This is a genomic window from Amycolatopsis sp. TRM77291, assembly GCF_054166285.1.
On the sequence record NZ_JBSZHF010000001.1, the window covers coordinates 3,583,664 to 3,624,666 of the forward strand.

General features: G+C 68.8%; 44 protein-coding genes (1 of these 44 cut by a window edge). 19 read left to right on the forward strand and 25 right to left on the reverse strand.

Going from position 1 to position 41,003, the window contains the following annotated elements; all coding sequences use genetic code 11:
* On the reverse strand, positions 1-352 hold the beginning of the coding sequence (locus ACXIZN_RS16645; protein WP_457955510.1) for a phage tail sheath family protein. 1,190 nt of this gene lie to the left of the window's left edge; 352 of the gene's 1,542 nt are visible here — the first part of the coding sequence; it begins with the start codon at positions 350-352; its stop codon lies beyond the left edge, outside the window.
* A 2-nt stretch (positions 353-354) separates the two neighbouring features.
* On the opposite strand from ACXIZN_RS16645, the gene ACXIZN_RS16650 reads away from it, so the two are divergent.
* A complete protein-coding gene (locus ACXIZN_RS16650) occupies positions 355-3,909 on the forward strand; it encodes a phage tail protein (protein WP_457955512.1) in 3,555 nt (1,184 codons plus the stop codon).
* A gap of 578 nt (positions 3,910-4,487) precedes the next feature.
* Here ACXIZN_RS16650 and ACXIZN_RS16655 read toward each other — a convergent pair.
* From ACXIZN_RS16655 to ACXIZN_RS16665, 3 genes are all read right to left on the reverse strand, one after another.
* The gene (locus ACXIZN_RS16655; protein ID WP_457955514.1) at positions 4,488-5,210 is read right to left on the reverse strand and encodes an eCIS core domain-containing protein; all 723 of its coding nucleotides are present in this window, start codon (positions 5,208-5,210) and stop codon (positions 4,488-4,490) included.
* Between the two features lie 113 nt (positions 5,211-5,323).
* Positions 5,324-7,297, reverse strand: coding sequence for an ATP-binding protein (locus tag ACXIZN_RS16660; protein ID WP_457955515.1), 1,974 nt, complete (start codon positions 7,295-7,297; stop codon positions 5,324-5,326).
* A complete protein-coding gene (locus ACXIZN_RS16665; RefSeq protein ID WP_457955516.1) occupies positions 7,294-7,953 on the reverse strand; it encodes a DUF4255 domain-containing protein in 660 nt (219 codons plus the stop codon). Before ACXIZN_RS16665 ends, ACXIZN_RS16660 begins: the two co-directional genes overlap by 4 nt.
* A 388-nt stretch (positions 7,954-8,341) precedes the next feature.
* On the opposite strand from ACXIZN_RS16665, the gene ACXIZN_RS16670 reads away from it, so the two are divergent.
* Positions 8,342-9,487: a hypothetical protein gene (locus ACXIZN_RS16670; protein ID WP_457955517.1), complete on the forward strand. Its 1,146-nt coding sequence runs from the start codon at positions 8,342-8,344 to the stop codon at positions 9,485-9,487.
* A 67-nt stretch (positions 9,488-9,554) separates the two neighbouring features.
* On the opposite strand, the gene ACXIZN_RS16675 is transcribed toward ACXIZN_RS16670, so the two are convergent.
* The gene (locus ACXIZN_RS16675; RefSeq protein ID WP_457955518.1) at positions 9,555-10,337 is read right to left on the reverse strand and encodes a S1 family peptidase; all 783 of its coding nucleotides are present in this window, start codon (positions 10,335-10,337) and stop codon (positions 9,555-9,557) included.
* Positions 10,338-10,984: 647 nt separating this feature from the next.
* Here ACXIZN_RS16675 and ACXIZN_RS16680 point away from each other — a divergent pair.
* Positions 10,985-11,755, forward strand: a complete 771-nt coding sequence (locus tag ACXIZN_RS16680; protein ID WP_457955519.1) for a hypothetical protein — start codon at positions 10,985-10,987, stop codon at positions 11,753-11,755.
* Here ACXIZN_RS16680 and ACXIZN_RS16685 read toward each other — a convergent pair.
* Complete coding sequence (locus ACXIZN_RS16685; RefSeq protein WP_457955520.1) at positions 11,752-12,282, reverse strand: CGNR zinc finger domain-containing protein; 531 nt, start codon at positions 12,280-12,282, stop codon at positions 11,752-11,754. The two genes, ACXIZN_RS16680 and ACXIZN_RS16685, sit on opposite strands and share 4 nt — an antisense overlap.
* 104 nt (positions 12,283-12,386) lie before the next feature.
* Here ACXIZN_RS16685 and ACXIZN_RS16690 point away from each other — a divergent pair, with 104 nt between their 5' ends.
* On the forward strand, positions 12,387-13,256 hold the full coding sequence (locus ACXIZN_RS16690; RefSeq protein ID WP_457955522.1) for an alpha/beta fold hydrolase: 870 nt from the start codon (positions 12,387-12,389) through the stop codon (positions 13,254-13,256).
* A gap of 37 nt (positions 13,257-13,293) precedes the next feature.
* On the forward strand, positions 13,294-13,524 hold the full coding sequence (locus ACXIZN_RS16695; RefSeq protein WP_192744960.1) for a hypothetical protein: 231 nt from the start codon (positions 13,294-13,296) through the stop codon (positions 13,522-13,524).
* Positions 13,525-13,533: 9 nt separating this feature from the next.
* On the opposite strand, the gene ACXIZN_RS16700 is transcribed toward ACXIZN_RS16695, so the two are convergent.
* Positions 13,534-14,295, reverse strand: coding sequence for an ABC transporter permease (locus ACXIZN_RS16700; protein WP_457955524.1), 762 nt, complete (start codon positions 14,293-14,295; stop codon positions 13,534-13,536).
* Positions 14,292-15,071 (reverse strand): ABC transporter ATP-binding protein, encoded by a 780-nt coding sequence (locus tag ACXIZN_RS16705; RefSeq protein ID WP_457960533.1) that lies wholly within the window; start codon positions 15,069-15,071, stop codon positions 14,292-14,294. The genes ACXIZN_RS16700 and ACXIZN_RS16705 overlap by 4 nt, the downstream gene beginning before the upstream one ends.
* A gap of 169 nt (positions 15,072-15,240) precedes the next feature.
* On the opposite strand from ACXIZN_RS16705, the gene ACXIZN_RS16710 reads away from it, so the two are divergent.
* On the forward strand, positions 15,241-17,058 hold the full coding sequence (locus ACXIZN_RS16710) for an APC family permease (RefSeq protein WP_457955525.1): 1,818 nt from the start codon (positions 15,241-15,243) through the stop codon (positions 17,056-17,058).
* On the opposite strand, the gene ACXIZN_RS16715 is transcribed toward ACXIZN_RS16710, so the two are convergent.
* The 4 genes from ACXIZN_RS16715 to ACXIZN_RS16730 are packed head-to-tail and all read right to left on the reverse strand — an operon-like array spanning position 17,037 to position 19,036.
* Positions 17,037-17,342 (reverse strand): DUF1048 domain-containing protein, encoded by a 306-nt coding sequence (locus tag ACXIZN_RS16715; RefSeq protein WP_457955527.1) that lies wholly within the window; start codon positions 17,340-17,342, stop codon positions 17,037-17,039. The two genes, ACXIZN_RS16710 and ACXIZN_RS16715, sit on opposite strands and share 22 nt — an antisense overlap.
* A gap of 1 nt (position 17,343) precedes the next feature.
* Positions 17,344-17,700, reverse strand: coding sequence for a DUF1048 domain-containing protein (locus ACXIZN_RS16720; RefSeq protein ID WP_457955529.1), 357 nt, complete (start codon positions 17,698-17,700; stop codon positions 17,344-17,346).
* Positions 17,697-18,023, reverse strand: a complete 327-nt coding sequence (locus ACXIZN_RS16725; protein WP_126730920.1) for a PadR family transcriptional regulator — start codon at positions 18,021-18,023, stop codon at positions 17,697-17,699. Before ACXIZN_RS16725 ends, ACXIZN_RS16720 begins: the two co-directional genes overlap by 4 nt.
* Positions 18,024-18,076: 53 nt before the next feature.
* Positions 18,077-19,036: a GlxA family transcriptional regulator gene (locus ACXIZN_RS16730; protein ID WP_457955530.1), complete on the reverse strand. Its 960-nt coding sequence runs from the start codon at positions 19,034-19,036 to the stop codon at positions 18,077-18,079.
* A 72-nt stretch (positions 19,037-19,108) separates the two neighbouring features.
* Between ACXIZN_RS16730 and ACXIZN_RS16735 the strand changes: the two genes are divergently transcribed.
* Together ACXIZN_RS16735 and ACXIZN_RS16740 are read left to right on the forward strand one after the other, a co-directional pair.
* Positions 19,109-19,921, forward strand: a complete 813-nt coding sequence (locus ACXIZN_RS16735; RefSeq protein WP_457955531.1) for a dienelactone hydrolase family protein — start codon at positions 19,109-19,111, stop codon at positions 19,919-19,921.
* A gap of 39 nt (positions 19,922-19,960) precedes the next feature.
* Positions 19,961-20,455, forward strand: coding sequence for an N-acetyltransferase family protein (locus ACXIZN_RS16740; RefSeq protein WP_457955533.1), 495 nt, complete (start codon positions 19,961-19,963; stop codon positions 20,453-20,455).
* Positions 20,456-20,463: 8 nt separating this feature from the next.
* On the opposite strand, the gene ACXIZN_RS16745 is transcribed toward ACXIZN_RS16740, so the two are convergent.
* The gene (locus tag ACXIZN_RS16745; protein ID WP_457955534.1) at positions 20,464-21,240 is read right to left on the reverse strand and encodes an endonuclease I family protein; all 777 of its coding nucleotides are present in this window, start codon (positions 21,238-21,240) and stop codon (positions 20,464-20,466) included.
* A gap of 169 nt (positions 21,241-21,409) precedes the next feature.
* Here ACXIZN_RS16745 and ACXIZN_RS16750 point away from each other — a divergent pair, with 169 nt between their 5' ends.
* Together ACXIZN_RS16750 and ACXIZN_RS16755 are read left to right on the forward strand one after the other, a co-directional pair.
* Positions 21,410-21,868 (forward strand): PPOX class F420-dependent oxidoreductase, encoded by a 459-nt coding sequence (locus tag ACXIZN_RS16750; RefSeq protein WP_457955535.1) that lies wholly within the window; start codon positions 21,410-21,412, stop codon positions 21,866-21,868.
* A 270-nt stretch (positions 21,869-22,138) separates the two neighbouring features.
* Positions 22,139-22,528, forward strand: a complete 390-nt coding sequence (locus tag ACXIZN_RS16755) for a hypothetical protein (protein WP_457955536.1) — start codon at positions 22,139-22,141, stop codon at positions 22,526-22,528.
* Here the strand turns inward: ACXIZN_RS16755 and ACXIZN_RS16760 are convergent.
* Complete coding sequence (locus ACXIZN_RS16760; protein WP_457955538.1) at positions 22,525-23,706, reverse strand: FAD-dependent monooxygenase; 1,182 nt, start codon at positions 23,704-23,706, stop codon at positions 22,525-22,527. The two genes, ACXIZN_RS16755 and ACXIZN_RS16760, sit on opposite strands and share 4 nt — an antisense overlap.
* Positions 23,707-23,733: 27 nt before the next feature.
* On the reverse strand, positions 23,734-25,176 hold the full coding sequence (locus tag ACXIZN_RS16765) for an MFS transporter (protein ID WP_457955539.1): 1,443 nt from the start codon (positions 25,174-25,176) through the stop codon (positions 23,734-23,736).
* A 99-nt stretch (positions 25,177-25,275) separates the two neighbouring features.
* Here ACXIZN_RS16765 and ACXIZN_RS16770 point away from each other — a divergent pair, with 99 nt between their 5' ends.
* Positions 25,276-25,911, forward strand: a complete 636-nt coding sequence (locus ACXIZN_RS16770; protein ID WP_457955541.1) for a TetR/AcrR family transcriptional regulator — start codon at positions 25,276-25,278, stop codon at positions 25,909-25,911.
* A gap of 112 nt (positions 25,912-26,023) precedes the next feature.
* Positions 26,024-26,926 carry an alpha/beta fold hydrolase gene (locus ACXIZN_RS16775; RefSeq protein ID WP_457955542.1) on the forward strand — a complete coding sequence of 301 codons (903 nt, stop codon included), beginning with the start codon at positions 26,024-26,026 and terminating at the stop codon, positions 26,924-26,926.
* Between the two features lie 6 nt (positions 26,927-26,932).
* On the opposite strand, the gene ACXIZN_RS16780 is transcribed toward ACXIZN_RS16775, so the two are convergent.
* Together ACXIZN_RS16780 and ACXIZN_RS16785 are read right to left on the reverse strand one after the other, a co-directional pair.
* Positions 26,933-27,595 (reverse strand): response regulator, encoded by a 663-nt coding sequence (locus ACXIZN_RS16780; protein ID WP_457955543.1) that lies wholly within the window; start codon positions 27,593-27,595, stop codon positions 26,933-26,935.
* Complete coding sequence (locus tag ACXIZN_RS16785) at positions 27,592-28,719, reverse strand: sensor histidine kinase (protein ID WP_457955545.1); 1,128 nt, start codon at positions 28,717-28,719, stop codon at positions 27,592-27,594. The genes ACXIZN_RS16780 and ACXIZN_RS16785 overlap by 4 nt, the downstream gene beginning before the upstream one ends.
* 527 nt (positions 28,720-29,246) lie before the next feature.
* On the opposite strand from ACXIZN_RS16785, the gene ACXIZN_RS16790 reads away from it, so the two are divergent.
* The gene (locus ACXIZN_RS16790; protein ID WP_457955547.1) at positions 29,247-29,834 is read left to right on the forward strand and encodes a hypothetical protein; all 588 of its coding nucleotides are present in this window, start codon (positions 29,247-29,249) and stop codon (positions 29,832-29,834) included.
* A gap of 2 nt (positions 29,835-29,836) precedes the next feature.
* On the opposite strand, the gene ACXIZN_RS16795 is transcribed toward ACXIZN_RS16790, so the two are convergent.
* The 3 genes from ACXIZN_RS16795 to ACXIZN_RS16805 form a co-directional block, all read right to left on the reverse strand.
* Complete coding sequence (locus ACXIZN_RS16795; RefSeq protein ID WP_457955548.1) at positions 29,837-30,271, reverse strand: VOC family protein; 435 nt, start codon at positions 30,269-30,271, stop codon at positions 29,837-29,839.
* On the reverse strand, positions 30,271-31,257 hold the full coding sequence (locus tag ACXIZN_RS16800; protein ID WP_457955549.1) for an aldo/keto reductase: 987 nt from the start codon (positions 31,255-31,257) through the stop codon (positions 30,271-30,273). Before ACXIZN_RS16800 ends, ACXIZN_RS16795 begins: the two co-directional genes overlap by 1 nt.
* 63 nt (positions 31,258-31,320) lie before the next feature.
* Positions 31,321-31,875: a cysteine hydrolase family protein gene (locus ACXIZN_RS16805; RefSeq protein ID WP_457955550.1), complete on the reverse strand. Its 555-nt coding sequence runs from the start codon at positions 31,873-31,875 to the stop codon at positions 31,321-31,323.
* A gap of 61 nt (positions 31,876-31,936) precedes the next feature.
* Here ACXIZN_RS16805 and ACXIZN_RS16810 point away from each other — a divergent pair, with 61 nt between their 5' ends.
* Positions 31,937-33,778: a glycoside hydrolase family 5 protein gene (locus ACXIZN_RS16810; RefSeq protein WP_457955551.1), complete on the forward strand. Its 1,842-nt coding sequence runs from the start codon at positions 31,937-31,939 to the stop codon at positions 33,776-33,778.
* Between the two features lie 7 nt (positions 33,779-33,785).
* On the opposite strand, the gene ACXIZN_RS16815 is transcribed toward ACXIZN_RS16810, so the two are convergent.
* The gene (locus ACXIZN_RS16815) at positions 33,786-34,208 is read right to left on the reverse strand and encodes a VOC family protein (RefSeq protein WP_457955552.1); all 423 of its coding nucleotides are present in this window, start codon (positions 34,206-34,208) and stop codon (positions 33,786-33,788) included.
* Between the two features lie 5 nt (positions 34,209-34,213).
* Positions 34,214-34,771 carry a PadR family transcriptional regulator gene (locus ACXIZN_RS16820; RefSeq protein ID WP_457955553.1) on the reverse strand — a complete coding sequence of 186 codons (558 nt, stop codon included), beginning with the start codon at positions 34,769-34,771 and terminating at the stop codon, positions 34,214-34,216.
* 124 nt (positions 34,772-34,895) lie between these two features.
* Here ACXIZN_RS16820 and ACXIZN_RS16825 point away from each other — a divergent pair, with 124 nt between their 5' ends.
* Positions 34,896-35,279: a nuclear transport factor 2 family protein gene (locus tag ACXIZN_RS16825; protein WP_457955554.1), complete on the forward strand. Its 384-nt coding sequence runs from the start codon at positions 34,896-34,898 to the stop codon at positions 35,277-35,279.
* A 161-nt stretch (positions 35,280-35,440) separates the two neighbouring features.
* Here ACXIZN_RS16825 and ACXIZN_RS16830 read toward each other — a convergent pair whose 3' ends face one another.
* Complete coding sequence (locus ACXIZN_RS16830) at positions 35,441-36,097, reverse strand: DNA alkylation repair protein (protein ID WP_257487493.1); 657 nt, start codon at positions 36,095-36,097, stop codon at positions 35,441-35,443.
* A gap of 249 nt (positions 36,098-36,346) precedes the next feature.
* Here ACXIZN_RS16830 and ACXIZN_RS16835 point away from each other — a divergent pair, with 249 nt between their 5' ends.
* Both ACXIZN_RS16835 and ACXIZN_RS16840 read left to right on the forward strand, forming a co-directional pair.
* The gene (locus tag ACXIZN_RS16835) at positions 36,347-36,694 is read left to right on the forward strand and encodes an STAS domain-containing protein (protein ID WP_457955555.1); all 348 of its coding nucleotides are present in this window, start codon (positions 36,347-36,349) and stop codon (positions 36,692-36,694) included.
* Between the two features lie 22 nt (positions 36,695-36,716).
* Positions 36,717-37,955, forward strand: a complete 1,239-nt coding sequence (locus tag ACXIZN_RS16840; RefSeq protein ID WP_457955557.1) for a PucR family transcriptional regulator — start codon at positions 36,717-36,719, stop codon at positions 37,953-37,955.
* Between the two features lie 4 nt (positions 37,956-37,959).
* Here the strand turns inward: ACXIZN_RS16840 and ACXIZN_RS16845 are convergent, their stop codons facing one another.
* Positions 37,960-38,358 carry an STAS domain-containing protein gene (locus ACXIZN_RS16845; RefSeq protein WP_457955558.1) on the reverse strand — a complete coding sequence of 133 codons (399 nt, stop codon included), beginning with the start codon at positions 38,356-38,358 and terminating at the stop codon, positions 37,960-37,962.
* 92 nt (positions 38,359-38,450) lie between these two features.
* Here ACXIZN_RS16845 and ACXIZN_RS16850 point away from each other — a divergent pair, with 92 nt between their 5' ends.
* A complete protein-coding gene (locus ACXIZN_RS16850) occupies positions 38,451-39,389 on the forward strand; it encodes a universal stress protein (RefSeq protein ID WP_457955560.1) in 939 nt (312 codons plus the stop codon).
* Positions 39,390-39,399: 10 nt separating this feature from the next.
* Here the strand turns inward: ACXIZN_RS16850 and ACXIZN_RS16855 are convergent, their stop codons facing one another.
* Positions 39,400-39,759, reverse strand: a complete 360-nt coding sequence (locus ACXIZN_RS16855) for a hypothetical protein (RefSeq protein ID WP_126730881.1) — start codon at positions 39,757-39,759, stop codon at positions 39,400-39,402.
* A 70-nt stretch (positions 39,760-39,829) separates the two neighbouring features.
* On the opposite strand from ACXIZN_RS16855, the gene ACXIZN_RS16860 reads away from it, so the two are divergent.
* A complete protein-coding gene (locus ACXIZN_RS16860; protein ID WP_457955562.1) occupies positions 39,830-40,933 on the forward strand; it encodes a carboxylate-amine ligase in 1,104 nt (367 codons plus the stop codon).
* Positions 40,934-41,003: the final 70 nt, after the last annotated feature.

Below are 41,003 nucleotides of genomic sequence, written 5' to 3' on the forward strand. Positions count from 1 at the left end.
CCGAGAGTTCCTTCGCGACGAATCGGTAGCCGCCGAGCACGGCCTGGCGTGTCGCGGTCTTCGGCGCCGCACCGTTTTCCTGGCCCCGGGGGCCGCCGATGCGGACGATGTAGCAGTTGGCCCCGCCGTTGAGGAAATAGCCGTAGACCGACTGGGCCAGATAGCAGCCTTCGACGAAGTCGCCGAAGGTCTGGGTGAACTGGGTCCAGTTGGACACCAGGGTCGGCGTGTTGAAGGGGCCGTCCGCCGCGAAACCGACGAAGGCGGCGACGGCGGTGCCCACACCCTCGATCGGCCGGGCGCCCGCCTCGATCTCCTCGACGTACACACCCGGGGTGAGATAGGTGGGCATGCGTGCCTCCCATTTCGACACTGTCGGCGCACTCTCTGTCATCGGCGATGCTCCGGTGTGGGCGCGCACGGCGGAACGACCGAGCGGATAGGTCAGCGGGAACCAATCTCTGCCCGAAAAGGCAGCTGCCCGTTCGGGCAGCGGGGCCCGCCCTTCCGGCTGTTGGCAATCGGGCCGGCGAAGCCGAAAGTGAAGGCATGCCGGCGGGCCGGGACAAGGTGGTACAGGCCCCGGCCGCGCGACCCGCGCGGCCGGTCAAGCCCGCGCGCCGTGCCACCCCGCCGGCACTGCTGCGGCTGCAGGCCGCCGCGGGCAACGCGGCGGTGACCCGGCTCGTCGGTTTGCAGCGCAGCAGCTGCCCCGCTCCCCCGGTCGCGCCAACCGGGGTGACGCCCGCGTCGGACCCGAAGTTCGGGTCGCTCAAGAAGGACGTCAGCGGACAGGCGAAAGCGGCCAAAGCGCATCCGCCCGCCGCCGCGGAGGTCAAGAAGGCGCAGGACGCCGCGGTCGCGCCCGCCGACGACAAAGAAGCCCAGGCCAAGGCCGCGCAGGCGGATAAGATGGCCGCCGCCAAACCGGCCGGGTTCGACAAGGCCGCCTTCGTCGCGGCGGTCAACGCCGCCGTGGCCAAACAGGCGCCCAAGAATCTCGACGAAGCCGACAAGTTCGCCTCCTCCGGCAAGGCGGACCAGATCAAGTCCGAAGTGATGGGCAAGGTCACCAGCGGCAAGGACGCCTCCGCCAAGGACGTCACCGACCGCACCAAGGAAGCCCCGGACACCGGCAGGGCCACGGAAAAGCCGGTGAAACCGCTACCGGAAACCCCGCCGCCGCCCGCGTTGTCCCCGCCGGACCCCCGCAAGGCCACACCGGACAAGGCCCCGCCCGGTCAGACCGATCTGCGCGCCGATCAGTGCGAAACCCACGGCAAGATGGCCGAAGCCGGAGTCACCGACGAGCAGCTCGCACAGTCCAACGAGCCCGAGTTCACCGGTGCGCTCGCCGCGAAACGGGAGGGCGAACAACACACGGCGGCGGCGCCTGCGGCGGTTCGTGAGTCGGAGGCGGGCCGGCTGGCCGCCGTTACCGGCGCGGCGCAGGCGTCCGGACAGGCAGCGATGGCGGGCATGACCGGCGCGCGGTCGTCCGCCGGCCAACGCGGGCAGGCGGCGAAGTCCGCCACGAAGGCCAAGGACGAGCAGGACCGGGCCCGGATCACCGCGGAGATCAAGGCGATCTTCGACGAGACCAAGACGAAGGTCGAGGGTGTCCTCGGTGCCCTCGACGATGAGGTGGCCAAACGGTTCGAGACCGGCGAAGCGGCGGCGAAGGCCGCGTTCACCGCCGACCACCAGGCCCGGATGAAGAAGTACAAGGACGAACGGTACGACGGCGTCACCGGCGCGGCCCGCTGGACCTACGACCTGTTCGCCGGCCTGCCCGCCGAGGCGAACAACCTCTTCCTCGAAGCCAAGAAGGTGTACGAGTCGAAGATGCAGGGCGTCATCGGCGAGATCGCGGATTTCGTGGGACAGCAGCTGACCGAGGCGAAGCGGCTGATCGCCGAAGGCCGCGAGCGCGTGCGGCAGAAGGTCGACTCGCAGTCCCCCGCCCTGCGCAAGATCGCGGGCGAGGCCGCCGAGGAGTTCGGGAGCCAGTTCGACGAACTCGAGAGCTCCGTCGACGAGAAACAGCAGTCGCTGGTCGACGATCTGGCACAGAAGTACAGCGAAGCCCGCAACGCCGTCGACGAGGAGATCAAGGCGCTGCAGGCGGAGAACAAAGGCCTGTGGGACAAGGCGAAGGAGGCGGTCGGCGGCGCGATCGACACGATCCTCAAGCTGAAGGACATGCTGCTGGGCGTGCTGTCGCGGGCGGCGAACGCGGTCGGCCTGATCATCGCCAAACCGATCGAGTTCCTCGGCAACCTGGTCAACGCGGTCAAGACCGGTGTCATGAACTTCGGCGCGAACATCGTCCAGCACCTCAAGGACGGGCTGAAGGCCTGGCTGCTCGGGAACCTGGCGAGCGCGGGTATCGAGATCCCGGAGACGCTGGACGCCAAGGGCATCCTGAAGATGATCATGTCGCTCCTCGGGCTCACCTGGGCGAGCGTCCGCGCGCGGATCCTCCGCTTCATCCCGGAACCCGTGCTCGCCAAACTGGAGCAGACCTTCGAGGTGGTCAAGATCCTGATCACCGAAGGCGTACCGGGACTTTGGCGCTGGGTGGTCGAGAAACTGGGCGACCTCAAGGAACTGGTGCTCGGCCAGATCAAGGAATTCGTGATCGAGAAGATCGTCAAGGCGGGGATCACCTGGATCATCTCGATGCTCAACCCGGCTGCCGCGTTCATCAAGGCCTGCAAGGCGATCTACGACATCGTGATGTTCTTCGTCGACAAGGCAGCCCAGATCAAGGAATTCGTCTCGTCGGTGCTGGACTCGGTCGAGTCGATCGCCCGGGGCGGCGCGGGCGCGGTGGCGGGGCTGATCGAGCGGACCTTGGCCAAGGCGCTGCCGATGGTGCTCGGGTTCCTGGCGAGCCTGCTCGGGCTGGGCGGGATCTCGGAGAAGATCAAGTCGATCCTGGAAAAGGTCCAGGCTCCGGTCGGCAAGGTGATCGACACGGTGGTCGGGACGATCGTCAAGGCGGGCAAGAAGATCTGGTCGAAGCTGAAGGGCAAGGGAGCCAAGGTCGTCGAAGGCGCGAAGTCACTCAAAGACGCGCTGTTCGCCAAACTCAAGAAGAAGACCGCGGTCACCATGAAGGGCAACAGTCACGCCCTCTACATGGAAGTCCGCGGCGGCCGTCCGGTCCTGATGATGGCGAGCGACGCCGACCCCCTGGTGGACAAGATCGACCGAGCACTCGAGCACAAAATGATCAAGGACAGGCCTGCCGTGGCGACCCAGCTGTCACAAATGCGCGGCGTCGTTGTCGGGCACGAGACGAAACTGAAGGACGCCCTCGCCACGAACGCCCGGGAGGAAATCCAGAACGCCGAGGCCGCGATCTGGCAGGAGCGGCGCCTCATCGCCTCCACTCTGCAGGCGATCGGTCACGAGATCGACCTGGACATGCTCAAAGAGTCCACCTACGTACTGGGCGGCGAGGTTCGCTCCGAGTTCCGCACCGACGGCAAGTTCCGCCCCACGTTCTACGGAAGCTTCAACGGCCCCGCCAAACTCAAGCGCCAGTCGGAACTCAGTCGCCTGATGAGCCAGAAACTGCGGGAAGCGGCTCGCTGGCAGCACGACCCGGTGTTCAAGATGAGCACCTCGTACATCTGCCCCGGCAAGGACTACAAGTCGCCACACCTTGTCCCGGGAATAGGAAACTCCGCGATAAACCTCGATCACAAGGATCCTTCCGTGATCAAGCACTGGAACGACACCGGACGCAAATCCGATCAGGATGCCCGCACGAAGTTCTTCAACAAACTCGACAATCTTCACGGCATGTGCGGAACCTGCAACAAATCCAATGGCGCCGCGGAAAGCGGAACGGGAATCTGGACCATCCAGCCTGGCTTCAAGGGACCGGACGGCACCTGATGGTCTTACACCGGGAGTCGTGAGTGGCAATGATCGTTCTAACCGTCATCATCACTCACGAGCTTTCGGCGACTGTCGGTGCCAGGCCCTTGTCCGTCATGGGGAGTGGTGTCGCGAAAGCCACTTTCGGGACACCAGACGTCCCGAAAGTGGCTTTCGCGACATGTTCACAGGGTGGTGCCGGGCCCGGCCACGGTCGACGTTGCGAAAGCCACTTTCGCCACCCTCAACGTTGCGAAGGTGGCTTTCGCAACCCGGGCCAAGGGCGGCACTCAGCAAGGCTCCGGCGAGCAAGAAACGCCGATACAGACTGGGCCGGCCGTCCAGTCACGTGTGCCGTTNGGCCACGGTCGACGTTGCGAAAGCCACTTTCGCCACCCTCAACGTTGCGAAGGTGGCTTTCGCAACCCGGGCCAAGGGCGGCACTCAGCAAGGCTCCGGCGAGCAAGAAACGCCGATACAGACTGGGCCGGCCGTCCAGTCACGTGTGCCGTTTCCTCGGTCACGCGAAACCGCCCGACCGTAGGTATCCAAGAAACCCTTGGCTCTAACCGTCATCACCACTCACGACCCGGGAGCTATGCCTCTTCCTCGGCTTCTTCCTCGCGCTGCACGTACGTCTGCGCCATCTTCTCCTCTTCGCCTTCTTCGGCCTCAGGAGCTTCTTCGCGCTGGACGTGCGCCTCGCCGTCGTCCTCGCAACGCTGGACGGCAGGTGAAGGTGCTGGAGCCGACATCAGCCGGTCCGCGTTCGCGACGGCCTCGCGCTCGAACCGATCCGAGGGATCCGAGACCTTCACCCCGCCGCCGGCGTCGGTCCCGTCCACCGGCCCGCTCCGCTGCTGAACGACATGCGTCAGCTCGTGCGCCAGCATGTGCTTGCCCGCGTCCGACCCCGGGTCGTACTTGTCCCGCTGGAACACGATGTTCGAACCGACCGTGTAGGCCTGCGCGTTGACGGCCTTCGCCGAGTCGTGCGCCGCGCCGTCGGTGTGCACCCGGACGTCGCCGAAGTCGTGCCCGAAGCGGCCTTCCATATCCGCCCGGGTCTCGGTGTCCAGCGGCGAACCGCCACCGGAGCCGACGACGTCGTGCACCGGCGAACGTTCCTCTTCGACCAGGGTGCTCGCACCGGCGTTTCCCACCGCGCGCTGCAGATCCAGCATGCCCGCGGGGCCGAGGACGTCAGGGCGCCCGGCCGCGGCGGCGCGGCCCAGCAGGCCTCCCTCGTCCCGCTCCAGCCGGTCGCCTTTCGGCCGCAGGCTCGCTTCGAAGTCGTTGTCGTGACTGTGCCCGCGCATGGTCCGCTCCCTCGGGTCGCTACGCCGCCTGTCCAGCTTGCGCCGTCGCGGCGCCGCGCACCAGGCTGCCTCGCACGGCCGAAGGGGCGGCATCGGCTGCCCGAACGGGCAGGTCAGCCGTCGGTCACCATCGCCAGGTACGGGCCGAACTCGCGGTCCAGGCACAGCCTGCCCAGCTTGCGGTACTCCCGCGCGACCGCGCCGACCAGATCCGTCATCGCCACCGGGCGGCCGGCCTCCGCGGCCAGATACGCGCCGGTGACCGCGGCCGAGCGGATATGTCCTCCGGCGAGCTCGAACGCTTCGGCCAGGAAACCCAGGTCCAGGTCGCCGGCCCGGGGCAGCCGAGCGCCGAGGCAGCGATCCCACAGCTGACGCCGCAACTCGACGTCCGGCAACGGGAAGTCCACGATCACGTCCAGCCTGCGGGTGAACGCCTCGTCGAGGTTCGCCCGCAGGTTGGTGGCCAGCACCGCGATGCCGTCGAAGGTTTCCATCCGCTGCAACAGGTACGCGCTTTCGATGTTCGCGTACCGGTCGTGCGCGTCACGGACCTCCGACCGCTTACCGAAGATCGCGTCCGCCTCGTCGAACAGCAGCACCCCGTTGACACCGGCGGCCTCGGTGAAGATCCGTTCCAGGTTCTTCTCCGTCTCGCCGACGTACTTGTCGACCACGGTCGCCAGGTTCACGGTGTACAGATCCATCCCCAGCGAGGCGGCGATGACCTCGGCGGACATCGTCTTGCCCGTCCCCGAATCCCCGGCGAACAGCCCCGTCACACCCCGGCCGCGGCCGCCACCCGGACGCATCCGCCACTCGTCGAGCACCTGGTCCCGGTAGCGCGCCCGCGCGGCCAGTTCGTCCAAAAGGGACAGTACGCCCGCGGGCAACACGAGGTCGCTCCAGCCGACGACGGGTTCGATCCGCCGGGCGAGCCGTTGCAGACCGGCCGCGTTCTGGCTCCGCGCGCCCGCGCGCAGGTGGGACGTCCGCACCGGCCCGCCATCGGCCAGCGCCGTCACCGACGCCGCCTTCGCCGCACGGGCGATCTGCCCCGGCCCCAGCACGAAATGCGCGGTCGCCGCTCCCGGGTCGACATCCGGCGCGAGCACACCGTCGAGATGGCCGCGCCAAAGACCCACCCGGCTCGCCGCGGACAGGGGGAACGCGTCGAGCTGCAACGGCGGGATGGCGCTCCACCGTGGGTCCCAGGCCCCGGTGCCGTGCACGATCACCGGGACCGCCGGATGAAAGAGCTTCTCCAGATGCGGGGAATCGTCGACCGGGCCCAGCACCAAACCCGCACCGCGCAGCAACGCCTCCCGCACGAGCGAACCGGTGAGCTCCCCCTGCCACCGCGCCGCGTCGACCACCAGCGCGGGGAATCCGGCTGCGGTCAGCGCGGCGGCACCGAGTTCTTCCGCACCCCCGCCGGGATGCTCCCTCAGATAGACCAATCCGACCTGGCCCCTGACCGCCCGGGCGAGCCGATCCGCACCGGACACGTCGGTGAGCTCCGTGCCGAGGCGGGCGCATCCGGCGAGTTCCGGGGCGAGCCGATCGTCGCCCAGCAGGTGGTTCACCACCCGGTCGGGTACCCGAAGCGTGCGTGACAGGAAGGGACGGTCCTGCTCTTCGAGGGTGAGCAGGCCACAAGTGATCAGCGGAGCGTCGGCGTCGAGCCGCGCCCGGCCGGCCGCCGACGCTTCAGGGATGCCGCACAGGCGCAAGGCCAGGCCCGCCGTCGCCCGGCGACGGGTCACGTCGTCGTTGAGATAGCCGTAGAACTGCTCGAACCGGCTGTCGAGGTCGGGCGCGAGCGCGACCAGCAGCAGTTCGACGTCGGCGCCGGTGAGTCCCGCGCGCTGCGCCAGCGGGTACAGGCGGCCTTCGGGCACGGAGTCCGTGAACGGCGGGAACGGCTCACGATGGCCCTCCAGCAGAGCGTCGATCGTCTCGTTCGACAGATACAGCCCGCGGAAGGGGTCGTCGGGGTTCGGGTCGGCGGCCCGGCGGCTCTCGACCGCGTCGCGGATCCGCTGTTCGAGCCGGGCCAGCCGCTCGAACAGGTACTCCAGGCTCATCGGGACTTCCGGTGGGTGCGCGCCATCGCGACCCGGCGTTGCCCTTCGACCGCCCCGCTCTCCGCCACCTGGTGCCCGACCACGTCGCCGTCGCCGGTGTCGAGCCTCAGGCCTTCCTTCGGCGGCCGTTCGGCCGGGTACACCCGTCCACTGTGGACAGGAGCGGAGATGACGACGTCCAGCGACGGTTTCAGCTCGCCGCCCAAGGCGGTCCAGACGTCGGCGAACGCCCGGTCTTCGGGCGGCGGCAACGCGACCGTCATCGGCACCGGCAGGCCCATCCGCGCCAGTGACCCGGTGAGCACCGACTCCGGGACGGCATCGTGGGCCAGCAGGCCGAGCAACAGGTCGGACAGCACGCGATGCTCGTCCTCCGGGCGCTGCGTCCAAGCGGTGACCAGATAGGACAGCTTGATGTGCCGGGGCGGAAGGTGCCGAGCCGCGACCTTGCCGAGCGGGTCGTACTCGTTGAGCAGGCCCCGCGAGCGGCGGCGCAGGTCCTCACGGACGTCGTAGAGGTAGACGTTCACCGTCGGAGCGTTGCGCCGCGACGCCCACTCCTTGGTCGGCGCGTCGAACGCGACTTCGATCTCGCTGCCGCGCCGGGCCTCACCCCGGACCAGCCGGCGCAGCGCCTCATCGACCTCATGGATCACTGCGGACCTCCTCGGACGGCGGTCCTCCCACGATGGTCGGGGCGGCGACGGCAGGCCAGCCGCGCGACGGCAGACCTTCGGGTACGCCCGGCTGCCCCTACGGGCAAAGACGCGGCAGACGAGCTGGTCACCATCGGGGTCACCCGCCGGACATCGGGGGTAGCCTGGGTGTCGGAGCCTCCTGCCAGCACGCCGACGACCGACCTGCCCTCGTTCGTCGACCGGAGTCAGGCAGCAGGCCTGACCCGGCCGGCGGCACCGGTTCCCCCGTTCCACCCGCACGCCACCGCCGGTTCCGGCCGGTCCGACTCACTCCCACAGGAGATCCTCCATCAGTGTCCCCGTAGTTCTGCCGTACGCCGTCAGCGCTCCCCGTTCCCTCACCGATGTGTACGGCCCGGGCATCGCCCTCTGCGCGCGGCCCGAGCCGGCCGCCGCCGAACCAGTGAACAGGCACCGTCACAGCCGTGACGTCGTCTCCGCACGACCGATCGCCGTCGCGGCCGACATGCCGGTGATCTGCAGCGCCGGTGGCACCGACCCGGATCTGCTGGCGCTCCTGCGAGCCGGCGGCCTGCCTGTCGGCACGGATCTGCGCGAGTTCCGAAGCGAACGGGAATTCGCCGCCCGCGTGACCGAAGCGATGTCCGACGGCCTGCTGATGTCGATGGAGTACCCCCACCCGACCACGCTGTGTCCGGACGCACGCGCGCTCAAAAGCGCGCAACTGGTCGGCTACTTGAACAACAAGGCCAGCATCACCACGTTGGTCGATCCCCGGTTCCAAGCGCACCGCAGCGTCGTGACCCGCGCGCAACTCGCGGAGGCGGCGCCGGCGGAGAAGTCGTGGGTGCTCAAGGCCGCGACCAACGACGCGCACGGCGGCAGCCTCGACGTCTATCTGCACGAGGCAGGCGAGCGGATCGTCCTGCCGGCGTTCACCGACGTGCTCGGCGAGTTCGTCGTCGAGGAGTACCTGCAGATCGTGCACAACTGGGGCCTGCAGTTCTACGTGGGAGCGGACGCGCGGGCCCGCCTGCTCGCCGTGACCGAACAACGCGTCGACGCGACCGGGATCTACACCGGCGGCATCTTCGGCGCGGTCACCACTCCTCCCGCCGAACTGCTCGCCGAATGCCTGGCCATCACCCAGCGCGCGGCCGATGTCGGCTACCGCGGCCTGTGCAGCCTCGACTGCGCTCTGACCCGGGACGGCCAGCAGGTCGTGCTCGACCTGAACTTCCGGATCACCAGCGGCTCGATCCCGTTGCTGGCGATACAGTCCGTCCGCCCCGACGCACTCGACCGCCCCGCCGAATCCGTGAAGCTGACCGTCGCCGGCGCACTCGCCGACCTGCTCGCCGAGGTACGCCCGGCGCTCGCGGATGGTGGCCTGCTCCTCGTGGCCGGCCATGACACCGGCCGCACGGACGATCCGATCAGGCGGAGCACCTTGCAACTGCTGGTCCTCGGGGACGACCCCGACGAGGTGACCGCTCGGCGCCGGACGCTGGAAGAGAAGACCCGCCGGTAACGCTCGTCAGGGAGTGCCGCGAAAGCCACTTCCGCTAGAAGGTGGCTTTCGCGACACGTCCCCGAGATCACGCCACGGCCGGCGTCCGGCCCGTCTGCTCGGCGATCCAGTCCCGGTACACCGTCACGTCGGTCCAGATGCCCAGACCGCTGGCGCATTTCGGATCCGCGTCACCATCGCGGCTGGTGGCACCGACCAGTTCCCACTCACCGGGCCTGCCCTTGATCTGCGGCCCGCCCGAGTCGCCGTAGCAGCCCATCGCGTCCGGGGTGTCGGAACCGGTACAGATCTCCTTGCCCGCGACGAGGGTCCGGCAGTCTTCGGCCGGCCTGACCTTGGTGTCCAGCTCCTGGAGGATCTCCGGCGCGCCGCAGTTCTGCTCGGCGCAGTGCTCGCCCCAGCCGAGGATCCGCGTCCCCGTTCCGGCGCCGCCCACGGCGTCGGCGATCTTGATCGGCTGCTCGGTCACCGGTTTGTCCAGCCGCACCAACGCGATGTCCTGGCCAAGCGGCTCCTCCCCGGTGAAGTCCGGGTGCACGATGATCCGGCTGACCCCGGTCTCGGTGCCCCCGCTGTCGTGCTGCCGCGCCCCGATCCTGGTCCTGATCTGCCCCGGCTGCGCTCCCCGCACGCAATGCGCCGCGGTCACCACCCAGTCCTCACTGATCAGCGAGCCGCCGCAGAAGTGCTGCCCGCCCTCCTGCAGCGACACCATGAACGAATAGTCCTCGGTGGCGTCGCGCCCGCCGATGACGTAGGGCGTCGGCCCGTCGGCCGCCGCGACCCCCGGTACCAGCACCGCTCCCGCCGCGGCCAGCCCGACCATCAGTACGCCTGTTTTGCGAAGCATTATCGTGAACTCCCCGTAGACGACGAATTGCTGACAGTCGTCACGCTATGGGGTGATGATCACAGCTGGATCGGCTCATCGGTCGGGTGTACCTCGGCCGAATGGCCGACCCAGCGTGACAGCGGGACCGGCAGGTCTGACCCGGACTGGTGGCGAGCCGGTCGAGGTCGCGCTCGGGATGGCGTGTTGCGGGCGCGAGGTCGGTGGTTGGGGTGACGGTTCCTTTCGCCGCGTCCAATGCGGTGAGGGCAGCCTTCGCCCCGGCCACTCACCCGCACCGGCCACGTCGCCGCCGGCGCCCGTGTCGCGAAAGCCACTTTCGCGACGCCTGATGTCCCGAAAGTGGCTTTCGCGACACGTTCGACCGGCAACCCCTTTCGCCACTCCCGACCCGGCGGGCGGCCCGATTCGTCACGACCCGCATTCCGAAACCTGGATGACCTCGATCGGGTCCACCAGTNCGAAAGCCACTTTCGCGACGCCTGATGTCCCGAAAGTGGCTTTCGCGACACGTTCGACCGGCAACCCCTTTCGCCACTCCCGACCCGGCGGGCGGCCCGATTCGTCACGACCCGCATTCCGAAACCTGGATGACCTCGATCGGGTCCACCAGTAGTCTCCAGCGGACAGTGCGAGGGGGAATGATCATGTCCAGCCATTTCGACGCGATCGGGATCGGCGTCACCGACCAGGACGAGTTCGGCGAGCGAGTGGTCTCCTTGATCAGCGCGGGCACGGCCCGGCAGGTCGGCAAGAAGACCAGCGAACACGTCTGGACGGACCCGTCCGGTGCCCGGCTGGTCGCGCAGGTTCGCAAGGGCGAGATCGACTTCCTTCTGCCGTGCCTGGCAGGCACGGCGCCCGCGGTGCCGGTGCGCGACGTTCACCTCGTCGACGACGAGACCGCGATGCTCGACCTCCTCGACGGCGTCAGCGGGGAGATGGTCTGCCCCGTCGCGGTCGAACTGGAAGACCGGGCGGTCCTCGCCCACTCCGGCGGGCGGCTCGAGTCCGGCTCCCTGGTGCTGGCGGCCTTGGCCGAAGACATCACCGTGCACGCCGACGCCGATGCCTACTACGCCTCGCAGGACGACGACGGACCGAAGTTCGCCGCCGACTACTTCATCCCGTCCGGCACCTTCGCTCTCGAGGAACCCTCGCCCGGCTGGACGCCTTCCGCCCACGCGCTGTTCGCCGGCGAAGTCGTCAAGGCCGAAACCCCCGTGAACACGGCCACCGGCAAGGCGTTCCATCGGATCCGGGTCCGCACCATCGCCGCGATCGAACTCGACGTCGCCATCGCGGCCACCGATCTGGAGCGGCCACCCGCGCCCGGCAACATCGTGACGGGGACCTTCTTCCTGACCGGAAGCCTGGGACTGCAGGAAAGCGCCGTGAAGCGACGCCGCTGGTTCTAGGCGGTCCGTTCGCGGCGATAGTGACGAGCGGCCTTCGCCCGGTTGCCGCAGGTTTCCATGGAGCACCATCGCCTGGTGCCGTTCCGGGTCGTGTCGTCGAAGTACAGCGTGCACACCGGATACGCCGAGCATCGCTTGATCCGTTCCGGGCGCGCGCGAAGCAGGCTCAAGTAGCCGTACGCCGCGAGCCACGCGGGCCGCCAAGCCGCTTCCTCGACCTCGATCACTTCTTCGGGGCCGCCTTGCCGCAGCTCCGGCCGCAAACGCCCGCGCGCCAGCACTTCGTTGAGGGCGCGTTCGGCGGAGGCGCCCGGGCTTTCGAGCACCTCGCGCAGGACGGAACGCGTGTGCCGCAACGGTTCCTCCGCCCCCGGGGGATCCGGTAGGCCCCACTCGGCCAGCCAGGCACCGACGCCGCCGGGTTCGTCGAAGACGTCCCGCTGTTCACCACGTTCGGGCCACGTGGTGTTCAGCAGGTCCAGGGCGATCGGCTCGCCGGCCAAGGGGCGTTGCGACACAGCCGTCATCCTACCCTCCGTCGACCGCTTGACAGGTTAGGTCTCCTCCTGCTTATCTCTAACCGTTCTCAAGCATTTAGACGGTTAGGCGCAATCGCGAGGAGCACCCACCCATGTCCGAAGCCACCCTGCACCGCACGGCGACCATCGACGGCCGCAGCGTGTTCTACCGGGAAGCCGGCGATCCGGCCGCGCCCACCGTGGTGCTGCTACACGGTTTCCCCACGTCGTCGCATATGTTCCGCACGCTGATCCCGGCACTGGCCGACCGGTACCACGTCATCGCCCCCGACCACATCGGCTTCGGATATTCGGACGCTCCGCCCGTCGACCGGTTCGACTATTCGTTCGAGAACCTGACCGCGATCACCATGGGCCTGATCGACACGCTCGGCCTGGACCGTTTCGCCCTGTACATCCAGGACTACGGGGCACCCATCGGGCTCCGCATCGCGAGCCGTCACCCGGACCGGATCAGCGCGCTGCTGGTCCAGTCCGGCAACGCCTACGTCGACGGCTTCACGCCGTTCTGGGACGTCCTGTTCGCGCACGCCAAGGACCGCGAAACCCACGAGGAAGCCGTGCGCGAGCTCCTGAAACCCGCCGCGACCCGCTGGCAGTACACCCACGGCGTCCCCGCCGACCGGCTGGACCGGCTCACCCCGGACACCTGGACCCTCGACCAGACCCTGCTCGACCGCCCCGGCAACCAGGAGGTGCAGCTGCAGCTGTTCTGGGACTACCAGTTCAACCTCGACGCCTACCCGGACTTCCAGCGGTACTTCCGCGAGCACCGGCCGCCGACCCTCATCACCTGGGGCGAGCACGACGAGATCTTCGGCGCAGACGGAGCCCGCGCGTTCCTTCGCGACCTGCCCGACGCCGAACTGCACTTGCTCGACGCCGGGCATTTCGCGCTGGAGACCCACGGCGCGGAGATCGCCACCCTCGTCAGGGACTTCCTCGGCCGCGTGCCGCGCTGACCGCGGCCGTATCCTCGAGGTGAGGCGGAGGTGGGAAGTGACGGACGAACAGCTGCTCATCGAATTCGCGCTGACCCGCATGGACCATCCCGACCTCGACCTCGAGGAAGTGGCGACGCTGACCGTCCGGCGTCTCGGCGAGGACCGGATGCTGGACTTCGCCGGGCGTACCCTCGTCAGCCGTGGCGAACTACGCGGAGCCGCGTTCCCGGCCGCGGTCGAACACGTGCTCCGCGTGGTCCTCACCCTGCGCGGCCCGGACGACTGACCGGCGACGTCAGGAGATCTTGCGTCGGTAGCTGATCGTCGCGAACGCGTACGCGACGATCAGCAGACCGGCGCACCAGGCAAGGGCGATCCAGATGTCGTCGCCGACCGGTTGCCCGCCGAACAGGTCCCGGATGGCGTTGACGATCGACGTCACCGGCTGATGCTCCGCGAAGGCCCGCACGGGGCCCGGCATGGTGGCGGTGGGCACGAAGGCCGAGCTGAGGAACGGCAGGAAGATGAGCGGGTAGGAGAACGCGCTCGCCCCGTCGGCGGATTTCGCGGACAGGCCGGGGATGACGGCCAGCCAGGTCAGCGCCAGCGTGAACAGGAGCAGGATTCCGGCGACCGCGAGCCAGGTCAGTACGCCCGCGGTGGACCGGAAGCCCATGAGCAGGGCCACACCCACGACGATGACGAGCGAGATGAGATTGGCGGCCAGCGACGTCAGTACGTGCGCCCACAACACGCCCGAGCGTGCGATGGGCAGGGATTGGAATCGTTCGAAGATCCCGCTCTTCATGTCGGTGAAGAGCCGGAGCGCGGTGTAGGCCACCCCCGACGCGACGGTGATCAGCAGGATGCCGGGCAGCATGTAGTTCACATACGAATCCGTCCCCGTTTCGATCGCGCCGCCGAAGACGTAGACGAACATCAGCATCATGGCGACCGGCATCATCGCGGTCGTGACGATGGTGTCCATGCTGCGCGTGACGTGTTTCATCGAGCGGCCGAGCAGGACGGTCGTGTCGCCGAGGAAGTACTTGGTCATCGTCCGCTCCCTTCCTTGTCCGCGCCGACGATGGCCAGGAAGACGTCTTCGAGTGACGGTTGTTTCTCGACGTATTCGACCTCGGCGGGCGGCAGCAGCCGCTTCAGTTCGGCGAGCGTGCCGTTCACGATGATCCGTCCTTTGTGGAGGATCGCGATCCGGTCGGCGAGCTGTTCGGCCTCCTCCAGGTACTGCGTCGTCAGCAGGACCGTCGTGCCGCGGGCGGCGAGTTCCCTCACCGCGGCCCACACCTCGGCACGGGCCTCGGGGTCGAGCCCGGTGGTGGGCTCGTCCAGGAAGATCACCGGCGGATTCCCGATGAGGCTCATGGCGATGTCCAGCCGCCGTCGCATACCACCCGAATAAGTCGACACCTTCCGCGCGCCGGCGTCGGTCAGCGAAAACCGTGTCAGGAGGTCGTCGGCGATCTTGCCCGGCTGTTTCACATGCCGCAGCCGGGCGACCAGCACGAGATTCTCACGCCCGCTGAGGATCTCGTCGACGGCGGCGAACTGCCCGGTGAGGCTGATGCTTTCCCGCACGTCGGCCGGCCGCGTGGCGACGTCCCAGCCGGCGACGCTCGCCGCCCCCGCGTCCGCCTTGAGCAACGTGGACAGGATCCTCACGACCGTGGTCTTGCCCGCCCCGTTGGAGCCGAGAAGGGCGAAGATACTGCCCCGCGCCACCTCGAAATCGACGCCTCGTAAGACATGCAGAGCCTTGTACGACTTCTCCAGGCCTCGCACCCGGATCGCCTCGGTTTGCCGCGCGACCATCATCCACCCCTTCTTGAGCACTACTCAGTAGCACTGACTACTGGTAGATAGTAGCACTGACTAGTGGTCACGCAAGGGCGTCAGTTTGCTGTCGGGTTCACCCGGATCGGTGTCAAGAACCCGTCAACGCCCTCGAACCGAAGTGCGGTAGAACCCCAGGCTGACGGGCGTGACCACGACACTCACCCGCCCCGAGCGCGGTACCGACCGCGCCGAACGGCACCGGCTCTCCGTCGTCGGCGGGCTCGCCGCGCTGTCCTTGGACGCCATGGCGTCGGTCGCCTACGGACCCGAAGCCATCGTGATCGTGCTGGCCGTCGCGGGCGGCACGGGTCTGGGCTTCACCGTGCCGGTCACGCTCGCGATCGCGGTACTGCTGGGCGTGCTGACGCTGTCCTACCGCCAGGTGATCTCCGCGTTCCCCGACGGCGGCGGCGCCTACGGGGTCAGCCGGACCTATCTCGGACGGCGGGCGTCCCTGGCGGCCGCGGCTTCCCTGATCGTGGACTACGTGCTCAACGTCGCGGTCTCCGTGGCGGCCGGGGTCGCCGCGCTGACGTCGGCGTTCCCCGGCCTGCTGCCGTACAAGCTGTGGTTGTGCCTCGGCGTCCTGGCGCTGGTCACCGGCGTGAACCTGCGCGGCATCGCCGAAAGCGCCAGGGTGTTCGTCGCGCCCACGGTGATCTACGTCGGCGCGATCCTGACCGTGGTCGTCGCCGGCCTCGTCCGCGACGAGCCCGCCGCGGTGATCGCCGCGCCGGAACACCCGCAGAACCTGCAGACGGTCGGAATCCTCTTGCTGCTCAAGGCTTTCGCGAACGGCTGCGCGGCGCTGACCGGTGTCGAGGCGATCGCCAACGCCGTGCCGTCGTTCCGCAAACCGCGGGTTCGCCGCGCTCAGCACGCGGAGATCGCACTGGGCGGCCTGCTCGGCGTCATGCTCATCGGGATCGCCGTGCTGATCGGGAAGTTCGGCATCCACCCGGTGGACGGCGTCACCGTGCTCTCGCAGGTGACCACGGCGTCCTTGGGCGACGGCTTCGGCTTCTACCTGGTGCAGTTCTCGACCGTGGTGCTGCTCGCCCTGGCCGCGAACACCTCCTTCGGCGGGCTGCCGGTGCTGGCGCAGTTGCTGGCGAAACACAACAAGCTGCCGCATGTGTTCGCGCTGCGCGCCGAACGCCAGGTGTACCGCCATGGCGTCGGTTTCCTCGCCGTCACCGCCGCGCTCCTGCTCGTCGTCACCGACGGCGACATGAACACCCTGGTCCCGCTGTTCGCGATCGGCGTGTTCGTCGGGTTCACGCTCTCCCAGCTCGGAATGGTCCGGCACTGGCGACGCACCCGCCCGGCCCGCTGGCGCGCCAAGGCCACGCTGAACGGCTTCGGCGCGCTGCTCACCGGAGCCGCGGCGATCGTGGTGACGACGACCAAATTCGGCGAGGGCGGCTGGCTGATCGTCATCACGCCGCCGCTGCTGGTGGCGGCCATGGAATGGGTCGAGCGCAGCTACCGCCGGATCGGCGACCGGCTCGAACTCGGTGTCACCCCGGCACCCCCGCGGCCGGACCGTTCGCTCGTGATCGTCCCCGTCCACACCGTTTCCCGCCTGACCCGGGACGCCCTCGCCGCCGCGTTGTCACTCGGAGACCACGTCCAGGCGGTGCACGTCACCCATCCCGACGACGAACAGTCGTCATGGGATTTCGTGGCAGCCTGGGAAGAGTGGCACCCCGGAGTGGCCCTGGTTCAGCTCCACGACGAACGCCGCCGCCTCGGCGAACCGCTCATGGAACACCTCCGCACCGTCGGCGGACGGCACGTTTTCGTGCTGATCGCCGGGGTCGAACCGGAGCACTGGTGGCAGCGGATCCTGCAGAACCAGCGCGGAGCCGTGCTCGCCCGCGCGCTGCGCCGCCGCTCGGACGCCGTCGTCTGCCGGATGCGCTTCCGGATGAGCCGGCGTCACTTGCCGAGGGACTCCTGATAGAGATCCGCGTGGGTGGGCGTGTCCTTGATCAGCTCGTCACAGAACGCGGCGACGTCTTCGCCGATGAGTGCCATCACACCCTTTCCGGACGCCACACCCTCCTCGAAGAAATCCACGATCCCGGGCAGCAGTGGCCCGTCGGCCAGGTCGACCGGTCCCACCTTGAAGAGGTACTTCCGCATCTCCTTGTAGACGATCTGGTAGTCCGGCGGGAGCGCCTTGACCCGGGCCACGTGCGCACGCCACTGCTTCTTGCCCTCGATGATGTCCTGGATGCCCACGTCAGCCTCCCAGCTGCTTCAGTTTCCTGGCGACGTTCCTGTTCAGCTGCTCACGCCAGCGGTCGCGGTAGCCACGGCGGCGCTCCCCTCCGGCCAGCGCCGCGCAGAAACCCTCGATGTCGTCACCCAGCACCTCGCGCGCGCTCTGGCCGTCCGCGGCCGTTTCCTCCAGCAGCCCGAGGGCGCCGTCGAGAACCGGCAACAGGTTCCTGCCGGTGAAGTCCGAATAGGACGAAAGATGCGCGGTGATCTCCTCCCACGCCGCCCGGTGGTCGGCGGGCAAGGCCCCGGCCCTGCCCTCGAAGGCCTTCCATTCCCTGGTGAGATCGTTGCCCGTGACGGTGTCCCAGAACTTCATTTCCCGCCCTCCTTGAGTTCGTCGATCCGTGACGTGACGAATTCCCATTTCGCCCAGAACTTCGCGAGCTCCTCGCGCCCGGCGTCGTTCAGCGCGTAGAACTTGCGCGGCGGCCCCTGCTCGGATGGCCGTTTCGTCACCTGGACCAGTCCGTTCTTCTCCAGCCGCAGCAGGATGGCGTACACCGTCCCCTCGACCACTTCCGCGAAGCCGAGCTCGTTCAACCGGCGCGTGATGGCGTACCCGTAGGTCTCCTCGCCGCCGACGATCTCCAGCACGCAACCCTCGAGCGTGCCCTTCAGCATCTCGGTCAGACCGTCCATCGTGACCCTCTTCGACTCCAGTACTCAGTGACACTGACTACTGGAGGAACGTATCACACGCGCCGGAAGGCGGCCCGATAGTCACCGGGCCGCCTTCCCGTGTGCTTCGCGAAAAGGGCCGCGAACGTCCCCGGATCCCGGTAGCCGACGGCGGCGCAGATCGCGGCGACCGTCCGATCCGTCGTTTCGAGGAGGTGGCGGGCACGCCGGACGCGCGAGGAATGCAGGTATTCGAGCGGCGTCTGCCCGGCCTCCTCCGCGAAGCGCCGCAGCAACGTCCGGGTGCTGACGTTGAACCGTCCGGCCAAGGCGGCGAGGTCGTAGCGGACGGCCAGGTTCTGGTCCAGCCATCGCATGACCCGGCGGGAGAACGCGTCGCCCGGCCGCGGCAGGAGCCGCGTGTCGACATATGGCGTCTGCGACGACCGCGCGTCGTCGACCAGCGCCACCCGCGCCGTCGTCCGCGCCACTTCGGCGCCGCTGTGCTCACGGATCAGTCCGAGCGCGAAGTCGTACATGGCGCTGAACGCCGCCGTCGTCGTGACTCCCCGGTCGGTGACGACGAGCCGCTCGGGCCGGACTTCGGTTTCAGGGCACCGGTGCGCCAGTTCGTCCGCGAAAAGCCACGAGGTGGTGGCGCGGCGATGGTCGAGCAGCCCGGCCGCGGCCAGCAGGAACGCGCCGACACAAAGCGAGACGACGACGTGGCCCGCGGCGGCGTGCGACCGGATGGCTTCGATCTCCGGTGCGAGGTTCGCGATCTTCGCGTCGATGTCCTGCCCCGGTACGAGCTCGAACCCCGGCACGACGAGGACGTCGACTTCACGCAGCGGCGCGACGGCCACCCCGGCCCCGCCCGACACCGTGACCCGGCGGCGAGGGGAAACGACGGAAACCTCGTATCCGGCGTGGTCCGGCCCCGCGACGTGCGCGGCCATCGTGAGGAGATCGGGGACACCGAACACCTCTGACGCGAAGCAGCCTGGGTAGGCCAGTACCCCCACTCGCAGCATGTGGCGAGATTACCCCGGAACCCGGCGATCTGGCCTCTCCCCGCGAGGGCCGCTCCGGCCGAGGCTTCCGCCATGCGCGGAAACCTGGACGATGCCCTCACCGACTTCTCCCACCGGCTCGTGGAGGTGGACGGCGTGAAGAAGACGGTGCACGTCACGGGATCCGGTCCCGGCGTGGTGCTGATGCCGGAAATGCCCGGCATCAGTCCCGACGTCGTCCGGTTCGCGCGATGGATACGAGACGCCGGCTTCACCGTCTACGTCCCCTCGCTCTTCGGGCGCGACGGCGCCTATCCGACCGCGGAGGACGGCGAGCAAGTGGTGCGCCGCGCGTGCGTCAGCGCCGAATTCCGGGCGTTCGCCGGAGGCGGGACCAGCCCCGTCACGCGGTGGCTGCGGGGGCTCGCGCGGATCGCGCACACCGAATGCGGCGGCCCCGGGGTCGGCGCGATCGGCCTCTGCTTCACCGGCAACTTCGCCCTCACCATGGCGCTCGAACCCGCCGTCGTCGCACCCGTGGTCAACCACCCGTCGCTGCCGCTGGACGACCAGGGCGCGCTCGAACTCTCCGACGAGGACGCGACCGAGGTCCGGGACCGGATCGCGCGCGACGGCCTGAAGGTGCTCGCCTACCGCTTCGAGGGCGACCGCTGGTGCACCGGGCAGCGATTCGCCGCCTATCAGGCCCTCCTCGGCGGCGCTTTCGACGGACGGGTGCTGCCGGACAGCGCCGCGAACACCGACCCGCCACCGTTCTTCCGTGACCTGGTCGGCACGCCGCACAGCGTCGTCACCGCGCACTTCGTCGACTCCGAGGGGCATCCCACGCGGCGCGCGAGGGACGAGATCCTCGCCTTCCTCGCCGACCGGCTGACGGCACGGTAGAAACGGGGTGGCCTCAAGATCGTCCGAGAGGAGACCGCCATGCCCGAACCGCGCCGAGCCCACGTCTCGGACCACAGCGCGATCGTCGACCGGGTCCAGCGGTGGTGGGGCGACTCGCGCACCCCCGCCGAGGCTCGGGAGCTCTCTCTGTTGCTGCCCAAGCTGTTCCTGCAGTTCTTCTCCGGCACGAGCCTGGTCATGGAGGACGAAACCGGGATCAGGGCGTTCCTCGTCGGCTTCCACTCCCCCGACGACTCCGGGGCGTACATCCATTTCGTGGGCGTGGATCCGGAACTCCGCGGGCAGGGGACGGCCCACCGTCTCTACGAGACCTTCTTCCAGCGCGCCGCGGAGGCGGGCCGCACGGAAGTCCGTGCGATCACCTCGCCGGGGAACGCCGGATCCATCGCCTTCCATCGCGCCATGGGTTTCACCCTCGAACCCGGGGACCGGGAGGTCGACGGTCTCCCCGTGCACAGCGACTACGACGGCCCCGGCCAGGACAGGGTGTGCTTCCTCCGGAAGATCGCCTAGGCCGCGCCCTAACCGTAGATGGAGGCGGCCCATTCCGGGTGGTCGATGAACGGGTTGCGGTTGTGCTGGAACTGGTCGTGGATGACCTGGTTGCGCCGCTGCTCGGTGGCGTCGGGCGGGTCCTGGGTGTGCCAGCTCAGCAGGACCGAGATCCGGCCGATATTGGGTTTGGACCCGTTGTCGACGGCGTCGTTGGGTTCGAGGTCGGGGAAACCGTCGGTGCCGTCGTAGCGGACGCCCATGTACAGGATCATGCGGGCGACGTCACCCTTGACCGCGTCGCGCGGCTCGAACGAGTCGTCATCGGTCAAGCTGCCGGGCGCCTCCTCGACCGGGGAACCGCCGGCGTCGAAGTCCTTGTTGCCGCGCGTGCTGTTGACCGACGCGTCCTCCGCGCGCAGGTGGTGCAGGTCGGTGCCGGGGCCGACCGCCGTGCCGAAGTCGCCGTGCGACTTGGCCCAGACGTGTTCCCGGTTCCAGTCGTCGACTCCCCCGCCGTTGGCCGTCTTCGCCTGCGAGCGGCCGCTGTAGAGCAGCACGACGTTCGCCTTGTTGGCCGGATCCTCGTCGGTGGCCCGGATCCCGTCCCACACCTGCTCGTACGTCAGCTTGGTGCCGGTGCTGATGATCTTGTGCAGCGCCGCCTTAAGTTCAGGCCCGGTCTTGCCCAGCGCGTCTTGGTAGTAGTCGTCGCCGGACGGAGCGGCGAGGGTCGGCGACGCGAAGGCGATCCCCGCCGTGAGACCGAGCGCGAGTACGACAGAGATTCGGCGGGCTGGCCGCATGGACTGTTCCTCTCCCCAGAGGCGCCGGCCCGGATCGTCGTCGTCTCGTCTGCCACAACCCCGGCAACGCACAAGTCGTATGGTTGGAAAAATACTGTCATGAGTGTCAAGGGGTGACATACGCCGCCGGTCACGCGACAATCGTCGTCCCGACCCACTGGAGGACCGCGTGGCCGAGTTGAGCGAACAGATCCGCGAGTGGGTCGCGGCACCGAGGTTCTGGCACCTGGCGACGGTGAACCAGGACGGGTCTCCCCAGGTGTCCCCCATGTGGATCGACGTCGAAGGCGAACACATCGTGTTCAACACCGCCGTCGGCCGGGTGAAGGAAGAGAATCTGCGCCGTGAACCCCGGGTGTCGTTGTCCTGCCTGGACACGGAGAACCCCTACGACCGGGTGGTCATCCACGGCCGGGTCGTCGAGTTCGTCGAAGGCGACGAGGCGGACCGGTGCATGGACCGGCTGGCGAAGAAGTACGTCGGGACCGACCGGTTCGAATGGCGGATCCCGGGAGAACGGCGGGTCAAGGTCCTCGTGGAGCCGACCCCGTTCCCGTCGTGTCGTCGGGGTCGAACCTTTCCGGCGTGGGCGGCAGCCGTAGGAGCTCCGTCCTTATTGGACGTCTGAGTGCTGTCGCGTGCCGGACCCCGTCCCTCACTGTGTGGATTTTGGTGCGTTGGATGATCCGAAATCCACACAGTCCAGCGAGACCGTCCCTGACACAAGAGGGTGTGTGGAAACAGGGACACTCAACGTCCCTATTTCCACACACCCCCAACCGACGCCACCTTTGTGCTAACCCTCGATATCGCTTCGAGACCCGGACGGCGCAACCGCGAGCCGGACCCGCTACGTCCACGTCGCATGAGATGGATCGCGATATGCCTCCTCCTGGTCGTGGCGAGCTGTGGCACCGGCGCGGCGCAGGCGGAACTGGAGGCGTTCACAAAGCTCGGTTCGGCCGCCGGCCTGGCGGGCTTGGCGCCCGTGGAGCTGGGAACGGCCGGCGCTCCAGGGTTCCTGCGAACCCTGGAGCAGGCCAAGATCGCGAATCCGGCCGAAGCCCGTGCCACGCTGGCGTACGCACCGCCGGCCGATCGGCGCGGTTTCGCCTTCGTCATTCCCGGTTGCGCCGAGGACGGCGCCGAACTGACCGTCGAAGGCGACACGCTGACCCCGGAGCTCACCGGCGGCGAGAACGTCAACTGCGCTACGGCGAACTACTTCCTCGCCGTCTTCTCCGTCGAACGCGACTCGATCCCGGCTGCACCGAAGTTGTCGCGCTAGCCCCGCTGCGGTGCCACGATCACATCGGGCAGGACGAGCGCGGTGTGCGCGGGCCGCCCGGTCTCCGTCGGCAACGTGGTCAGGCCGCGGAGCCGGCTGTCCCGTCGCGCGAGGGCTTCGGCCGTGACCGGGAAGAGCGCCGCTTCGCCCACGCCGACCTGCGCTTGGTTCAGTTCCACGAATTCCCGCGTCTCCCTTTCGTAGGCGTCGAAGGCCGCGGTGGTGGCGAGCGACCTCGCCAGCATGTAGGCACCGACGAGGGCGAGGCTGGAACCTTGCCCTGTCAGGAACGACGGCGCGTAGGCGGCATCGCCGACCAGCCCGACCCGGCCGCTGGACCAGCGCGGCAGGTGGATCTGGCTGACGGTGTCGAAGAACAGGTCGTCGGCGTCGCGCATGGCGCCGATCATGGCCGGGATTTCCCAGCCGTCATGGGCGAAAGTCGTGGCGATAAGGTCACGTTGCGCTTGAGGATCGCGAAGGACTTCGTACGGCGGTTCAGGGCGGGCGGCGACCAGGAAGCCGTGGACCTTCTCGCTTCCCTTGACCGCGTACAGCGCCGCCCCGCGGCCGGGCGCGTTCCAGATGACGCCTTCCCGCGACAGGCCGAGTTCGTTGGGCATGGTGAAGCCGGCGAAGCAATAACCCAGATATCGGTGGTACTGATGCTCGGGACCGAAAACGAGTTCCCTGGTGCGAGAGTGCAGCCCATCAGCGCCTACCACCAGGTCGAAACCGCGCCGCGCCCCGCTCCGGAAGGTCACATCGACACCGTCTTCGTGTTCGGTGAGCGCCTCGATCGAGTCGTCGAAGACGTACTCCACGTCGTCGCGCGTGGCTCCGTACAGGATTTCCGCCAGATCGCCACGCCGCACCTCGACGTCGTGCCCGTCGACTCCGCCGGTCACCGCCTGCGGGTTCACCGACGTCACCTCGCCGCCGCCGGCGTCGACGAAGGTGAGCGAGCGTGTCTCGATATGCGCTTCTCGAAGCCGCGGAAGGATTCCCATACGGCGGGCCACTTCTAGGGCGGTGCCGCGGATGTCGATCGGATAGCCGCCACCGCGCAGCGCGCCCGCCTTCTCCACCACCGTCACGGAAAATCCGTGACGGCGCAGCCAGAACGCGACGGCGGGACCGGCGATACTCGCGCCGGAGACCAGAACAGTGCCTTTCACGATGTTCGTTTCCCTTCTCGGATTCCGTCAGAGGGTCGCCAGTGACGGCGTTTTGGTGCCGAAGCGCGACTTTCGCACCAGCAGGACGACGAGGACCGCGGCGATCGCGAAGGCGACGGACGCGATGGTGATGTAGGTGAAGACACCCGTTCCCGAATTCACCGTCTCGCCGCCGGCGGACACGGCGGTCGACTTGAGCACCGCGGCACCCACGAAGTCCAGCACCACCGAGCCGATCGCGATGACGACCATGACCAGGCTGGAGACGATGCCCTGCCGTTCGGCGGGCGCGAGGCCGCCCGCCAGGTTGAAGCCGGACGTCCCCAGCGCGCCGACCGTGAAACCCAGCAGGAAGGCGAAGAACACCGCGACGGGGAACTGCGAGACACCGAGGAACATCCCGAGGGTGGCCACGGTTCCGAGCGCGATTCCGCCGGCCAGGGTCATCGCCGGCCCGACGCGGGTGGCGAGCAGTCCGGCCACCGGGCCGCCGATCATGACGCCGATACCGGGTGCCGCGAGCAGCAGCGCCAGCGTTCCCTGGCCCGCCAGGCCGTACCCGAGCCCTTGGTCCGCCGAGACATCGCTGACCAACGGAATGAGCTGGAGCATGCTCTGGTACGAACCGGTGCCGAGGACGAGCACGAGCAACGTGAGCGCCAAGGGCGCGCCGAGGTGCCGGACGTCGATCAGCGAATCGGGTTTCCGGCTCGAGACGAGGAACCACCTGGCCAAGGCCGCGGCACCACCGGCGAGCAGGACCACCGGGCCGAGGGCGAGCCAGCCGAACTCCGAGCCGAGACTGATGTAGCCGAGCACTCCGGCAAGACCGCCGCCGAGGAGCAGCGCCCCGCCGGCGTCGATCCGGCCCGGCGTCTTGACCACGGATTCGGGAAGGACGCCGCGGACGCAGATCGCCATCGCGATCGCCACGACGGCCGATATCAGGAACAAGATCTGGAAGCCGAACTCCGCGGCCAGTTTCTCGGTGAGGAACCGGGAACCGATGTTGAGCACCGCGGATCCCGACGTCACGATGCCCACCACGATCATCGCGATCCGGGGCGCGCAGATCTCGCGGACGATCGCGACGGACAGGAACAAGGCGGCCACGGCCGCCCCTTGCAACAGGCGCCCTGGCACGAAGACCCAGAGGCTGGGTGCGACCGCGCAGACGAGCGCGCCCGCGCAACTGAGCAGCAAGGTCAGCACGAGCACCTTGCGTTTGCCGTACACGTCGGCGCTCTTGCCGAGCAACGGCGCCCACATCACGCCCGCCAGCATCGCGCTGGCGTTGAGCCAGGCGGTCTGATCGGTGCCGAAGTGGTCGAGCATCTCCGGAAGGACCAGCAGCGGTGCGGTGATGGCCGTGTCGACCATGAAGTTGACGAGCACCAGCACCGCCACGAGGCCGATCAGCCGACCGTTCCAGCTCGCGTGCGGTCCTGCGCCGATCCTGCTCTCCTGCATGAAGGACTCCTTGTGCGGGATTCAGGGAAAGGCGGCTCACCCGCCTCAAAAACTACACTACACGGTGCAGTTTTCTGCGGCTGAGAATACGATGAGAACATGGCGACCCCGAGAGCGACCGCGCTGACACCGGGCCGTCGGCTGCGAGCCGAGGCCAAACGAGCGGCGATCCTTGACGCCGCCGAGGCGTTGTTCGTGTCGGACGGCTACGAACTCACCAGTGTCGACGCGATATCGGCGCGGGCCGGAGTGTCCAAACGCACCGTCTACGACCACTTCGGCGACAAGCAGACCCTGTTCCGCGGCGTTCTCGGCCGCGCCAACGACGCCGTGGTCGCGACCGTGCGCAAGGCGATCGACGAAGAACTCGCCGACGACCGCGACGTCCGCGACGCCCTGCTCGGTTTCGCGCGGCGGGTGACGACGGGGATGTTCCCGACTTCGGACTACGCGACGTTCCGGCGGTTGAGTTCCCAGGCGCCGGTGGCGCCACGGCTGCCGGAAGCGGCACGGGACGAACCCGAACGGATGATGGAGGAACGGTTCGCGAAGTTCGCGGCCGACGGCAAGCTCCGGTTGACCGACCCGCGGCGCGCCATGCAGCATTTCGTCGCCCTGACCATGCGCCTCGTCCTCGACGTGACCGACGAGGACCAGGCCGGCGCGGTGGGCGAGCCGGAAGTCCTCGCGATCCTCACCGACGGGGTGGACGTGTTCCTGCGCGCCTACGGCTGACGTCCTGTCCCCCATGCGAGCTACGCGCAGGTGTCCTCCGCATGGTGACGATTCCCGGCCGCCGGATCCGTAGCGTGCCCGGTGAATCGTTCCCCTGTACCAGGAGTTCACCATGTCCCGTAAGGCATCCGCTCTGATCGCACTGTGCTGCGCCGTGGCAGGCGTGGCGCTGTCGGCCTGCGACGAAGCCTCGGAATCGGAGCCGGAGGCGCCCGCGAACAGCAGCGCCGCCGCACAGGATCGGGCCGCGTTCACCGGAACGCGGAAGATCAAGGTCGGCGAGCGTTCGGTGAACGTGTCGTGCGCCGGTGAGCCGGTCGAGGGGCGGCCGGTCGTCGTCCTGCTGCACGGCGGGGGCGACGACGTCACGAAGCTGGCCGGGCTCCAGAACACGCTGGCCGCGCAGGGCCACGTCTGTTCCTACGACCGGCTCGGCGCGGGCGCCAGCGACCAGCCCGACGGGCCGCAGAGTTTCGAAACCACCGGGAAGATCCTGACCGGGGTACTCGACCAGGTCGCCGGCGGCAAGCCGGTCGTGCTGGCCGGGCATTCGCTCGGCGGGCTGATCGCCGCCAGGTACTCCCCCGACCACCAGGACCGGGTCAAGGGCCTGGTGCTGATGGACGCCACCTCGCCGACCCAGGAGGCCGATCTGCGGCAGCGGATACCGGATTCGGCCACCGGGATGGCGGCCGAACTGCGGCAGCAGACGTTGGCGGTGTTCGCGGGTCAGGGCCCGGAGAAGCTGGTGGTCACCGACGGCGAGGTCCGCTCTGCGGGCAACATCCCGGTCGAGGTGATCCAGCACGGCAAGCCGTACCTCACGGCCGTCCCCGAGTACGGCGCGGGCCTGGAGCGGGCGTGGTCGGAGGGCCAGCGGAAGTGGCTCGCCTTGTCCAGCCGCAGCAATCTGAGCACGGCCGCGAACAGTGAGCACTACATCTACGTCGACCAGCCGGATGTCGCCGTCCGGGCGATCCAGCGCGTCGCCGAGGAAGCCGCGAAGTCCAAATAGGACGGTTCAGGTGACGAGACCGTGGCGGAAGGCGTAGATGACCGCCTGGACCCGGTCTCGGAGCCCGAGTTTGGCGAGCATGCGCGACACGAACGTCTTGACGGTCTCCTGGCTGATCATGAGGGTGGCGGCGATCTCGCTGTTGGAGAGGCCGTCGGCGATGAGGCGGAGCACCTCCAGTTCCCGGGGAGTCAGCGGACCGCCGTCCGGGTCCTGGTCCTCCGAGGGCCTGATCCGGGCGGCGTATCTGCCCACCAGTTGCCGGGTCACCTCGGGATCCAGCAGCGCCGCGCCGGCGGCCACGGTGCGGATCCCGTGCAGCAGCCGGTCGGGCGGGGTGTCCTTGAGCAGGAACCCGCTCGCACCGGCGCGCAACGCCCGGTAGACGTACTCGTCGAGATTGAACGTGGTCACCACCAGCACCTTGCCGGGCTCGGCCACACCGGCTCCCGCCAGCAGGCGGGTGGCCTCGATACCGTCGAGCACCGGCATGCGGACGTCCATCACCACGACGTCCGGGCGCAACCGGGCGGCGAGGTCGACCGCGGTCCGGCCGTCGCCGCATTCGCCCGCCACCTCGAGATCGGGCTGGGCGCCGATGATGGTCACCAGCCCGGTGCGGACGAGCATCTGGTCGTCGCAGACCAGCACCCGGGTCGGCGCGGTCACGAGGGGTTCCCCGCGGGGATGCGGGCGCGGACGGAGAACCCGCCGTCGCATCGGCGGCCCGCGCTGAATTCGCCGTTCAGGACGTCGATCCGTTCGCGGAGCCCGGCGAGGCCGCGGCCGCTTCCCTCCGGGGGATCCGATGCCGGGCCGGACTCGGCCGTGTCGACGGCGACGGTGATCTCACCGTCGCCGTGCCGCACCAGCACCGAGGTGCGGCTTCCGCGGGCGTGCTTCAGCGCGTTCGTCAGCGCCTCCTGCACGACGCGATAGGCCACGGGACCGGCGTCCCCGGCCGGTTCCACGGGCTCGCCCTGTTCGGAGAACTCCACCGGCTGCCCCGCCCGGCGGGTGCGCTCCACGAGGGTCGGGATCGCTTCGGCGCCGTGGCCGGGGTCGATCACGTCGAGCAGATGACGCAGGTCGGTGATCGCCTGCCGCCCGGTGCCGGCGACGGCGGCCAAGCTCTGATCGAGCGGCGCGTCGGTCAGGTACCGGGCCGCTTCGGCCTGCACGACCATCGCCGTGACGTGGTGGGTCACGACGTCGTGGAGCTCGGCGGCGATACGGGCGCGCTCGGCCGTCCGCGTCTCTTCGGCGACGCGGAGCCGTCGTTCCTCCTCCGCGGCCCGGCTGGACCGCAGCCACGTTCCGATCCCCCACGCCAGCACCAGCGCGAGATAGAAGGTCACGTAGCCCGAGACGGGCTCCGTCCCGCCGAGCGAAGCGAACGCGATCACCGTCGCGAGGTAGACCGCCGAAAACGCGATCGCCGCCTCGCGGCGATGCCGCTCCAGCCGGAGGCCGACTGTCAGCAAGGCGATCGGCAGCGCCGTGCCCGCGACCGAGTGGTAGCCCCCGAACTGGTCGATGGCGAAACCGAGTGACACCAGCGCGAAACAGGCCACCGGCCACCGGGCGCACACCACGAGCGGAACGCACTGAAGGGCGATCCCGGCCACCGCCAAGAGGTCGTACGGGCGGTTCGGCATCCCGCCGAACTGCGTGCCGTGGCTCTGCAGCGCCGGGAGCAGCGATCCGGCGAAGAGGGTCAAGGCGACCGGGAGATACCAGACCGGGCCGAACAGCCGACGCCACTGCTCCGAGACCCGCCGAAGGGAGACCACGACGCGGATCTTATTCCGAACGGGTGAATGGTCCGTATGCCAGCACGGGTTATGCCGACGACGCCATCGTCGTCACCGTCGTGCCGCGTGACGTCGTCCGCGCGCACTGGCCCGGCACCGATGACGGATTCGGCGCGCACGCCCGGCTGACCGGGTTTCCCGGCAGGAGCGCGTGGATCCCGCCGGCTCCGGAACGGGGATGTCGCGAAAGCCACTTTCGGGACATCGGATGTCCCGAAAGTGGCTTTCGCGACGTGCCCGGGCGCCCAAGCCCGGTCGGGCTGCCTCCGTGCGTTTTCTGGCAGACGCGTAACAACTTCCGGCCTCCACACGGCATACCGGAGAGCCGNAACCCTGCTGAGGCCACGGCGGGTTCGCGTGCCCGGTCACGCGAACCCGCCAAAGCACGCTTTTCCCGGTCACGGAACACCTTTCGCGACGACCGTAAGATCTCTGAAAGGGTCGGAACCCACCCTGGGAACACCTCGTCGGATCGCCGATCCAGATCCGCACGAAAGGTGAATCCGATGACCTATCCAGGACTGCCCGAGCAACAGAACACCCAGTCGCCGACCGTCAAACCCGGTGTCGCCATCGGGATCCTGGTCGCGGTGATCGCGCTGGTCGCCTTCTGCGTCACCGCGTTCGCCGCGCCCGGCTTCCTGCTGCGCAAGGGATCCGGGATCTCGCTGCCCGTCCCGCCCACCAGTACGACGACCACCTCTTCACCCACGAGCACCACGGAAAGCCCGAGCAGCACGAGGATCAGCCGTCCGAGCCGCCCTCGGATCACCATCACCAGGCGTCCGGCTCGACCGCCGGAAAAGGGCATTCAGGTGATCGCGGACTTCCTCGCCAAGATCGCCGCCGGGGACAAGCCGTCGGCGATCGCGCTCGCCTGCGAGGCGCAGAAGAGGTTCATGGACGACAAGATCGATTCCCTGCTCCCGCTCGGTTCACGCGTTCAAGTGACGACCACCAGCGGGACGGCCAAGTTCGTCCTTGCCGACGTCGCCGGAGTCGTCAAAGGACGGTCCGCGAGGGGCACCGTGATCGCGGATCGCACGGTGGACGGCGATTTCTGCGTCACGACGTTCAGTATTCGCGCCGCCTGAGGTCAGTCGAGACAGAACTCGTTGCCCTCGATGTCCTGCATCACGATGCAGGACTCGTTCTCCCCGTCGGCGAGCATGACCCGCTCGCAGACCGCGCCGAGCGCCTCCAGACGGATGCGTTCGGACTGGAGGGCGGCGAGCCGCTCCTCCCCCACGAGCCCGGTGCCCGCCCGCACGCAGAGATGCACGCGGTTCTTGACGACCTTGCCCTCGGGGACACGCTGGAAGTACAGCCGCGGGCCGACGCCCGTCGGGTCACTGCAGGCGAAGCCGGCGTCCTGCTGCTCGGACGGCAGCGTGCGGTTGTAGTCGTCCCAGGTGGCGAACCCCTCCGGCGGCGACGGCACGACGTAGCCGAGCACCTCGCACCAGAAACGGGCGAGACGCTCGGGTTTCGCGCAGTCGAACGTGACCTGGACCTGTTTCACCGACACCATCAGACCACCCTAATCGCTGTCGAACGGATCAAACCCGCGGCCCGCAGATCGGCCCAGACCTGCGCTGGGACCTCCGCGGCGAAGGACTCCACGTTGCGTCGCGCCTCTTCGGCGGACCGCATCCCGACCGCGATGCCGGCGACGGCCGGATGCTGGAGCGGAAAGGCCATGGCCGCTTGGGGAAGCGTCACGCCGTGCGCCTCGCACACGTCGGCGATCCGGTTCGCCCGCTCCACGACTTCCGGTGCGGCGGTCTCGTAGTCGAAGTGCGCTCCCTCGGCCGGCCGCGGCACGGCGAGCAGCCCGGAGTTGAAGACCGACGCCGCGATCACCGAGACACCGCGTTCCTCGCACGCGGGCAGGAAGGTGTCGAGCGCGCTGTGATCGAGCAGCGTGTGGCGGCCGGACTGCATGATCACGTCGACATCGGTCTCCTCGACCAACGTGGTCAGCATGGCCGTGTCGTACATGCCGGCGCCGATCGCGCCGGCGATCCCCTCCGAGCGCAGCTCCGCGAGGGCCGGATAGCCGTCGCGCAGCGCGTCGTCGAAGTACTCCTCGGCGTCGTGCAGGTACAGCACGTCGATCCGGTCGAGGCCCATGCGCACCAAGGAATCCTCCACACTGCGCCGGATGCCGTCGCGCGTGAAGTCCCGTACCCGGCGGTGGGCCGCGGGGACGTGGAAGCCCGCCGGATCCATCCTCCCGGCCGGATCCTGGGGTACCAGCAGACGGCCGACCTTCGTCGACAGGACGAACGAATCACGCGGCCGCGAACGCAGGAACTCGCCGATGCGGCGTTCGGAATGCCCGATCCCGTAATGCGGTGACGTGTCGTAGTACCGGATCCCGCCGTCCCACGCCGCGGCCAGCGCTCCCGCCGCGGTCTCGTCGTCCAGTGGCGCGAACAACCCGCCGAGCGGCCCGCCGCCGAAGCCCAGCCGCGTCACCTCGACATCGGTGCGCCCGAGCCGCCTCGTCTCCATAGCCCGCCCCCTTGATCAGGTCGGCGACCACGGTGCCACATCGGGGCCATCCGGTCCCGCGATTTATTCGCCGCCGACGAGCCACTCCGCGCACGAGACGACCTCGAAGCCCCGGCTTGGGAACACCTTGTCGACAAAGAATTCGTGCATCGCCGGATCTCCGTCGGCGCAGCCGTCGCGCAGCACTGTCACGTGGTAGCCGCGGTCCGCCGCGTCGTAGGCCGTCGCGGCCACCATGGCGCTGGTCGCGACTCCGGCGATCGCGACCGTGCCGACGCCACGGGCGCGGAGCACCAGATCGAGATCCGTGCCGGCGAACGCGCCGGCACGGCGTTTCAGCACGACGACGTCCTCGTCGGCGACCGGCAGATCGATCTCCGTCCCGGCCGAACCCTCGTGAAAGGTGTCCCCCGCGTCGTGGAACGACTCGAACAGCGCGTTCCCGGGCGGGAGGTCGGCTCCGTTGCGCCGCAAGGCGAAGTGGACGAACACGACGAGCGCACCGGCCGCCCGCGCACGCGGCAGCACACTCCTGATCGGCGGCAGGACTGTTCCGGTGAACGGGTAATTGCCGGTGATGCCTCGCTGGAGGTCACCGATGATCAGCGCGGTGGTCATGAGCGGAAGTTACCCGATCGTCCGTATACAACCGGCCGCGTGACTGGCTAGCCTCCGCCGGGTGAGGATCAAGAGTGTGCTGCTCGCCGCCTTGGTGACCGCCAGCATCGTGGTTCCCCCGCCCGCCGTCGCCACGGCGGACCCGGCGGCCTGGGCGGCGCCGCTGAGCACGCGCGGCCGCTACATCGTCGACGCGGCGGGTGACCGGTTCAAGCTGAAGGCCGCCAACTGGCACGGCGCGAGCGGCACGTGGACCGGCTCGGGCGACGTGAACGATCCGGCCACGCACCACGCCGGCGAGATCGCCTACCAGACCCCGCTCGGGCTGGACCGGGCCCCGATCGACACGATCATCGACGGGCTGGCGGAGCTGGGCCTCAACAGCGTCCGGCTTCCCTTCTCCAACGCGATGATCCACGACACCAGGCCGGTCCCCGATCTCCCTGCGAACCCGGAGCTGCGCGGCCTCACCCCGTTGCAGGTCTACGACCGCGTCGTCGCGCGGCTGACCGCACGCGGGTTCGCGGTGATCCTCAACAACCACACCACGACCTCCCGCTGGTGCTGTGGTCTCGACGGCAACGAGCGCTGGAACACCGCGCAGACCGAGCAGCAGTGGCAGGACGACTGGCTGTTCATGGCGCGCCGCTACGCCTCGAACAAACGGGTGGCCGGTGCCGATCTCTACAACGAGGTGCGCCGCGACGTCTTCGACGATCCCAACTGGGGCTGGGGAAACGGCACGGACTGGCAGCGCGCGAGCCAGCGGGTGGCCGACCGGATCCTGACCGAGGCCAATCCCGATCTGCTGCTCATCGTCGAGGGCATCAACTGGACCGGCCTGCCCGTGGACGGCCTTCCCCACGGCAGGCCCACGCTGGAGCCCGCCCGCACGCTGTCGCATACGCTCGTGGATTCCGGGAAACTGGTCTACGCCGCACATTTCTACGGGTACACCGGCCCGAATCATTCCGGGGCGACCGGCACCGGCGAGACCCACGATCCGCGCTACCGCGACCTTTCGCCGCAAGAACTGCGTGATGTCCTTTACCGGCAGGCATTCTTCGTCTCGGCGGAGACCGGCAAGCATTACACCGCGCCGCTCTGGATCAGCGAGTTCGGCGAAGGGCGTCACACCACCGACGCGGCCAGCCGAGCCTGGTTCGCGAATTTCGTCGGCTATCTCGCGGAGACCGACACCGACTTCGCCTACTGGCCCGCTGTCGGGTTCCACGAGGGCGACACGGGCAATGGCTGGTCCTTGCTGTCGTGGGACACCGCGGGCCGACGCGCCGATGTGCTTGACGGCACGGACTGGCGTGGCCCCGCATGGCGACGGCTGGTGAGCGCCCCTTCCCGCGCCGGACGGATCCCCGAGGCCGAGCGCTGGTCGATGCTGAACCTCGACTACGCGGATTTCCAGGCCTCGCGCAAGGTTCGCGCGATGACGGACTGGAATCCGGGCGCGCGCAAGGGAGTCTGCCCCGACGGCCAGCGGCTCACCGGTCTTTCCCATACCGGGAACCGGGGGTTGTGCACCGGCGGGCTCGCTGCCCCGGCGGGCTACGCGGTGGTCCGCGACGAGACCTATGTGGACACCGACTGGGCGTCCGGCTACACCAAGGTGCAATGCCCGCCCGAGCACGCCGCGGTCGGCTACAGCGTCACCGGCGCGGCGTTTTCCGCGCTCCTGTGCGGAAAATCGGCCCCTCCGCTCGGCAGGGCCGGCCGGACGGTCTGGTTCGACCGCGGCGACAACCGGCCGTCCGGGAGTCCCGGCGGTGATTTCGCGTCGGGCCGCTACAAGGGCCAATGCGCGCCGGGCGAATTCGTCGCCGGTGTCGCGTACACCGGGCGCGTCGGCTCGAATCGCACTCCTGACGCGCTGCTGTGCCGCGCCTGAGCGCGTTTCAGGCGACGAAGATGCAGAACGGATGCCCCGCCGGGTCCGCGTAGACGCGCAAGGGCTCCACCGGGTCTTCGCTGCGGTCGTACCGGAGCCGCCCGCCGAGTTCGAGGACGCGGGCGTGCTGCGCGTCGAGGTCCTCGACCGAGTCCACGGTCAGGTCCAGATGCAGTTGCTGGGGCACCGGTCCGGGGTCCGGCCAGCTGGCCTCTTCCAGCCGGTCTACCTGCTGGAAGGCGAGCTGCGCCCCGCCGTCCGGGTTGCGCAGGACCAGCCAATCCTTGTCCTCGGTGCCGGGCGGGGGCGTTTCGTCCCCCGGGCGGTAGTCCCACACCAGCAGCCGCCGATAGAACTCCGCCAGCCTACGGACGTCCGTGCCGTCCAGGACCACCTGACGGAACTTCGGACCCGTTTTCCGGTCACCCAAGCCGATCACCCTCCATCACGCCGGTCGAGCACCGCGAGTACCCGTTCACACCAGCGAATATTCTCCTGTTCGAACGCGATCCCGCGCGCGAGGGTCAGATACGGCCCGACGCGGGGCGCGGTGGCGAGGAAATCCGCCTCGGCGGACTCGCCGAGCAGACGCTCACGAAGGCGCTCGAACCGTTTGAGTTTCGTCTCGGCGACGGCCATCCTGTCCGCGACCGCGCGGCGGACGGCCTTGTCGTCGCCTGCCTCGAGGGCCTGGACCTGGACCAGCAGCTCGTCGCGGATCGCGGTCGGCTTCGGCGTCCGGGTGGTGAATTCGGCGAGCTCGGCCGCACCCGCGTCGGTCAAGGAGAAGAGCCGCTTGTTGGGGCGCCGCCGCTGTTCGACGACGCGCGCCGCCACGAGCCCCTGTGACTCCATCTTGTCCAGCTCGCGGTAGAGCTGCTGCGGTGTCGCGGTCCAGAAGTTGGCGACCGACGCGTTGAAGCTCTTCGCCAGGTCGTAGCCCGAGGACTCGCCGTCCAGGAGCGTCGCGAGGATCGCGTTCCGCAGCGCCATGGCGCGATGATAGTACCGAGCGTATTAGTCGCAAAGTTGATTAGACACTTTAGTGGACAGTGGCCTGGTGATCACCTACGCTCGGCGGCATCTACTCAACAAGTTGACTATGAGGAGATCGCCCATGCCCACGTTCCGTGAAGCGGTCGAAGCGAAGGACGCCGCCGCGATCGAGGCGCTGCTCGCCGACGACGTGGTCTTCACCAGCCCGGTCGCGTTCAAGCCCTACCAGGGGAAGGCGATCACCGCGGCGATCCTGCGCGGCGTGCTGCGCGTGTTCGAGGACTTCCGCTACGTCCGCGAAATCCAGGACGGCGCGCACCACGTGTACGAGTTCGAAGCGACCGTCGACGGGCTGGAGATCAACGGCTGCGACATCCTGACCTTCGACGGCGACGGCAAGATCACCGACTTCAAGGTGATGGTCCGGCCGTTGCGGGCGGCCCAGGCGCTCGCGTCGCGGATGGGTGCCCAGTTCGAGGCCATCAAGGCGGACGCGCTCGGCTGAGGCGCCACTTCTCAACTGTCCGCAAGGGACACTTTCGCGTGGTGGCGCCGCGCCCTACCGGTCCGCGAGCCGAGCGTGTCGCGAAAGCCACTTTCGGGACATCAGGCGTCGCGAAAGTGGCTTTCGCGACACGGGCAGCGGCGGCGAGAGGGCGCCGCAGGTCACGACTGCCGCCGCACCATCTCGGCGATCCAGACGGGCGCGAACGGCGAAGTGCAGTTCGGCGGGGTCGGATAGTCCTTGAGCACTTCGAGCCGCTCCCCGATGCCGATCGCCCGCGCGCGGTGCTCCGGGTGGTCGATCCCGATCTGCGCCAGGCAGTGGTTCATCGCCCACTGCAGGCGATCCGGCGCGGTCTTCATCTCCGCTTCGATGACGTCGAGCAGCCGGGCGAGGTCGAGCCCCTCGGGCTTCTTCGCCACGCGTTCGGTGGTCAGGGCCCAGCCGGCGCTCGCGACGACGGGGTCCGGATCGGCGGACCAGGCCAGTCGCAGCTCCTCGGCGTGCGGGTTCTTCTTGACCACGTAGTTCACGAGCCAGTCGTGCACCTTCGGGGTCCGCGCCTCGCGCACCATGCGGTCCAGCTCGTCGCGGTCGAACGCCTTCGGACGGCAGATCAGGAGCGCGAGCAGCTTCGCCGCCGTGTCGTCCGTTTCCCACAGCTCGCGCGCGAGCTCCTGCTGGGTTTTCAGCCGCTTCGCGAGCGCACGCAGCTTGCCGAGGTTCACCCCGTGGTCGTCGCCGTGTTTCTCGTTCACCTGCCGTGCGCGCGGGTCTTCGAGCGCGGCCAGTTCGGCCATCACCTCGGCTGTCGTCATTTCGGCCTCCCGTGGCGCCAGCCTACGAGGCGGAGGGCCTGACGACCTGCCGGACACCGCTCACCCGGCGTGCCGGGCCACGAGGCTGCTACGGTTGACCCGTCGCGGTTCAGACACCAGCCGCCGGGTCCCTCTTCCGGGTCCGGCATGCCCACCGGGCAGCAGCCGGCCCCCCAAAACCGGCAAGGAGTCAACTTGACCGATTACCGCGCTCCCACTTCTTACCCGGCACGCTCGAAGCGAAAATTCGTGTCCTCGCTCGACATCTCGATCACCGCTTCCGCCGAAGACACGGTGGTCACCGTATGCGGTGAAATCGATCTCGGCGTCTCGGACGACCTGCGCCGTGCGCTGGACGAGGAGCTCAGCTTCCAGCCGTCGGCGCTGATCGCGGATCTGTCCGCGGTCAGCTTCTGTGATTCGTCCGGCTTCACCGTCCTCGTCCAGACCCGGGCGAAGGCCGAAGAAGCGGGCGTCCCGTTCATCATGGTCACGCAGGAGCGGGCCCTGCTGCGGCCGATGTCACTGCTCGGCCTCGACGCCGTCTTCACGGTGCACCCGACCCTCGATTCGGCACGGGACGCGCTCACTCGCTGACCAGGTGTCATGATGGGCGGTTGTGACGAGTGACAAGCACTCCGCCTTCCGTATCGGCGGACGCCCCCTGACGGAACGGCTGACCGAAGGCCTGCCGTCGCTCACCAGGACGGTGCTCGCCGAGATCGTCTCCCGCATCCCGGAGTACGGCCTGCTCCCCGCCGAGGAACTCAGCGGCGACATCACGCGGGTGATCGAGCAGAACCTGCGCTCGTTCATCGACACTCTGCGCACCGGGTCCACGCCGACGCGGGAGGAGCTCGGCTTCCTCCGCGAGTCGGCGGCCCGGCGCGCGGAGGAGGGCATCCCGATCGACATCGTGCTCACCGCGTACCACATCGGCATCCAGGTGGTCTGGGCGTCACTGACGCCGGACGCCCGCCCGGACGAGGTCGCCGACGTCCTGGCCGTCAACGCCCTGACCTTGCGCTACCTCGAAGTGGTCACCCCCGCGGTCGGCGCCGGTTATCTCGACGAGCGGCAGACGATGTTCGACGACGAGCGGTCGGCGCGGCATACCGTGCTTTCCGCGCTGCTCGACGGCGACCCCGCGGAGGTCGCGGCGGGACAGGCCGGACTGCGGCTGCCGCCGTGCTACGTCGTCCTCGCGGCGTCGGTCGGGGCGCATCCGGACGAGCTGATCGACGGGGTCGACCCGCTGGTCGCCGGGCGCCGGAAGCTCCGGCGGCTGCGGGTCGAACTGGAACGCCAGATCCGGGGCACCGTCCTGACCTCGCTCACCCCGGAAGGCGGAATCGCCTTACTGCCGCACGAAACCACAGCCGGCGAACTATCCACACGGGACTGGGAGCGGCTGGAACGCGTCCTCGCCGACGTCGCCCGTACCGCGGGCGCGGAGGTCGTCGCCGGGGCCGCCGTGGCGGAACCGGCCGGCGTGCCGGAGGCTGCGAAGCTCGCACAAGACGTGCTCGCCGTCGCGATCGGATCCGGGCGGCCAGCTGGGCTGTACCGGCTCGACGACGTCCTGCTCGAATACCAGCTCTCCCGCCCCGGGCCGGCACTCGACCGGCTGGCGTCCAGGCTGGCGCCACTGGACGGCAACGAAGAACTCCTGCAGACACTGGAGACCTTCCTCCGCCGGGGAGGTCGCCGGCAGACCGCCGCGGCTTTGCACGTCCACCCCAACACGGTCGATTACCGGCTGCGCCGGATCGCCGACCTCACCGGACTGGATCCCACCCGGCTCGAACACGTCGCGCTGGTGAGCGCGGCGCTCGCCGCTCGGGCGACCCGGTTGTGACTCGTCACAGGGTGCGGAGATTGCCACCCTCGTAGAGACCGAGCATCCGGCGGGCAGACCGGCATTCACCAGGGAAGACGAAGAGGCGAGTGTGACTGTCCTCGGCCAGCAACTGCGCACGTTCGAGGACCCCGATACCCGTCGCGCCGAAGAACTCGAGTTCGGACAGGTTGAGGATGAGCGTGGTGCCACTGCCGTGAAGCCGCTGGGAGAGCATGTCCCACAGGCGCGGCGCGGTCCCGAGATCGACCTCGCCGTTCGCCTTGACGACGGCGGTCCCCTTGGTCGGCCTGCTCACGTGCAGCCGGAGACGTCCCCGCGGGTTCTCGAGGGCCCGCCGCTCGGAGGCCACTGAGGAGGCGCGCTTTTCGTCGAACGCGCGGGGGGTCGACAGGGAAGTCATATGTGGAAGTACCCAGGTACGCGGTCCGGCGAAACGGATCGCTTGAAGACAGCCTGGAGCGGGTATCACCACCGCGTCGGAGGTGATGTTCCATGTCCGCTGCACAAAGCGGTACCGGGCCGGTCGTGACCGGTTTCGACGGGTCGCCCGAAGCGCGCCGCGCCGTCCGCTGGGCGGTCGCCGAGGCGAAGACCCGCGACCTCGGCCTGGTCCTGGCCTACTGCACCCGTGACCGGCTTCCGCCGCCCGGCTCGGACCCGGTCGCGGCGCCGTTGAACGAAGCGGTCCCCCAGGCCGCCGACGACGCGGCTGAGGTGGAACCCGCCCGCCGGCAACTCGCTTCGATGGCCGAAGCCCTCAAGCGCTCCGACCCGGGCCTCGACGTGCGCACGGTCGTCCGCGGCGGCACGCCGGAGGAGGTCCTGACCTCGGTCGCGGACGAGGTGGACGCGGCGATGATCGTGCTGGGTGAATCCCACACCGGGTTGTTCACCAGGGCGGTCCTCGGTTCGACCGAAGCGGGCGTGACCAAGAACGCCGGACGGCCCGTCGTGGTCGTGCGCGGCGAAGAGCCTCCGCCGGGCGGACCGGTGATCCTCGGTACCGACGGCTCCGAGCAGAGCGCGCAGGCGGCGGGGTTCGCGTTCGATTTCGCGGCCCGGCACGGGCTCACCGTGCACGCGGTGCACGTCGCGCGGATGCCGATCTGGGGGCCGGCGAGCGAGCCCCTGCTCGGCGGTCCGGTACTGGATCCCGCACCCGGCCTCCCCCAGGAGGTCGCCGACGAACTCGTCGCCCGGCAGCTCGAACCCTGGCGGGAGCGCTATCCGGACGTCGCCGTGGAGATGGTGCACGGGGTGGGCCCGGCCGCGCAGGCGTTGACCGTGCAGTCCAGTGAAGCCGCGCTGCTGGTGCTGGGCCGGAGCGATCACGGCGATCTGCGACGCCTGCTGCTGGGTTCGGTCAGTGACGACGCGCTGCACCACGCGCACTGTCCGGTGGCGGTGGTCCGCGCTCAACCGGTCAGCTGAGCACGGAGCCTCACGAAGAGGCGAGCTCTCCGAGTGTTCGCTGGGAAACGCGCAGTTCGGCGGCCATCAAAAGGCCGCCGGTACGAGCCTGCGCGAGCGCGTAACCGACCTCGGAGACCTTGGCCCATGCCTCGGCCGGCGTCTCCCCCGCGCCCACCTCGCCGGCCAGCAGGCTGGCTTCGAGTTGCTTCTGCAGGCCCGGCAGGACATTGGCGAGGTCGTCGGTGAGCCGCTGCAACGCCCCGATGGTGCGGCAGAGGTCCGCGGGCGAGGCGGGCTCGTCGTCCCGCAGCCTGGTGTACAGGTGGCGAACGACCGACCCGGCCTGTGCGGCCAGCAGGTACGGCGGCTCCTCCGGCTTCGGTGTCATGCCGTGAAATACCCCGTCCACGACCTGCGAAAACAAGTTTGTGCCGAGAGTGCCGGGGGTATCAGCGGTTGTGAACAAGGACGTACTCACCTTCGGGGTCGAGGAAGAGTTCTTCGTGGTGGACCGGGCCGGTCACCTCGCCCCGGCGGGCGACGCCGTCGTGGACGCCGCGGACGACGACGAGGAGCAGGGCGAACTCCAGCAGGAGCTCACCCTCTCCCAGGCCGAATCGGCCACCGGTATCTGCACGACCCATGACGAGGCCGAGCGGCAGCTGACGACGATGCGGGCGGAACTGGCCCAGGCCGCCGCCCGGCGGGGCTGCCGTCTGCTGCCCAGCGGGAGCGCACCGCTCGCCGAGACGGCCTTGCCCGCCATCACCCCGAATCCGCGCTACGAGCGGATGTCCGAACATTTCGGGGCGACCGCCCGGACGTCGCACACCTGCGGCTGTCACGTCCACATCGCCGTCCCCGACCGGGAAACCGGGATCCGGGTGATCAACCACGTCCGGCCCTTCCTGCCCGCGCTGCTGACGGTGACCGCCAATTCCGCGATCTGCGACGGGTACGACACCGGGTACGCCAGCTGGCGCTACCAGCAGTGGAACCGCTGGCCGTCGGCCGGGTCACCGCCGCTGTTCACCTCGCTGGACCACTACGAAAGCATCGTCGACGCCTGGCTCCGGGCGGGCGCCATCCTCGATCGCGCGATGGTCTACTGGGACGTGCGGCTTTCCGAGAAGCAGCCGACGGTGGAGTTCCGGCTCGGCGACGTCGCGGCCACCGCCGGTGAAGCGGTTCTGTTCGGGGTGCTGATCCGGGGGCTGGTCGGCACGATCCTCGCGACGGAGGAGGATCCCTCCCCGCTGTCCAACGAGGTCCTGCGGGCGCAGATCTGGCGTGCGTCACGGGAGGGGATTTCCGGCCGCTGCCCGCATTTCCGGACCGGCGACCTCGCCCCGGCGAGCGAGGTGCTCGACGACGTCGTCACCTTCGCGGCCGGTGCCCTCGAAGAGACGGGCGACCTCGATCTCGTCCGCGACGGCTGCGACCGGCTCACCGCCGAAGGCAGCGGGGCGGACCGGCAACGGGCCCGGTTCGAGAAGCGGCGACGCGCGGAAGACGTCGTGGACCTCTTGGCGGTCCAGCCAACGCCGTTCTCGAAGGCGTAACTCGCGTGATTGGAGCCGTAACTCGCGTGCTTGGAGGCGTAACTCGCGAGTTACGCCTCCAAGCACGCGA

Coding starts and splice junctions, on each gene's coding strand:
- ACXIZN_RS16655 (WP_457955514.1), bottom strand. CDS start 5,210: ATGCGCGGGCACAGTCACGACAACGACTTCGAAGCGAGCCTGCGGCCG.
- ACXIZN_RS16660 (WP_457955515.1), bottom strand. CDS start 7,297: ATGAGCCTGGAGTACCTGTTCGAGCGGCTGGCCCGGCTCGAACAGCGG.
- ACXIZN_RS16675 (WP_457955518.1), bottom strand. CDS start 10,337: ATGCTTCGCAAAACAGGCGTACTGATGGTCGGGCTGGCCGCGGCGGGA.
- ACXIZN_RS16680 (WP_457955519.1), top strand. CDS start 10,985: ATGTCCAGCCATTTCGACGCGATCGGGATCGGCGTCACCGACCAGGAC.
- ACXIZN_RS16685 (WP_457955520.1), bottom strand. CDS start 12,282: ATGACGGCTGTGTCGCAACGCCCCTTGGCCGGCGAGCCGATCGCCCTG.
- ACXIZN_RS16690 (WP_457955522.1), top strand. CDS start 12,387: ATGTCCGAAGCCACCCTGCACCGCACGGCGACCATCGACGGCCGCAGC.
- ACXIZN_RS16700 (WP_457955524.1), bottom strand. CDS start 14,295: ATGACCAAGTACTTCCTCGGCGACACGACCGTCCTGCTCGGCCGCTCG.
- ACXIZN_RS16705 (WP_457960533.1), bottom strand. CDS start 15,071: ATGGTCGCGCGGCAAACCGAGGCGATCCGGGTGCGAGGCCTGGAGAAG.
- ACXIZN_RS16720 (WP_457955529.1), bottom strand. CDS start 17,700: ATGAAGTTCTGGGACACCGTCACGGGCAACGATCTCACCAGGGAATGG.
- ACXIZN_RS16725 (WP_126730920.1), bottom strand. CDS start 18,023: ATGGACGGTCTGACCGAGATGCTGAAGGGCACGCTCGAGGGTTGCGTG.
- ACXIZN_RS16730 (WP_457955530.1), bottom strand. CDS start 19,036: ATGCTGCGAGTGGGGGTACTGGCCTACCCAGGCTGCTTCGCGTCAGAG.
- ACXIZN_RS16735 (WP_457955531.1), top strand. CDS start 19,109: ATGCGCGGAAACCTGGACGATGCCCTCACCGACTTCTCCCACCGGCTC.
- ACXIZN_RS16740 (WP_457955533.1), top strand. CDS start 19,961: ATGCCCGAACCGCGCCGAGCCCACGTCTCGGACCACAGCGCGATCGTC.
- ACXIZN_RS16745 (WP_457955534.1), bottom strand. CDS start 21,240: ATGCGGCCAGCCCGCCGAATCTCTGTCGTACTCGCGCTCGGTCTCACG.
- ACXIZN_RS16765 (WP_457955539.1), bottom strand. CDS start 25,176: ATGCAGGAGAGCAGGATCGGCGCAGGACCGCACGCGAGCTGGAACGGT.
- ACXIZN_RS16770 (WP_457955541.1), top strand. CDS start 25,276: ATGGCGACCCCGAGAGCGACCGCGCTGACACCGGGCCGTCGGCTGCGA.
- ACXIZN_RS16775 (WP_457955542.1), top strand. CDS start 26,024: ATGTCCCGTAAGGCATCCGCTCTGATCGCACTGTGCTGCGCCGTGGCA.
- ACXIZN_RS16790 (WP_457955547.1), top strand. CDS start 29,247: ATGACCTATCCAGGACTGCCCGAGCAACAGAACACCCAGTCGCCGACC.
- ACXIZN_RS16795 (WP_457955548.1), bottom strand. CDS start 30,271: ATGGTGTCGGTGAAACAGGTCCAGGTCACGTTCGACTGCGCGAAACCC.
- ACXIZN_RS16800 (WP_457955549.1), bottom strand. CDS start 31,257: ATGGAGACGAGGCGGCTCGGGCGCACCGATGTCGAGGTGACGCGGCTG.
- ACXIZN_RS16805 (WP_457955550.1), bottom strand. CDS start 31,875: ATGACCACCGCGCTGATCATCGGTGACCTCCAGCGAGGCATCACCGGC.
- ACXIZN_RS16820 (WP_457955553.1), bottom strand. CDS start 34,771: ATGGCGCTGCGGAACGCGATCCTCGCGACGCTCCTGGACGGCGAGTCC.
- ACXIZN_RS16825 (WP_457955554.1), top strand. CDS start 34,896: ATGCCCACGTTCCGTGAAGCGGTCGAAGCGAAGGACGCCGCCGCGATC.
- ACXIZN_RS16830 (WP_257487493.1), bottom strand. CDS start 36,097: ATGACGACAGCCGAGGTGATGGCCGAACTGGCCGCGCTCGAAGACCCG.
- ACXIZN_RS16845 (WP_457955558.1), bottom strand. CDS start 38,358: ATGACTTCCCTGTCGACCCCCCGCGCGTTCGACGAAAAGCGCGCCTCC.
- ACXIZN_RS16850 (WP_457955560.1), top strand. CDS start 38,451: ATGTCCGCTGCACAAAGCGGTACCGGGCCGGTCGTGACCGGTTTCGAC.
- ACXIZN_RS16855 (WP_126730881.1), bottom strand. CDS start 39,759: ATGACACCGAAGCCGGAGGAGCCGCCGTACCTGCTGGCCGCACAGGCC.